Below are 57,671 nucleotides of genomic sequence, written 5' to 3'. Positions count from 1 at the left end.
GACCAGGACGTCTACACCTACGACGGGCTCGGCCGGCAGATCTACGACATCTCCGAGAAGTACGGCTCGGTCGTCTCGACCACCACTGGGGTCTACAACGGCGACGCCACCACCGTCATCCCGCCCGCCGGAGGCGTCACCAAGACCACCCGCACCGACGCGCTCGGCCGCACCAGCGAACTCGACGAGTACACCGCGGCACCCACCCTGACCACGCCGCTGAACACCGCCACGGGGACCCTCTACGTCACTGGCGGAACCACCAGCGCCACCACCTACGGCTACGACGGGCACGGCCAGCAGGCCGCCACCACCGACGCCAAGGGCGACGAGTGGACCAGCACCTACGACCTGGCCGGGGAGGTGATCTCCAAGACTGACCCCACGGCCGGCACCTCCACCATGGGCTATGACGCCGACGGCAACCTGCTGCAGACCAAGGACGTCCGCGGCCGGTACGTCTCCTACACCTACGACACCCTCGACCGGAAAACCGGCCAGTACGCCGCCGACACCGCCGACCAGGCCACCTACGCCTCCACCAGCTCGCCCGGCAACCAGACCGCATCCTGGGTGTACGACAACGCCAACACGGCGATCTCCGGTATGACGTACCCGATCGGGCACGTCACCACGGCGACCTCTTACAGCGGCGGTTACGCCTATGTCCAGCAGGCCGTGAACTTCAACGTCTTCGGCGAGTCCCTGGGCGAGGAGACCATCATCCCCGCCGGTGCACAGGGATCGGTCCTCGGCAAGACATGGAAGATCACCCACTCCTACACCACCGTCAACGGACTGCTGTGGACCGACGGCTACGCCCTCGGCGCCGGCCTGCCGGCCGAGACCGTCACCCACGGCTACAACAACGACGACGAGCAAGACGAGCTGGCCACCAGCGCCTACAGCTACCTGCAGAGCACCGCATACAGCGCCTACAACCAGGTCGCCCAGGTCCAGCTCGGCTCCTCCACCTCCTACGCCACCGTCACCGACGGCTACGACACACACACCGGAGACCTGAAGGACCAACTCGTCACCCGCTCCACCACCACCCCCGCCACCATCGACGAGACCGCCTACACCTACGACCTTGCCCGCAACATCACCCACCAGACCGAGACCCGCTCCGGCTCCAGCACCACGGCCGAAACCCAGTGCTACACCTACGACACCCTCGACCACCTCACCAGCGCCTGGACCACCGCCTCCACCGCCACCAACACCTGCGACACCACCCCCACCAGCAGTGACCACAGCACCGTCGGAGACGGCATCACCGGCGGAACCTACTGGACCAGCTGGACCTACGACGACATCGGCAACCGGCTCACCCAGACCCAGCACACCGTCTCCGGCACCGGCAGCGACACCCTCACCACCAGCGCCTGGTCCAGCAGCCAGCCCAACACGATGACCGGCACCACCACCACGGGCGGCTCGACCACCTCGACCAGCTACGGCTACGACGTCGCCGGCAACATGACCACCCGCGACACCAGCACCGGCGACCAGACCCTCCTCTGGAACAACGCCGAACAGCTGACCAGCGTCTCCAACAGCACCACCGGCACCGCCACCAGCTACATCTACGACGCCGACGGCAACCTCCTGCTGCAGATCGACCCCAGCACCACCACCCTCTATCTCGGCAGCGAACAGATCACCCTCAACGACTCCGCCGGCACCGCCACCGGCGTGCGTTACTACAGCGCCCCCGGCGGCGCCACCATCGTCCGCACCGGCACCGGCACCAACTACGGCTTCGAAATCGCCGCAGACCAGCACGGCACCAACAGCCTCTACCTCGACTACACCGCCCAGACCCCCACCTGGCGTCAGTTCGACCCCTACGGTAACGCCCGCGGCACCACCACCACCTGGGCCGACAACCGCACCTTCCTCAACAAAACCACCGACACCGCCACCGGCCTCACCGACATCGGCGCCCGCGAATACGACCCCACCCTCGGCCGCTTCATCAGCCTCGACCCCCTCTTCGAAGCCACCAGCCCCCAAGAACTCAACGGCTACTCCTACGCCGGCGACAACCCCGTCACCGGTAGCGACCCCACCGGTCTGTACTGCGACGGCTGCAGCACCAACAACCCTGACAGCGCGTGGTCCCCGAGCAAGCACAATGGCCCTGGCTGCACCACAGAGGGCTGCTACGACAAGCACGGGAAGAAGACCGGCGGTACGGCGAAGGCCAGCGGTACGGCGACGACCACCGGCAGCGGCAGCGGCAGCAAAGTCACCCTGGGCGGACGCGATGTCCCGAGTGCCGAAGAACTCGCGGCCCGCGGCGTCATCGGCTCCTACTTGCACCAACTCCACATGTGGGCGACACAGATCTGCAATGTCGTCGAGGGCAACGAGGGCTTCTGCGGCGCTGCGGACCGAGCGGGCCTGTTGAAGACCGAGCATCCGCTGATTTCGATGGCGATCAGCACCGCGGCCCTCTGCCTCCTGGCCCCGGAAGCATGCCTGGGCGCTGCGGCGGATGTCTTGAGCGGCGAACTCGAAATGGCCTCCGGCGGTTCCCTCGGCGTCGGATCGGCAACTGCGATGGCCCGCAAGCAACTTGAGGGCATCCTCGGAGCGGTCGGTGAGGACTCGGCCGCTGCAGCAAAACCCTGCAGCTTCACTCCGACGACAGCTGTGCTGATGGCCGACGGCAACACCAAGGCCATCGGAAAGATCAAGGCCGGCGACAAGGTCCAGGCGGCCAACCCCAAGACCGGCAAACATCAAGGTGCCCGCACCGTCCAGCACGTGTGGATCAACCACGACCACGACCTGCTCGACGTCACCATCCGCACCAAAGACGGCCACACCGCGACCATCCACACAACCGCCAACCACCCCTTCTGGGACGACACCAGGCACACATGGGTCCCCGCCGGAAAACTCCATCGCGGCGACGCCCTCAACACGGATACCAACAACCACGCATACGTCGTCACGACCAAAACCACGCCTGGTGCAGCAGACCGCTGGAACCTCACCGTCCAGCAACTCCACACGTACTATGTCCTAGCAGGTTCGACCTCAGTTCTCGTCCATAATTCGAGCTGTACGTCTCTTCCCTCGACATCGACGGATAGATTTGCAGTCATAGGAAGGCAGCGTGACGTCGAGGTAGCAAAAGACTGGCCCAACCACGAAGTGCTTGATCTCCCGCCGGGTAAATGGACTTCCGTCGAAGACAATGATCGGTGGATTCAGGGGATAATCGAGGGCCGCAAGCCGGTGTATGTCGCCTCGCCGACGGAAGGAAACCTGACCGTAGGGGGGCATCCAACTGTATTCGCCAGGGAGCTAAGGCAGTTTAGTGAGGCGGGTTACACGCGGACCGGAGACTACTTGCTTCCTCCGCAGGGGTGATTCAGGGGAGTTGGTGTATTTGAATGAAAATGAAAAAGATAGTTAGCTCGTCGTCCAGTTGTGGAGAGGATCCACGGTGATCACAAGTCGAATTGCCGCTAGGCTCAAAGGGCAGTACGGGGCTGAAGCGAGTTCGGTTTCCTCCCTGCTGGGAGAGGCTGAGGCTAGGGTTTTTCATGAAGCTGCGGAGGAAAAGATCACGGCCGCAGTTGTAATTCTGGCGGACGGGAGTGTGGACAAACTTCTCGGTGCGATTGAGTTGATGGAGACTGATTGGCGTGACCTGCTTATTGCGGCGGAGCTTGCACACGCTGATTGGCCGTCGAGGCTGGATGATATTTTTGGCACGAGTTAGGGTTGCGATATTATGGCCGGTCAGGTATACTGGCTCGATGTAGTCGCTGAGGCGTCCAGTAACACCCAGGCAAAACCAAGAAGCGTCAACACCAGGGCTTACGCGAAAAGCAAGACGCACCCGAATTGATAGGAAAAAAGCTCCCGAGCCCGTCGGGCCTCTCGCCGGTGATTTTCCGTGGATGGTGAAGATGTCCTTTAGTGCTCCAGTGGGAATTCGTGTCCTGAGCTGGTTCTTCTTTGGCAGTGGCGGGCGATGGCTTGGTGGTGTCTGCGCCAGTGGGACCAGTTCAGTGAGTGTTTTCAGCGTTGCTTCTCCAGGGTGAGGACGGCTTTGGTGATGACGCTTATGCGGTTGGGGCTGATGCGGGATCTGCGGAAGATCTGCCAGGACTTCAGCTGTGCGATGCCTCGTTCGACGGGTGCCCGGGCCGAGGACAGGGCCCGGTTCTCGGTCCGTTCGGTGAGGGTGAGTTCACCGCCCGGCGGGCGGCGCTTGGCGGTGGTGACCCAGTCGCCCGCACCGATGTAGGCCATGTCGGCGAGGATCGGGACACCCTGGCGCGCGCAGATCCGGAAGATCTTGTGGGTGCGGGCGGCCGTCAGATCGTGAGTCCGGCCCGGCAACGCCGGCGACAGCCACAGAATCTCACCGGCCGGGTCCGTGACGACCTGCACGTTCACCCCGTGCCGCTTGTGTTTCGAAGAGTAGTCGGCCCTGCCGTCGCCGACGCGGTCGCACTCGGCGAGCGTGCCGTCCAGGAGGACGAAGTCCGGGTCGTGCACGCGCAGCGTCTTCAACAGGCCCGGCGCCTGCTCGGCGAGCAGACCGGTGACCGCGGTGACGTAGGCGTGGGCGGTACCTACGGATATCCCGAAGGCCCTGGCGATACGGGCGAGGGTGTCATGGCGACGCAGGTACACGAGTGCGACCAGCGCACGACGGTGCGGCGGGAGTTTGCACCGCCGGTCACCCTCACGGGTGACGATGAGCATCGTGACCCACCCGACCAAGGCGTGAGGCAAGTCGAGTACGGCAGGATACGGAACCAACAGGGCTCCTGTGCTGCGGAGTTGAGACGTCGAACACCTCCCTCAACGGCACGGGAGCTCTGTCCGTTGCGCACCCCGACCTCACACCGCCCCCGTCACCCGATCAGTGGCACCGCTGAAAACGCTCAGTGCGTGGAGTCGTCTGTCCTGGTGGGGTCTTGGGTGGGGAAGGAAAGTGTCCAGCAGGCGCCGGATCTCCGCCACAGTGAGGGGGACGAGGCTGGTGGTGTCGTTTCTGCGCCCCCTTTGCGGCCTCTTGGGCCTGGGCCGCCAAGACGGTCAAGAAGGCGTGGGCGAGCATGGCCAGGGTGATGTGTTGGTATCAGCCCACGTAGCGGCGGACTTCGTATTCGTCGAGGCCGCACTCGTTCTTCGCGGCCTGGGTAGGGTCGGCCGCGCGGCGAGGTGCCAGGCGTGCTGGTCCTTTTCCGCGCGGCCTCCCTCCGAACCGGACGGGCCCGCTTTCCAGGCATCCGGCTCTCCGGTGACTACTGCGTGAGCGGGAAGGATTCCCGGTGGTGGATGTGGTCGTGGCAGTCGGCGCAGACCACGAGGGTCTTGCGGCGCCGTTTGGCCATGACTCGTCTCCAACGGGCGGGTTCCGCTCGGTCGAGTTCCTTCAGGTTACGGACGTGGTGGACTTCCACCTGGCCCGTGTGCTGGCAGAGCTCGCATTTACCCTGTTGTAGCCGGTCGATCAATTCCCGACGGGGGTAGGTGAGCCGACCCGCGTGGCGGTCGGTGATGACCGCGTTCTTCTGCCGTCGCAGCGGAATTCCGCCGAACCTGGCGACCAGTGGTCTGCTGCCCTTCCCACGTTCAACGATGGCTTCGAAGCACGTGCGCGGTCCGTGTGGTGTCTGGATTTTGGCCTTGTGCTTGGCCGCGATCCTACGGACCGACGTGTGGTGCTTGGAGGCCAGCGTTTTGAGCATGGAGGTCAGCATGACCCACCGCAGCCGGTGTAGTCGTCGGACGTCACCGGCGAGCAGGTAGTACTGGACGATGCCTCGGTACTCGGCTCCGTAGATCCGCACGATGTCGTGGTCGCTGAAGTTGATCACTTGGGAGCGCCGCGCGGGTTTGCCGCGCTTGGAGTAGAGGGCGATCTTGGCCTTGATCATCGATGTCGGCACGTGCAAGCTGATCGCTCCGTTCACGGCGCGTTGGCCGTTTTGGGTGCGCTGCTTGTCGTCGTGCTGCACGCTGATCTCATAGCCGAGGAAGCGGGCCCTACTGGTACGGGCATGGGTGATCAGCGTCTTGTCCTGGGACAATTCCAGCTTGAGGTCCTCGCGCAGGAATGTCGCCAGCCGCTGTTTGATCTCCTCGGCCTCGGCCTTGGGTCCGGTGAACCCGAGGAGGTGGTCATCGCAGTACCGCACATACCGTAGCCGTCGATATTCGGGGTCGTGGGTGTCCGAGCTCGGCAGCGTGCGCATCCGATCGCGAAGCTGCCGGACTTCCTCACGGTCCCCGCGGCGACGGGCTCGTGCGAGTGCATTGGCCACCTTCAGGTAGGCAGGGTTGCGGGCCCTGCGTGCGCCTCGGGTGTATTCCGGTATCAGAACCGTCTCGACGAATTCATCCAGCCGCTGCAGATAGATGTTTGACAGGACGGGGGATGTGCAGCCGCCCTGCGGCGCGCCGCTGAGGGTGGCGTTGAATACCCAGTCCTCCAGATATCCGGCTTGGAGCATGTTGCGCAGCAGCCGCAGGAACCGGTTATCGCGGATCTTTCCCGACAGGATCTCGATCATCCGGTGATGATCCAAAGACCCAAAGCAGTCGGCGATGTCTCCCTCGATGAACCATGTCGTCCCGGCCCAGGTGTTGGCCACCTCGCGCAGCGCGGTGTGGCACCCCCGGTTGGGCCGGAACCCGTGAGACCGGTCGGAGAACCTCGGCTCGTAGTACGCCTCTAACAACAGGCGCACCACCTCGCCGACGAGCTTGTCCGACCACGTCGGCAGGCCGAGCGGGCGCAACCTCCCGTTTTTCTTGGGAATGTAGGTCCGCCTGGCCGGGCTGAACCGGTAGCGCTCGTGGCGCATCGCATCGATGATGCGGTCGATCTTCGCCCGCGACATGCCGTCCATGGTCTCCTGCGTGGCTCCTGGCGTCATCGACCCTTTGTTGGAGTAGATGCGGCCATAAGCCAGCAGATATATCTGCGGGTTGAACAGTTGTCGATACAGTTCGGTGCACGGCAGCCCTTTCCTGCCGCGTTCACGCAGGACACCCAGCACCGTTTCGGCGCTCTGCATTTCGCATACCTTTCGGTCTCTCGATGTCCGATCACCTGGCCCCCTTTGCCCTGCCGGCGGTTTTCCCGCCGTCCTTGGTGGGGCGTGACTCCCACGACTGCTACGGGGCCTCCGTCGCCTTAGGACTCGCGTCCCTTAGGCGATCCCACGTTCGTCTCTGCCGTACGTAACAGCGCGATGTAGGTGTCCCACTCATCTCCTTCAATACCCTCGTTGGGCATCGTCCCGTTCCCAGAGGGTGCGGCAGTTGTGCTTCATCGCCGCCGCAGGGCACGGGCACCGGTTCCAGACGCCGTTCCGGAGGATGCGAAGTTCCATCCCTGGAGATTGGGATTCAGGCAATACAGCTTTCACCATGTCGCGCGGGTTCCCCAACGCACCGCCCCTGGCGTCTGGGCCCGGTCGCTGGTTTCCTGGCATGCTCTTGTCCCTATAAGCCTTTCGGCATCAGGTAAGCCATCGAACCCAGGAACCTCCCTCCAATTCCTCCCGGCTGAACCGGGGATACGGCAGAGCGCCTCGTGGCGCACAAACACTCTTCGATGGCCCAGCGTGAGCCCGCGACACGGGCCAGTTCGGAGATGCCCGCGTCGACGGGTGCGTAAGCGAGGTAGTAGGCGATCTCGCTGGGGTCGGAGAGACTGCGACGGGTCAGTACCCAGCGATGATGGGTCGGCGGGTCGGGGTCGAAGATGAGATTGAAGGGCAGCTTGGCCGCTGCCCAGTCATAGACACGCGGACCCTTGGCGCCGTCACCGCAGGAGATGGTCTGCCAGGCGTCGGCCGGGGCCTCGGCAATGAGTTCGTCGATGCGCCAGACGCCGGCAAGGGACTTGATCTGCTGGGACTTCGGCACTGCCACGACGTAGCCCAGGCCGTGTTGTTCGAGCAGGCGGCGGAAGGACCAGTCCTGGCCGTACGCCTCGTCCGCGGCCATCCAGGACGCCGGGAGCCCGGCTGCCAGACAGCGGCGGACCATGGCCTTGGCCAGTTCACCCTTGGTGGCAAAAGCCCGGTCGTCAGAGACTTTCGCCTGGTGGCACCGCTCACGGTCCTGGGTCCAGGACTTGGGCAGGTAGTGGTCGCGGTCAACCAGGGCCCGGCCGAGCGCGGTGGCATAGGCAGCAAACACCCCGATCTGGCAGTTGTCGATCTTCCCGGAGGTGCCGGTGTACTGCCGCGATACCCCAGCCGACGTGGTGCCCTTCTTGATGAAGCCAGTGTCATCGATAATCAGCACCCCGCCCGGACCCAGCCGTTCGCCGACGTACACGCGCACGTCGTCCCGGACTGCGTCCGCGTCCCAGCGGGCCCCGTTCAGCAGGTGTTGCAGCCCCGCGGGATCACGATGGCCGGCGCACTCCGCCAGCTGCCAGCCATTCTTCCGACCCACCGGTGCCAGCAGGCCCCGTACGCAGACCCGCATCCGCCACCGCAGATCCGCCCGCCCGAACCGACGTCCCACGCGAGCGAACACCGACTCCAACTCCGCAGCCCAGCCCTCGACTTCAGCCATCCCCACCATGACCGGACAACGAGAAGAACCAGCTCAGGACACGAATTCTCACTGCAGTACTCAGTGTCGCGCCGGTCGGCATTCTCAACGTCGCCCAACAATGAGGTAGAGCCGGGCGACGGCGGTGTAGCGGGTGTGGGTGTTCTCGCGGAGCTGGTGGACGGCGACATTCTGAAGCCAGTACATGAGGTACGCGGCCACGCTGCCCTGCGCGGACGGAGCGGGGACGCCGCGGTTGCTGTCGGCGATCTTCTCCATGAGCTTCGTCAGAGCCTCTTTACGGGTGGGGCCGTAGATGCGGATGCGCTTGCGGGTGTTGCCGGGGGCGAGGACGTATCCCGCGGCCTCCCAGCGGCTGTCCTTGCGCTGGTAGACGGTTCCGTCGTCGTTGGCGCGGGTGCGGCGGGAGGCGGGGGTGTCGCGGGGTGTGGTCATCAGGCGGCTTCCAGTTGCTCGCTGATCAGTTGCGTGTGCTTGGTCCGCAGCACCCCGAGACTCGCGCTCCAGGAGACAGTCTTGCCTTCGGAGCGCGTTTTCGAGCACGGAGGTGACTGCGAGAATCGCAGTCCCTCCCAATATGATGTCAGTGGTGTATGCTTTCAGTGTAATAAATTGCAGATGGGGGACGTGTGCATGGCTTGGAAGATCGTTGTGGTCGAGCCGGCTCTTTCGTGGCTTCACGCCCTGCGCCGTACTGACCGCAACACCCTGATTCAGGTCAGTGAGGCCGTCACTGCCCTTCAGGAGGAAGGTCCCGCGCTCGGGCGGCCTCTGGTGGACACGATCAAGGGCTCGGTGCTGTCTAACCTCAAGGAGCTCCGTCCCGGCTCGGCAGGGGCGACTGAAGTGCGGTTGCTGTTCGTGTTCGACCCGGACCGCCAGGCCGTGATTCTGGTCGGCGGTGACAAGGCGGGTAACTGGTCCGGCTGGTACCGCGTCGCGGTGCCCCAGGCGGAGCAGGCGTACGCGGAGCATCTGAAGCGAATCGATGGAGAGGACGGGGCACGATGACTGATCACCTCAAGGATCCGCAGGCCGTCTCCTGGGGAGACCTGGCCGAGGATTTCGCCTTCACCGATGCCGAAAAGGACCAGATCCGGAAGGGGGCGCAGGCCATGGTCCTGGCCTCCCGTGTGCACCGCCTCGCCGAGTTGCGGAAGCGGCAGCACACCACACAGGTCCAGGTAGCCGAAGCCATGGGTGTCACCCAGGCCCGCGTCTCACGCATCGAGAAGGGCCAACTGGAGCGCAGTGAGGTCGACACCCTCGCCGCCTACGTCAAGGCGCTTGGCGGCAAGCTGAAGATCGTCGCCGACTTCGGTGATGAGACCTATGTTCTCGGTTGATCCGATCGGCATGCCGTGTGATCCAGGCCCAAGTGCAGTCCGGTGAATGAAGTCGTTTCTTGATGTCAGGGATGATGCTCCGCCCCGAGACAAGGGCGGAGCATCATCCAGTCGGTAGGGAACTCCGCTGTGCGAGGGTTCCATCTCCTTGGCCGAACTGGGCGGACGCGGCTGCTGCTGTGGGGAGCGCCCAACTCATCGACCTCCAGGGGCCATTGAGGGGCCGCAAGGACAGGAACAGACTGACGAACACTGCGCAGGGCTGACACTGATCAGCACGTCTGACCTGCAAGAACGGCGTGAATCGGCAATGATCGGCAAGGACCGCCAAGATCCCCAATGGACTCATAATCCGTCGGCCGTGGGTTCGAGTCCCACCCGCCCCACCTGCGCAGGTTTCTGACCTGCGGAAACGTTCATTTTGTTCTGTCGGATCGTCAACTTTGCCTGAACGGACTGAATCCGCTGCTCGTGGGTTTGGGGTCCGGCGAAGGTGGCGGGAGCTCTGACCCGGCTGACCTGCGGCGGAGTAGGTGTTCGCGGTTGCCGCTCGCTGTCGGGGTGACTGCTCTGAGGGTCGATGCCGAGACCCAGGGGCCGTACAGGGGCCGGGGCGGCGCAGCCGTGTCCTGCGCGACGGTTTTCCCGGCCGATTTGGTGCCCCATGTTGGTGGTTGTGCGGTGCGTGTCGCTGCCTCCGGCGCGGTAGTCGAGGGTCGGCCCGACAGCGGAGGAAGTGCGGATATCGGCACGGCGGGTACGGGGGCATCGGTTGTTCATCGTGCTGTGGAGACACTGTCGCCCTCGTGTCGTTCGATCCGTGATGTCGTTCAGGGGAGTCGGCGGCCTGCTTGTCGATGGCACACCTGGATTGAGTGGTCGGCAGGTGGCTGCTGAGAGAGCGCCCTGGCGGACGGCCGAGGGGCAAGGAAACGGCCCGAAGAGGAAACTGCCCGGACAGGTCACTCAGCCCTCTTCCGTGGGCTCCGCAGTTCGGCTGTTCAGGCGGGCGAGGCGACCATTAGCAGCCGCGTCGAGCGGAGCAGTCTCTGTCGCGGACAGGCCCGTCTCCAGGGACGTGAAGTTGACGCTGAGGGCTAGCAGACCGGCGGCGATGCTGGGAGCGACCACGGACCAGGGGGTGAGGAGGGGGCCGGGGTAGTTCTCGTGGGTCATCAACGCTCAGTCGGCGGCAGGAGGCATGGGCCGCCTCCAGCACCACACCCGCAGAGCCGCGTCGAACACCTCGCCCGCTGACTCACAGCCTGACCCCGGAATTGCGCAGCAGAGTTCTCGAATGCGCGAGGGATCCGCTCGCCGTAGTGGCCGATGCCCGGCCACGCCGTTCACGGGCAGCCCTGTATCAGGGACCTATTCGTCCGCGATCACGATGATGTCGAGCGTTCGGGGGCCGTGCACACCCTCCACGCGGTCGAGTTCGATGTCGCTGGTGGCTGAGGGACCGGAGATCAGGGTCAGCGGTCGGCGCGGATGGAGCAGGCGCAACGCCTCGGATACATCAGCGGCGATCTGGTCAGCCATGACCACGCAGACATGCTGGTCCGGCAGCAGAGTCAGCGCACGGCGTCCCTGTCCGGGCCCGCTGTCGAGGACGACTGTGCCGGTGACGGCGATCGCTGCGGCGACGGTGGTGAGAACGGTGTCCGCCGCGTCGAGCTGTCGGACTGTCAGTGGTGGAGCGTCCTCCAGTCGGAACCAGGCGCCCTCGGGCACCAGCTCTTCGGGGAAACCCGGCGGTACCACCAGGGATTTCGCTCCGGTGCGCGCCAGCGCGCGGCCCACGGCGGTCACGGCGCCGGACGGCGGAACGCGGACGACGGTGGCACGGTAGTCGGCGGCACGTTCGATGAACAGCTCGACGACGTCCGGTTCCTGCTGGTGGGAGGGCGGATCATGCGGGACGCGGTCGTCGTCGACGGGGGCTTCGGTACCCGGTACGTCGGCCAGCGCGCCCCGGATCGCGCCCAGTACGGTGTCGCGGCCACTCATCAGCCCTTGCCCTTCCTCGTCGTACGGCCTTCTTCTCTTGTCCGGTGCCACCAGGCGCGCAGGGACTCGCGGGCCGGCGCCGGGGTGTCACGGGTGCCGGACCAGCGGGCGAACGGGCCGGGCAGGACTCCGATCCGACCGTTACGGGCCACCAGTCGGGCGCCGAGGGCGGCGAGTCGCTGGGCCGCCGCCAGTCGCCTCGGGGAGGACAGCACTGCGCCGGCGGCTTTCATGGCGAGCGCCTCAGGGGTGGGCAGCAACCGGTTCCGGCGCTTGGCCTCCACGACCTTCGCCCGTAGATGCACCAGCACCTCGGGAATGTCGATCTTGACCGGGCAGGCGTCGTAGCACGCCCCGCACAGGGTGGAGGCGAAGGGCAGCGAGGCCGCGTTCTCCACACCGACGAGCTGAGGGGTGAGCACGGCGCCGATCGGGCCGGGGTACACGGAGCCGTAGGCGTGGCCGCCGGTGCGCTCGTACACCGGGCAGACGTTCAGGCAGGCCGAGCAGCGGATGCAGGACAGCGCCTGGCGGCCGACCTCGTCGGCCAGGGTCGCGGTGCGGCCGTTGTCGAGGAGGACCAGATGAAAGTTCTGCGGCCCGTCTCCCTCGGTGACGCCGGTCCACAGGGAGGTGTACGGGTTCATGCGCTCGCCGGTGGACGAGCGGGGCAGCAGTTGGAGGAAGATGTCCAGGTCGGCGAAGGAGGGCAGGACCTTCTCGATGCCCATGACCGTGATCAGGGTCTCCGGCAGGGTCAGGCACATCCGTCCGTTGCCCTCCGACTCCACGACGACAACCGTTCCGGTGTCGGCGGCGGCGAAGTTGGCCCCGGAGACGGCCACTTTGGCCCGCAGGAACTTCTCCCGCAGATGGAGCCGGGCCGCTTCGGCCAGGTCGCGCGGGTCGTCGGTGAGTCCCTCGGGAGCGGCCCGTCCCCACTTCCCCATCTCCCGTCGGAAGATCTCGCGGATCTCGGAGCGGCCCCGGTGGATGGCCGGTACGAGGATGTGCGAGGGTCGGTCGCCGCCCAACTGCACGATCAGCTCGGCGAGATCGGTCTCGTAGGCGCGGATGCCCGCTTCGGCGAGCGCCTCGTTGAGGCCGATCTCCTGGGTCGCCATCGACTTGACCTTGACGACCTCGCTCTCGCCGGTTGCCCGGACCAGTCGCGTGACGATGGCGTTCGCCTCGGCCGCGTCCGCCGCCCAGTGGACCGTGCCGCCGGCGGCGGTCACCGTCTCCTCAAGGCGCAGGAGGTGGCGGTCGAGGTGGCGCAGGGTCCGGCGCTTGACGTCGGCCGCTGTCTCCCGCAGGTCCTCCCAGTCGTCGAGTTCGGCGGTGACCGCCAGCCTCCGGTCCCGAATGGTGCCGGTGGCCCTGCGTAGGTTCGCGCGCAGCCGGGTGTCGGCGAGCGCGGTGCGTGCCGCCTCGGGGAAGGGCGGGGTGCCCAGCCATACGACGTTGTCGGCGCCGCTCACCGTACGTTCCCTTCGGTGGAGGCCAGGATCTCGGCCAGGTGCACTGTGCCGACGCCGGTACGCAGCCGGGACAGGCCGCCGCCGATGTGGGTGAGGCAGGAGTTGTCGCCCGCGCACAGGAACTCGGCGCCGGTGTCCAGGACATGGCGCATCTTGTCGGCCAGCATCGCGTTGGACACGTCCGCGTTCTTCAGCGCGAAGGTGCCGCCGAAACCGCAGCAGGACTCTGCGGCGGGCAGTTCGACCAGGTCGATGCCCTTCACCGCGCGCAGCAGCCTGAGCGGCCGGTCGCCGACGCGCAGCATGCGCAGCGAGTGGCAGGTCGGGTGGTAGGTGACCCGGTGCGGGAAGTGGGCGCCGACGTCGGTGACGCCGAGGATGTCGACGAGGAGTTCCGACAGCTCGTACACCGTCGGTACCACCCTCTCGACCGCCTCGGTGAGCGCGCGGTCCCCCAACTGTGCCGCCACCACCCGGTGTTGGTCGCGCACCATGCCCGCGCAGGAGCCGGAGGGGGTGACCACAGCGTCGTAACCTGCGAAGACCTCCGCGAAACGGCGCACCATGGGCAGCGTCTCGGGGCGGTAGCCGGTGTTGAAGTGCATCTGGCCGCAGCAGGTCTGGCCCTGCGGGAACTCCACTGTGTGGCCGAGCCGTTCGAGCAGTTCGGTCACGGCTCGGCCGGTGCTGGGGAACATCATGTCGTTGAAGCAGGTGATGAAGAGGGCTATGCGCATGGTGCTTCCTGGGCGGCCTGGGAGGAGCCGGTGATGGTCAGGCCGTAGGTCCGCAGGGCGGTTCCGGTGAAGACCTCGTGGCGTTCGGCAGGTTGGAGTGCGGACGTCAACTCCCTTGTGACGGAGATGACTTCGGCGTAGGTGGCGGCCAGTCGGCAGACGGGCCAGTCGGAGCCGAACATCAGCCGTCGCGGGCCGAAGGCGTCCAGCACGGTGTCCGCGTACGGCCGGAGGTCCTCGACACTCCACCGGTCCCAGTCAGCCTCGGTCACCAGGCCGGAGAGCTTGCAGACGGTGTTGGGCAGCGCGGCCAGCAGGCGCACCACGTCCGCCCACGGCCGCAACTCGCCTGTGGCGATGGGGGGTTTGCCCGCGTGATCGAGCACGAAGGTGAGGTCGGGGAGCAGTCGGGCGGCCTCGTGGGCCGCCGCGAGCTGGTGGGGCCTGACGACCAGGTCGTACACGAGCCCCGCCTCGGCCACGGCGGCGAGCCCGCGCAGCACGTCGGGCCGCAGCAGCCAGCGCGGATCGGCTTCGCCCTGCACCTGGTGGCGGATGCCCACCAGATGTTCGCCGCCCGCACCCTCCCGCAGTGCCGCGAGAGTGCGGGCGACGTCCGGTGAGGTCAGGTCGGTCCAGCCCACGACGCCCACGACCAGGTCGCTGTCCTGGGCCGACGCCAGGAACTCGGGCGTCTCCTGCGGAACGTCGAGTGTCTGAACCAGGACCGTCGCGGAGACACCGGCGGCGCGGGCTTCGGGCTCCAGGTCGGCGAGCGTGAAGTCGCGGCGCAGCGGGGCGAGTTCCGGTCCGGTGATCCAGTCCTGGTCGCGGACGGAGAGGTCCCACACGTGGTGGTGTGCGTCGATCACGCCCTCAGCGGTGTTCGCCTCCGTGTCCATGGCGGTCATCCCCGCGACTCCGGTGTGTCGGCCGGGACGGGGACGTGCGGGGGCAGCAGACCCTCGGCGCGCAGGTCGTCCCAGAGCGCGGCCGGTACCGTTCGCCGCAGTTGGTCGACCGTGTCGCGGACCTCGGCGGCGGAGCGCGCGCCGGACAGCACGCTCGCGACCGCCGGATGGCCGAGCGGGAAGCGCAGGGCGGCGGCGCGCAGCGGTACGCCGTGGCGTTCGGTGACCGCCTTCATGCGCAGCGCCCGGTCGAGTACGTGCGGTGGGGCGGGCGCGTAGTCGTAGGTGGCGCCGGGCTTGGGGTCGGTGAGCAGGCCCGAGTTGAAGACTCCGCCGACGACGACACTCCTGCCACGTGCGGTGGCCTCGGGCAGTACCTCCGCGAGGCCTTCTTGCTCCAGCAGGGTGTAGCGGCCGGCGAGCAGCACCACGTCGATGTCGGTCTCGCGCAGGAAGCGGGCGGGGAGCGCGCACTGGTTCACCCCGACGCCGATCGCCTTGACGACACCTTCGCCGCGCAGCCGTTCCAGCGCCGGGTAGGCCTCGGAGAGGGCCTGCTCGGCGTGGTGGTCCGGGTCGTGCAGCAGGGCGATGTCCACCCGGTCGAGGCCAAGGCGGTCCAGGCTCGATTCCAGGGAGCGCAGGACTCCGTCGGCGCTGAAGTCCCAGACCCGGCGGTGGGTGTCGGGCACGGCGAAGCCGTGGGCGAGATCGTCACCGTGGCCGCCCTCCTTATTGGGTTCGAGCAACCGCCCGACCTTGGTGGAGACGGTGTACGTGGCGCGGTCGCGTCCGCGCAGCGCGGCGCCCAGGCGGCGTTCGGACAAGCCGAGTCCGTAGTGCGGGGCGGTGTCGAAGGTGCGGACGCCCGCGTCCCAGGCCGCCTCCACCGTGGCGAGTGCGGCTTCGTCGGTGACCGGGTGGAAGAGGTTGCCGATGCCGGCGGCCCCGAACGACAGCTCGGTGACCTTGACGCCGGTGCCGCCCAGCATGGTCGTTCTCATGAGCCGGCCGCCGGGCGCAGCCGGAGCCCCTGCATACCTCCGTCGACGGCGAGGGCGATGCCGGTGACGGAGGCAGCGGTAGGGCTGGCCAGGTAGACCACGGCCGCCGCCACCTCGTCCGCACTGACCAGACGGCCCAGGGGCTGGCGGGCGTCGAGGGCGGCACGTTCCGCCTCGGGGTCGTCGGCGGCGTCCAGGAGCCGGGTCACCCAGGGTGTGTCGGCGGTGCCGGGGTTCACGCAGTTGACGCGGATGCCCTCGCGGACGTGGTCGGCGGCCATCGCCAGTGTCAGCGACAGCACCGCGCCCTTGCTGGCGGAGTACAGGGCGCGCTGGGGAAGGCCCGCGGTGGCGGCGATGGAGCAGGTGTTGACGACCGCCGCGTGTGACGAGCGCCGCAGGTACGGCAGGGCGGCGCGGGTGGTGCGCACCGTCCCGAGGACGTTGACGTCGAGGACGCGGTGCCACTCCTCGTCCGGGTTGTCCTCGACGGTGCCGACGGCGCCGATGCCCGCGTTGTTGACCAGGATGTCCAGGCCGCCGAGCTGCTTGGCGGCGGCGTCCACGGCGACCCGTACGGACGCGTCATCGCCGAGGTCGGCCTTGAAAGCGATCAGCGGCTCGGGGACACCGGCGGGGTCGAGGTCGATGACGGCCACCGTGGCGCCGTGCTCGGCCAGCATCCGGGACGTGGCAAGGCCGATGCCGGACGCCCCGCCGGTGACGAGGGCCTTGAGCCCTGCCAGGCCGCTCATGGTGCTCACGCTGTTCAAAGGGGCGCCTTTCAGGCCTGGCCGAAGTCCTGGCGCTGGGCGCCGAGGCCGTCCACGGAGAGCTCCACGGTGTCGCCGGGGCGGAGGTAAGGGGTGCCGGGGAGGCCGAGAGCCACGCCCGCGGGAGTACCGGTGTTGATCACGTCGCCCGGCTCCAGGACCATGTACTGGCTCAGGTACGACACGATGTGATCGACCGGGAAGATCATGTCGCTGGTGTGGCCGTCCTGCCGCTTCACGCCATTGACGCTCAGGCGCAGCCCGAGATCCTGCGGATCACCGACCTCTTCGGCGGTCACCAGCCACGGTCCGAGCGGGTTGAAGGTCTCACAGGACTTGCCCAGGTCCCATTGCGACGAGTACTCCAACTGGAACTCGCGCTCGGAGACGTCGTGGCTGATGGCGTATCCCGCGATCACGGCCCGCGCGGCTTGAGGGCCGTCGAGGTAGCGGGCCCGCCGTCCGATGACGACCGCCAGCTCGACCTCCCAGTCGGTCTTCAGGGAGTCACGGGGGATGAGCACCTCGTCGTACGGCCCGACCACCGTGCCCGGGTCCTTCATGAACACCACCGGCCGCGCGGGGATTGCCGCGCCCGTCTCGGCGGCGTGGTCCCGGTAGTTCAGCCCGACGCAGACGATCTTGCCGGGGCGGGCCACGGGTGCTCCGATCCGCAGCCCGTCCGGTTCCAGCTCGGGCAGACCTCCCGCCGCGACCGCCGTCCGGGTCCGCTCGACACCGTCCGACGCGAGGAAGGCGCCGTCGATGTCGGAGGTCACGGAGGACAGATCGAGCAGTCGGCCCTCGTCCGTGCGGACGGCGGGTCGTTCCTCGCCGGGCGCGCCGACTCGTAGAAGTTTCACCGGGTGTTTCCTCGCGACGGGTGCAGGTGCCAGATCTCGGTCAGGTCCGACCAGTTGCCCCCGGTGCCGGTGTCGGCCCAGGGCTCCTGACAGGGGCCGGTGAGCTTCCACCAGGCCTGGGTGGCCGGGTCGGCGCCGATCGTGGCCATGTCGGCCTCGAAGTCGTCGCCGTGGTACTCGAAGTAGCCGAACAGCGTGTCCTCGCGCAGGAAGATGCTGTAGTTGCGGATGTTCGCGGCCCGCAGTGCGGCCTCGACGTCCGGCCAGACCTCGGAGTGCAGGCGCAGATACTCATCGCGGTGGTCCGGTCGCAGGCGGATCGTCTGGGCAACGCGTTTCATCGGGGTCCTTCCGGCGGGTGTGGGCGGCTTTGCCGACGGCTCGGATCGGGCGTGCCGCACGCGATGTGTCGGTGCATGTCGTCCGCACGGCGTGGGGCCCGGGACGGCCCGGCGTCAGGGAACGCCGGTCGGGTACGGCGGCTGACGCGGGCGTTTGCCGCACCGCTGGTGCGCGGTGGCCGACGCGGCGCCGAGGACAATCGACGGTTCCCGGTCGTGTCGGCGCGCCATGGTCGGACACAGGCATCGCCACGGGGTGCGGCCGCAGTCCTACTCCTTGGTCGCGCCGGCGAGCATGCCGGCCACCAGAGCGCGCTGGGAGAAGAGGAAGACGACGAGGACCGGGACGATGGTCACCAGGGTGGCCAGGGCCAGTTCGGGCCGCATGATCTGGTTGCCCGTGCCGCTGGAGGTGTTGAACAGCGGCGAGGCGGAGAGCAGGTTGTTCAGCCCCACCTGCGCCGGGTACTGGGAGCTGTCGGGCAGCATCACGAACGGCAGGAAGAAGTTGTTCCAGTTGCCGACGAAGTTGAAGAAGCCGACCAGGGCGATCACGGGCTTGGCCAGCGGCATCGCGACGAGCCGGAAGACCTGCCACTCCGAGCAGCCGTCGATCCGCGCGGCGGACAACAGGTCGGACGGGACGTTGGAGGAGAAGTAGATGTAGGTCAGGTAGACCCCGAACGGGAAGAAGGAGAAGGGCAGGATCACCGACCAGATCGTGCCGTCCAGGTGCACGGCGTTCATCCCCAGGTAAAGGGGCAGCACCATCGCGGCCGTCGGCATGAGCATCACGAGCATGGTGATGGTCAGCAGCATCCGGCGCCCGATGAACCGGGTGAGCGCGAGCGCGTACCCGGCGGGAATCGAGGTCACGAGGGTGATGGCCAGTGCGCCGAACGTGTAGAGCACCGAGTTCTTCAACCAGGTGAGAAGGGCGCCGTCCTGGAAGGCGTAGAGGTGCTTCCAGGCGTCGGCGACCGCGGTGAGGGAGCCGAAGGAGAACGGGTTGTCCCGCACGATCTGGCCGTCGGTCTTGGTCGTGGCCAGCAGGAGCCACACCACAGGCACACAGAAGAACAGCACGGCCAGGCCCATGACGATGAGCCAGGCCAGCCGGGCGGCCAGTGAGCGTGGGCGGCGCGTCCGGTGCATGGGCTTCCTCGGGCTGGTGCGGTCGCCGACGTTGTGGGACGGCGGTGTTCGGCGGGCTGTGGTCGTGGGAGCCGTGGTCATCCTTCGTCCCTGTCGAACAGGCCGGTCCGGAAGACGACGAGCGCCGCGCAGGCGAGGCCCAGGATGAGGAGGTCGACGGAGAGCGCCGCCGCGCCGTTGAAGTCGCCTGCCTGGAAGGCGTACTGGTAGGAGAGTTGGTTCGGTGACCAGCTGTCGGGGATCATGCCCCAGCTGGCGAGGGAGACCAGTTGCGGCTCGACGAAGAGCTGGGTGCCGGCCGCGAAGGCCAGGATCAGCATGTACGCGATCCACTTGGTGATCATCGGGATCTGGATGCGCAGGGCGATCTGGAGCGTGCCGGCTCCGTCGATGCGGGCGGCCTCCAGGATCTCGTCCGGGATGCTGTTGAGCGCGCCGTACATGACCACGATCCAGCCGCCGGCCCCGGTCCAGAAAGCGATGACGGTGAAGAGCACCGGCAGGTGGCCGGGGGCGATGACCAGGGCGAGGCTGTTCCAGCCGAAAGCCTTCAGCAGCCAGCCGACGGGGCTGGCCGCCGGGTCGAGAAGGATAAGGAAGAGCAGGACGCTCGCCACCCCGGCGAGGGCACCCGGCAGGTAGAACAGGAACCGCAGTGTGGTGGAGGCCCTGCGCATGCGGCCGTGCAGCATCAGGGAGAGCAGCACCACCAGGACCATCAGGCTGACCAGCCACACCAGCAGGTACAGGCCGATGTGGAGGAAGGCCGATGCGAAGCGGTAGTCGGCGAACGTCCGGGTGAAGTTGCCGATTCCGACGAGCTGGTTGCGGGAGTTGGACAGTGCCAGCCATACCGCGTAGCCGGTGGGCAGGACGCCGAAGGCGAGCAGGAGAAGGACGTAGCCGGAGACGAAGACGTAGCCGGCGCGTCCGGCCGGGTTGCGGGCCGAGCGGCCGCCGCGGCGGCCGCTCCGCTCCGTTGCGAGGTGGGTGGTCATCGGTCCGCTTCGCTAGTTGACGGTGTATCCGAGGGACTTGGCCTTGTCGGTGATGGCCGTCTGCCAGGTGCCCAGGGTGTCGGTGAGGGTCTTGCCGGAGTTCAGGGCCGGGATCACCGTGGACGAGTAGATCGCTTCCTGGCTGTACTGGGTCGCGGACCAGCCGGGCCAGATGAGTTCCGCGGCTTCCTGGAAGACCGGGCTGACGTCCTCGGCGAAGTAGCCGGTCTTCTTCTGGCCGTCGAGCCAGGCGACGGCCGCCTGCTTGTACGCGGGGTAGGTGGCCGCGGTGGCCTGGTAATCGTTCGAGGTGGTCATCCAGGTGACCAGGTCGGAGGCCGCCTTGAGGTTCTTGCTGTGGGAGGAGACGAACCACAGCCCGCCGCCGACGTTGCCGGTGTAGTTCTTGGCGTCGCCCTCGAACTTCAGCGGCGAGGCGGCGGCGATCTGCCCCTTGGGGATCTTGAACGTGGAGTTGAAGAGCACCTGCCCGTACCAGGACGGGCCGGGGAGCATGAGGACCTTGCTCGCCTGGTTCTTGATGAAGCCGGCGCTGAAGACGGTGTCCTTGGAGACCGAGCCCTTGGCGATCAGGCCGTCGAGCAGTTTCGCCATCCGGGTGCACTTGGCGTCCTGCAGGTTCACGGTGACCTTCCTGGCACCGGTCGCCGTACTCGCGGGGCACTGGCTCGCCCAGAAGTACACCTCGGGCGTCCACGCGTCCCCGGCGGTTCCGACCAGGTATCCGGGGTGTTCCTTGGCTACCTTCACGCCGAGTGCCTGGTACTGCTCCCAGGTGGTCGGGACGGAATAGCCGAACTTGTCCAGGAGCTTCTTGTTGTACCAGAGCACGTTCTGGGCAAGGTCGTTGCGCAGGCAGTAGGTGCCGCCGTTGAAGGTGCAGGGGTTCAGGGCACCGTTCGCGAAGCCGCTCAGTGTCGACTGGGGGATCAGGCCCTTGTCGACAGGCGCGGCATAGGGGGACTTGCCCTGGGCTGCCCAGCTGCCGTCGTTGACGTTGGCGCTGAAGGCGACATCGGGCCAGCCGCTGCCGGTCCGGTCGAACAACTGGACCTTCGTCTGCAGGTCGTTGGCGCCGTTGGCGTCACCGCTGTATGTGACGATCTTGATCTTCACCCCTGGGTGCGCCTTCTGGTACGCCTGCACACCTGGCACACGGGCGGCATCGGCCCAGACCGTGATTTCACTGCCTGCCTTCTGCGCGACGGGCTTGAACGCGCCCGAAGAAGAGGTCGCCGCAGGTGTGGGATCCGCGCTGCCACAGGCGGCGAGCGCGAGGAGAGAGGCGGCGCTCAGGGCCGCGGCTGCCGCCCGTCTGACCTGGCGGCGGGAGGAAACCGGAACGTCGTCGTTCATGACTGACCTCAGATCGTGGGAAATGGCGCACAGCGGTGAGAGGCGCCGCGTTCGGGGTGTCGAGGGTGTTCGGTCGGGCGGTCGGGCCCGAGGGCTCCGGTCATCAGGCCCGGGGCGGGGTGACGGTCTCCTTGTCGACGAACGACTGAAGGGCGGAGGGGTAGTCCAGGCCAGCCGGAAGGGCGACGCCCGGACCGGTGGGGGCATGGACGAGGCCATGGGCGTCGATGCCGCTCTCGCGGCTGATGGGATTGCCCATGACCAGCGACTCGTAGTAGGTGGTGTTCGAGATGGCCATGCACAGGTGCCGGTTGGGGATCTCCGGCCCGTGCACCTCCGCGCGCAGTCGGTAGGCGTCGGCGAGGTGGGCGGTGCGCATCGCGCCGGTGAAGCCGCCCCGCAGTTGGGTGGAGGCGCGGACTCCGAAGGTGGCGGCGCCGGCCTGGATGAAGTCGGCCGAGTTCATGTGCGCCCCGTCGGAGGTCTCGGCCACCAGGAGGGGAACGGCCACCGCGTCGGCGAGGCGCTTGTACGCGGTGACACTGAACTCCCTCATCGGCTCCTCGTACCAGAGGTAGTCGGCGTCCGAGAGGGCGCGCCCGAGGTAGATCGCGTCGGGGAGGTCGAAGCCCGCCGACCCGTCGAACATCAGCGGGATGTCGTCCCCCACGTGTTCGCGCAGAGCTACCGACAGGCGGGCGTCACGGCGGGCGTCACCCCAGGCGTGGAGCTTGATGGCCGGGTAGCCGAGCTCCAGGGCCTGATCGGCGATGTCCAGGTACTCCTCGACGGAGGAGTAGGTGACCGTGGAGGCGTAGGCAGGTATCGAGGTGCGGTATCCGCCGAGCATCTGCCAGGTGGGCCGGTCGGCGAGTCGTCCGGCCAGGTCCCACAGCGCGGTGTCGACCAGACCCAGCAGATAGAGCGGTAGCTCCTCCGTCCGGTCCAGCTCCCACATGCGGTGCCAGAGCCATTCCCGTTGCAGGGGATCCTCTCCCACCAACTCCTTGCGCAGCACGCGGTCCAGCAGGTCCGCGAGGATGACCCCGCTGCCCCGCCGAGGGGACATCGCCACCCCCTCGACCCCTTCGTCCGTGCAGATGCGCAGCACCGCGGCCTCGCCCTCGGACGGGCTGCCCAGGAGTCCGTCCCGCCAGACGAAGGGCGGACTGGCACCCGGCACCCGGACCGGAAAGCACTCGACTTCGGCAATGCGCACGGCTTGCACCCCTTGTAGCGGGAAGTGTTGCTGCGAAATTTTCGTGTAACATAAGTCGTCATACGAATGTTGTCAAGGAACCCCGAACGATGGACTCATCGGCATCAGTGAGGGGGAGCGCATGGCCGATGTCGGCACCGGGCGCTCGGCCCTTCCGGTCGCTCCTGAGCTCGGCGAGACGTTCGGCGCCGGCCGCATCGCCAGCCGTGAAGTGGTCACGTCCCCGGAGGTCAAGGGGCCGATGACAGCCCCGGTGAATGGAATCTCCTCTACCCGGTCGTGCTCGCCGCGACCGTCCAGAGCGATGGCGAACCCGTCCTCCTCGATCAGCTGATCGCCGTCCGGTCGACCCCGGAGGTCCTGGCCGCCCAGGCCGCAGGGCTGGCCATCGGCGACGACATACGAGCCATCGAGCGACCGCTCGGCCGGCTCAACGAGGAGGCCGCCGCCTGGCGTGCTTCATCAGGACCGATACGGCCATCCGCGACCGGATCATGCAGGCGTCCCACGACAGGCTCGGCCGCCCGATCATCCGGATCCTCCATGCCCGGGCGCGCACGACGTTCCTGTGCGACGGCACACCCGACGAGGTCGCGTGCGAGCGGGCCGTCGCGGAGCGCCACACGGCCGCCGAGCGGCTGTCGGCCCGCGACCCCGATGGGGCCGCACAGCCCATGGCGGCACGTATGAAGACCGCTTGGAGCCGTCGCCGCTTGCCGAACCCCGGCTCGCCGACCGTCTGGCGACGTCCGCACCGACCTCGCCGTCGAGCCGACAGGCCGGGGGTGTCCGCATGTCCGGGGCCGGCCGAGTCGACAATGTCCGACCTATTGACGAAATACATATGACGTCTAATGTTCATCGCTATCACCTCGTCCCCTCTTGCCGCTGGGCTCTCCCCTGCCACGCCAAGAGCACCACCGGCACCCTGAACTTCCCGGAAGGTGTCACGTGCGAACAACCCGCATCCGCCGCTCGGTTCCCGGCCGCCTCAGATCATGGCTGGCCACAGCCGCCGTCCTCGCCGCCTCGACCGCCGCGGTCCTCGCCCAGGCCGGCCCGGCCTTCGCCGCCGGCACGACGCTCTACGCCTCACCGAGCGGCTCCGGCACCACCTGTTCCGCGAGCCTGCCCTGCTCCCTGACGCAGGCCAAGACCAATGTGCGGGCGATCAACAGCTCCATGACGGCCGACATCACCGTCGAACTCGCCGACGGCACCTACCGGCTCTCCGCGCCGCTCACCTTCACCTCGGCGGACTCCGGCACCGGCGGCTACACGGTGACCTGGAAGGCCGCGCTGGGCGCCCGTCCCGTCATCACCGGCGCGCAGAAGGCCACCGGCTGGACCGTGCAGGACTCGGCCAAGAACATCTGGAAGGCCGACGTCGGCACCGGCTTCGACACCCGCCAGCTGTACGTCGACGGCGTCCTGGCCACCAGGGCCCGCGCCGCGCTCACGCGCTCCGACCTGACCGCGACCACCACCGGATACACCTTCACCAGCAGCTCGCTGAGCTACCTCAACAGCCTCGCGCAGCCCGGCCGGACCGAGATCCACGGCATCGGATCCTTCACCGACCGCTACGCTCCGGTGACCGGCATCAGCGGCGGCACCATCACCATGGCGCAGCCCTCGTGGAACAACAACACGTTCGGCTACGACACCCTGACGAGCCCCTACCGGTCCGGCCCGCTCTACATCGAGAACGCCTACGAATTCCTCGACACGGCAGGCGAGTGGTACCTCGACACCACCACCGGCACCCTCTACTACAAGCCGCTCTCCGGGCAGGACATGAGCACGGCCGACGTCGAGGTGCCGAAGCTCCAGTCGCTCATCGGCGTCGGCGGGACCTATGCCTCCCCGGCCACCCATATCGCCTTCTCGGGCCTCCAGTTCTCGGGCACCAGCTGGCTGGACCCCACCACCGGCGGCTACGCCAGCCAGCAGACCGGCGCGTACCTCTCCGGTACCTGGGACCGCCCGTCGGACGCGCTGACCTCCTGCCAGAGCGGCTGCCAGCTCTTCGAGGCGACACGTCCCCACTGGAACCAGATGCCCGCCGCCGTCCAGGTCTCGGCCGCCGACCACATCACGTTCACCGGTAACCGGTTCACCCTGCTCGGGCAGGACGGCCTCGGCATCGGCAACGACGCCAACGCGCACACCAGCGGCGTGGGACTCGGCGCCGACACCATCACCGCGACCGGCAACGTCTTCACCCAGGACGCGGGCGGCGGCATCGTCGTCGGCGGCCTCCAGGCGGACGCGCACCACCCCAGCGACAGCCGGATGACCAACCAGAACATCACGTTGAGCAACAACCTGATCCACGACGTGGCGCTGGACTACCGTGACATGTCGTCCATCCTCGTCACCTACGTGAACGGCGCGACCGTCTCGCACAACGAGGTGTACAACCTGCCGTACTCCGGCCTCACCATCGGCTACGGCTGGGGCACCAACGACGTCGGCGGCAGCCCTGACTACGTCACCCGGGGCCTGTACAACTACCAGCCCACCTACACGACCGCGACCACGGCCGCGAACAACCACATCACCGACAACTACATCCACGACATCATGCAGCAGATGAACGACGGCGGCTGCATGTACACCCTGTCCGCGTCGCCGGGCAGCACCTTCGAACGCAACTACTGCCACAACAACAGCAGCTACTTCGGCTTCTACCACGACGAGGGCTCCCGGGACTTCACCGACACCAACAACGTCTTCCGCAACACCGGCCGCTGGTCCCAACAGAACAGCAGCTCGACCAACCACACCGGTGGCCTGACCTTGACCGACAACTGGACGGGCACCAACTCCACGAACATCACCAACAGCGACGGCCGCGGCAACACGGTGAGCGGCACCGTCTACGTCAGCGACGGCAACTGGCCGTCGGGCGCCAAGACGGTCATGGCAAACGCCGGCATCCAGGCGCTGTACCGTCCGCTGACCACCGACCCGGTCAGCTCGCCCTACAGTTCCTACTCCTCCACCCCCGCCATCACCGGCCAGAGCGGCGGCCGGTTCACCATCACCGACGCGGGCGCCGACATCTGGGGCGCCGGCGGACAGACCGACGACGCCTACGGCACCGTGTACCAGGCAGGGGCGGCCGTAGCCGGCACCTCGGTGACCGCCCGGGTCGACAACGTGGACAGCAGCAGCGGCTGGGCCAAGGCCGGCGTCGTCCTGCGCAACAGCCTCACGGGCAGCGGCTCCTCCACCGGATATGCGGTCGTGACGGTCACCCCGAGCCACGGCGTCAGCTTCCAGTGGGACTCCACGGGAGACGGCTACCTCGACCAGCTCAGCTCCACGGCCACCACCGTCACAGCGCCGGTCTGGGTGCGGCTCACCCGTACCGCCACCACGGTGTCCGGCTACTACTCCACCGACGGAACCACCTTCACCCAGATCGGCTCGACGGTGACCCTGTCGTCCATGGCCACCACCCAGGACGCGGGCGTCATCCACACCGCCCACAGCACCACCGCCGGCAGCGCGACATTCAGCAACCTGCAGATCGTCACCTCGCCCTACAAGGCCTACAGCTCGACTCCGGCCGCGGTCGACCAGCACGGCGGAGTGACCTCCATCACCAGTGCGGGCATCGACGTGTGGCGCACCGGTACCTCGTACGACGACGACTACGCCGCCGCCTACCAGACGGGAGTCGCGGGAACCGCCTCGACCGTCATCGTCCACGTCGACAGCCAGGACAAGGCCAACAACTGGGCCAAGGCCGGTCTGATGCTGCGCAACAGCGTCGCCTCCGCCGGTTCGTCCCTCGGGTACCTCGTCCTCGCCGCCACCCCCGGCAACGGGATCGCCCTGTCGTACGACTCCAACAGCGACGGCTACCTCGACACCAACATCAACAAGACCGGAACCGCCGCCATCGCCCCGGTCTGGCTCCGCCTGGTCAGGAGCGGTACGTCGGTCACCGGCTCCTACTCCGGCGACGGCACCACCTGGACCACCGTCGGCACCGCGACCCTGACCGGGGCGAACAGCACGCTGGACGCGGGCATGTTCTCCACGGCCCACGGCGGAACCATCGGCACCGCGAACTTCAGCCAGTTCTCCGTCAGCTGACGAAGCGGTTCGGGTAACGACCTCCGAAACCAGTTCCGCGTGGTGCTCGGCCTCCCCGCCACCACGCGGAACTCCGTCCTGTCCGCGCCGACTTGAGTGCCTGCGGACCTCGTAAAGCGCGCATGACGAACACATTGCCAATACGTCATACGTATGGTTTGCTCGCGCTGATTCACGGTGGCGCGCAAGCGGGCGGCGATACACCCGCGCATACGCGAGAACAGTGGAGAAGAAATTGACCATTCCCCATCGACACCTCCGCAGAGCCGCCGGGGTGATCGCCGCGACGATCGCCCTCCTGGGCGGATCTGCCTCCGCCGGCGCCTCGGCGGCAAGCACCAGCAACGCGGCCCGTCCCGCGGCACCCCCGCTGAAGCTCTACGTCTCCCCACACGGGGCGGGCACACGCTGCCTGCCGGCCCGGCCCTGCGGGCTGACGCAGGCACAGCAACTGGTCCGCGCGGCCACACCCCATGCCCGCACCGACATACAGGTCGTCCTGGACGGTGGCACATACCGGCTCGACAAACCGCTGCGATTCGACGCCAGGGACTCCGGCCGCAACGGACACACCGTCTCCTGGGTCGCCGCGCCCGGCTCCAGCCCGATTCTGTCGGGAGGCTCGCGAGTCCAGGGATGGCACAAGTCGCCCGGGTCGGCCACGGTCTGGGAGGCAAAGGTTCCTCGCGGTCTGAGCGTCGACCCGCGCCAGCTGTACGTCGACGGGAACCTGGCGACCCGGGCCCGCACGCAGATCTCACCCTCCGACCTGTCGTACACAGCCGATGGCGTGGACATCAAGAACTCAGCCCTCGGCTACCTCAACAACATCGGTCGGCAGAGCCGGGTGGAGATGGAGTTCGTCAACAGCTTCACCGACCGCCTCTCGCCCGTGGTCAGCATCGCCGACAACCACCTGACGATGGCCCAGCCCGCGTGGAACAACAACACCTGGGGCTACGACGTCGTGCAGAGTCCGTTCCGTACGGGCACGGTCTACCTGCAGAACGCCCGCGAGTTCCTGGACGCGCCGGGTGAGTGGTACCTCGACACCGCCACCAGGACCCTGTACTACCAGCCCAAGTCCGGCCAGGATCCGCGGAACTCCGACGTCGAACTCCCGCAACTGGAGTCCCTGCTACAGGTATCGGGCACCTACACCAACCCGGCGCACGACCTGACGTTCTCCGGCATCCGGTTCACCAACACCACCTGGACCGGCCCCAGCACCGCACAGGGCTACGCCGACCAGCAGACCGGTGCCTTCATGTACGGCGCCAGTCCGCTCCGGCCGGCCGACGCCTTCAGCAGCTGCAACTACGGTTGCCAGACATTCGAGAGCACACGCAACGAGTGGCACCAGACGCCCGGCGCCGTGCAGATCTCCGCCGCCAACCACATCACACTGACCGGCAACACCTACACCAACCTGGGATCACTGGCCGTCGGAGTCGGTGAGGACGCCAACGCCAACGCCTCCGGTGTCGGCCTCGGCGCCAGCGACATCACCGTCAGCGACTCCACATTCGCCGACAACGCCGGCGGCGGCATCACCGTGGGCGGCATCCAGACCGACGCCCACCATCCCAGCGACCCGGCGATGACCAACAAGGACATCACCGTCTCCGGCAACGTGATCCACGATGTCGCCCAGCAGTACCAGGACCAGGACGGCATCCTCTTCACCTACGTGACCCGCGCCAGGGTCACGCACAACGAGGTCTACAACCTGCCCTACTCGGGCATCGGAGCCGGCTGGGGATGGGGCATCCAGGATCCCGGCGGCAGCCCCGACTACGCCGAGCGCGGCATCTACAACTACCAGCCGGTCTACCAGACACCCACGACCGCCAAGGACGACGTGGTGTCCCACAACTACATCCACGACATCATGCGGACCATGAACGACGGTGCCGGCTTCTACAACCTGTCGGCGAGTCCCGGCAGCGTTTTCCAGCACAACTACCTCCGGGCGCCCAGCAGTTCGGGACTGTACTTCGACGAGGGCTCGCGCTACTGGACCGTCGACGAGAACGTGCTGGACGTGAGTACTCCCAACATCGAGAACACGGCCGCCAACAGGAACACCGGCAACATCACCTACACCGACAACTGGGTCTTCAACGGGCAGATCGTCCTCAAGCACCTGGACACGATCACCGGGACCGTGAAACTCAGTCACAGCCAGCCGCTTCCGGCAGGCGCGGCACGGGTCGTCTACGACTCCGGCATCGCGGCGGCGCTGCGCACCGGCACCGACAGCGACCGGCCCCCGGTCGCCGTCGCGCTCACCGCGGCGCGGACCGGCGCCCAGGCCACGATCACGGCGACGCTCACCAACCTCGACGCGTCGCGCAGGGCGACCGGCGTGACGGCGAGGGCCACCGCACCGGCCGGCTGGACCGCGAAGCCGACGGGTCCGGTTCCCGGGAGCATCGCGCCGGGCGCCACCGCGACCGTGACGTGGAAGGTGACCGGTCCGTCCACCGGCAGCCCGATCGATACAGCCGCCATCGCCACCGCCTTCGGCTACACGTTCCGGGGCTCGGCCTTCACCGCCGGCGCACCCGTCACGATCGTGACCGCCACTCCGGTGACGACCATGAGCACATTCGGTTCCGTGCCCAGCGTCTTCGGCCAGGTGGGAGACAGCTTCGCGATCCGCAACGCTGGTGCGGACATCTGGGGCGCGGGCGGCCAGTCCGATGACGAATACGGGGCGATCTACTCTCCGAGGGCGGCCAAGGACGGGTCCGTGGTGACGGTGCGCGTCGACACCGAGGACGCCGTCAACGGCTGGACGAAGGCCGGCATCGTCCTGCGCAACGACCTCACGCAGCCCAGGCAGTCACAGGGCTACGTCGCACTGGTGGTCACCCCGGACAACGGGGTCAACCTCGACTGGGACTCCGACGGCGGCGGTCTGCTCGACCAGTACGCCTCGGTGGGTTCGGTCAAGGCGCCGGTCTGGCTGCGCCTCACACGCACCGGGGACAAGGTGTCTGCCGCCTACTCGACGGACGGCACGACCTGGAACGCGGTCGGCGGACCGGTCACTCTGACGGGCGCGGCAGCTCAGCAGGACGCGGGAATGATCTTCACCTCCCACGATCAGGCCGCCGCCGGACAGGCCGGCTTCAGTCACTTCACCGTGAGCTGAAGGCCTGGACCGGGGAACGAGTGAGGGCCGGAGGCGACGCCCCCGGCCCTCACTCGTAGGCGCGCCGTCAGTGCTCCGCGACCCTCATGGCCGGCGAACGGCGCCGCTGCCAGGCCGTTTCGATGTGGCCGGACATGGCCTGCGCGGCCCCCTCCGCGTCGCGGGCGACCAGCCGCTCCCAAATGTGCCGGTGCTCGTCGTTGGACAGTGCGCAGGCCGCGCGGTCGGGGATTCCGTTGTACAGGGTCGTGGTCCGGGCCTGGACGTGCACGATCCGGACGATGGAACGCGCCAGGATGTTTCCCGAAGCCTGCATGATCCGGTCGTGGAAGGCGACGTCCGTCTCGACGAAGGAGGCCGGCTGGGCCGTCTCGACGTCCAGCCGGGTCAGCAGAGTCTCGATGGACCGCAGGTCATCGCTCGTGGCCGACCGGGCGGCCTGGGCCGCCATCTGCGACTCCAGTGCTGACCGCACGCCCACCAACTGGTCCAGGATGACCAGTTCGTCGTCGTGCTGCACCGTCGCGGCCAGAACGACCGGGTCGAGCAGGTTCCAGTTCTCCGGCTCCGTCACCGTGGTGCCCTGACCCTGCCGGGCACGCACCAGGCCCTTGGCCTCCAGGGACTTGACGGCTTCGCGGATGGTCGTCCTGCTGACGCCGAAGACCGCACAGAGGTCGGGCTCCACCGGCAGGGTGGTGCCGGGTGGAAAGCCCCGCGCAACGATCTGGTCCACGAGGGCCTCGACAACCGCGGGGGCCAAGCGAGCCGGCCTCTTGGGCCATGGCTGCAGCGCTCCCGCCTTCGCCGCTCCGACGATTCGGGCCTCCACCATCCCAGCCTCCCTGTTTCTGTGCGTAGAGCGGTTCGGGCCAGGATTGTAGTGGACCGGACCTCTTGACAGTATTCGTATTACGAATTATGTTACACCGAAATCGTGCAAGGGTTCGGACATGCAAGCGGTGGCAGTTCCCCGGGGCCAACTGCACAAAAGCACGCGCGGGACGGATGCGCGGCGCGCCGGAGCGGGGCGGCGGGTGAGACCCGGATGTACGGGCAGCGAGAGGCTGTTGACGCCACATCACCGCCAACGGGTTCCTGGGCAGGTGCGCGCGGCGGACGTTCCAGGGGGACGCCCGCTGCACTCCTGTTGCGGTCAGTTCGCAGGCTGGCGCACCTTCCCCTGCTCGCCGAACGCTCTGCCCGCCAGCGTGACCCTGCTGCGCAATCTGCGGCGGGTGGGGCAGGTCGGCGATGACCGTTTCTGAGATCGCTTCTCTGTCGTGCGGCTGTGGTGGCGGTAGCGACTTGTACAGGAAGCGGTACCAAGGAATGCTCGGGGAGCGCGGAGATGATCGTGGACGTTCACCCCGTTCCGTATGAGGTGGTCGACCTTTCTGCGTAGTTGGGGGGCGATCCATCTGTCCTTGAGTCGCCGTGCGTCGGAAAGGAAATCCGTCGTGCGAAGGGCTCCGTCCCCTGGCTGAACTGGGTGGACGCGGCTGCTGTTGTGGTATGCGTCCAACTCATCGGCTCCCAGGGGCCATTGAGGGGCCGCAAGGACAGGAACAGACTGACGAACACTGCGCAGGGCTGACACTGATCAGCACGTCTGACCTGCAAGAACGGCGTGAATCGGCAATGATCGGCAAGGACCGCCAAGATCCCCAATGGACTCATAATCCGTCGGCCGTGGGTTCGAGTCCCACCCGCCCCACCACGTGCTGTGCGAGCAGAATCGATCTGGCCGGCAACTCCGCTGGGGGGTCGGGCGAGTTGAGGGTCCTGGCGACCCCGTCGTGATCGTGATTTCATGATCGTCTGGACGCGTTCTGGACGCCGATTCCCGTCAAGTCGGGTATGGCGCCTATGGGGTGACTCGTGCCGGCGTCGAGCGGGCCTCCGCCGGCTCGTCCCGTGGCGAGTTCGAGCAGGCCGCGGCGGCGCATGACGCGGAGAAGCGTGCGCGACGCGAGACCTTCGAGTGATCACGTATCTGGTGGACACCTCGGCTCTGTGGCACCTGTTCCGCACCCCGGGCGCGTTGCGTCCCTGGGAGGGACACATTGCCGCCGGGGTGTTCCACCTCTGTGAGCCGACACGTGCCGAATTTCTCTACTCGGCAACCAGCCCTGCCCACCGGGACGAACTGGCGGAGGAGTTGGATGCGCTCTGCGTGCTCTCGCCGGTTCCGAAGAATGCCTGGCGTTGGGTCGACACCGCCCAGTACAAGCTGACCCAGCAGGGTCGGCATCGGGCGGCGGGACCGATGGACCTGTTGGTGTGCGCGACAGCTGTCCACCACGGGCACACCGTCCTCCACGTGGACAATGACTTCGTGACGGTGGCTGGAGTCCTTAAGGAAGTGCAGCAGCGAGACGCACGAGCCTGATCCTCTGAGGCAGGATCACGTCTGTCGGCTTCTGACCTCGGTGATCGATGTCTCTGGGGCGCATCAGCGGTCCTTCCACTGCACCGGCAAGAGAACGCGGAGCTGTCCCGCCTGCGCGGGACCGACGGCGCGTACCCAAGGCGGCCGTGGTCGCTGGAGTCGAGGGCGATGCCGGGGTCGAACAGGCCGTCGGTGGGCGCGGTGACGCCGCTGGTGCCGGTGAGGGGGATCGCACTGGTGGCCGGGGGGCACGTAGTCGTCACCTCCGTCGCCCTCGGGCCGCTTGCGTGCGGGGAGCGGGTGACGCCCCGCCCGAGCAGTCGGGGCAGGGCGTCACCGGTGGGTTGTGCGGGCGAGCTCGTTCAGGTCATGTCGAGCCCGAACTTGCAGGCCAGGGTCTGATGATGGGGCTGACCCGCCTGGGTGTAGTCCGCCTCGCAGCCGGAGATGGGTGCTGCCACCTTCGCGGTGACCTTGAGCCGTACCACCGCGTACTTGTCGCTGAGTGCCCCCGGTTTGATGGTGTACGGGTGCCCGGCGTAGTTCGGGTACTTGTCGAGGTCCACGTCGCCGGCGGTGGGGTGGGTGGTCTCCTGGTAGCCCAGTCGGTAGCCGGGCGTGTCCTTCACCGAGTAGACCGCGTAGCCGAGGACCTTGACACCCGCCGGGATGTTGCGGAGCTTCACCCCCGTGACGGAGACGGCTTGCTTGGACGTGTTCCTCGTGAGGGGGAAGGCCATCCGGTAGACGTCGCCGACCTTCACGTCCGAGAAGCCGAGGGAACCGGATGTTCCCGGCCCCTCCGCCTGCAGCGCCGTCCCCGCCGTGACCCCGCCGCCGGTGGAGCCCGCGCAACCTGTCGCGAGGGCCAACAGGGCTGTCACGGCGAGTGCCTGGGCGCGGCCTCGGCCGCTAGAACGAGTAGATGACACCGGGGTTCCCCGAAATCTTGCCCTTGGCGCCCCAGATGTCGTGCTCCGAGCTGCCCGACCCCGCGGTGATTTTCTGGAAGTGCGAGTTGCCGTACTCGGTGTCGAGGCTGATCGTCACTCCGAACACCTTGGCGGCATAGCCGATGGTGATGGAGGTTCCCGAGGTGATCGTCACGTACTGCTTCTTGCCGAGGACCGCACGGTAGGACGGATTGGAGTTCCGGTACGCGCTCGCTCCGTCCTTGTTGCTCACATCGCCGCCGTACTTCGACACCGCGCCCCCGGCGGGAATGTCGTACTTGACCGGGAGGATGGAGTACGAGTGCGTGACCTTGTGGTTGGGGCAGGCGACCTGGTGGTCGACGTCCTGGTACTCGACCGGGATCTGGAATCGCTTGGCCCAGTACGGACCCTGGTTCGCGAAGCCCACGGCGTGGCCGGTGCTGCTCTTGCGCGAGACCTTTCCGGTGATGGACCAGTGTTCGCCGTCGACGCTGGTTGCCACGCCCCAGGTGCTGGACAGGGTGTTGTTGTACTCGAAGGCGGCGGTGGTGTCGTAGTACGCGTGCGCCTCACCGACGGAGGTGTAGTAGTCGTGCTGTCTGATCACGTGCTTGCTCGGCACGCAGACCGGCACACCGATCTTCGGCTTCACGGCGCTGTAGTCCACGCCGTCGGCCACGTTGGGATCGAAGGTGGCGGCCGAGGTGCCGTCCGCCGACTGCCAGGTGTTCATGGCCGTGTCGGAGGGGGTGTCGGCGGTGTCGACCAGGGTCGAGTCCGCCGGCGTCACCTGCGTCTCGTCCGTGTCGGGGTGGATCGCCACGGTGTCCGACGCCTCGGCACGGGCCGCGGCCGAGCCCTCCGTGGTCGCGGAACCGGTGGCCACGCCCGCGTCCACGTAGTCGGTACCGGTCAGCACGGTGCCGTCCGGGGCCTGACCGTAGAAGGACGCTTCCAGGGAGAGCACGCCTCCGTTGTCGTCCGCGTAGGTCTGCAGGCTGCTCGGGAGGGTCGAGGGCAGCGTGAACGACCAGCTGCCGTCCGCGGCTGTGGTCGCCGTGCCCACGGTCGTCGGCGTGATGGTGCTGCCGTCCGCCGGCAGTGCCTCGTCCACCGGGGTCAGGGTCACCGTGGCGCCGGCCAGCGGTGAACCGTTGCCCAGGGTGAAGACGCCCTTGACCGTGGCGGCGCCGGACACGGGGGCCAGGGTGCTCGGGCTGGGCGCCGCGGTGATCGTCGGCCCGCTGGAGGGCGGCGCCGCGGAGTCCGTGGGCTTGACGTCGGTGGCCGACGGTGAGGGCGAAGTGGTGGGGGACGGGCTGCTGGTGCTGCCGCAGCCGGGTGAGTCGCTCGTGCTCTGTGTGCAGACGGCATTGGCCGGCGACGACAGGCCCAGGCCGATCACCGCCGATGCGGCGACGACGCTCAAGGCGGTGGCCAGAGACAGACGTCTGCCAGATGTTTTGGTCATGAAGGAAATTCCCCGATTCCCCGATTTCACCGGCGTACCCCGCTTTGCGGGTCGCTCGGTGGGTCAAGTGAAGCCCCACGAAGTGCGGCTGAGAAACCCTGCGGGGACATGGCTGATCGCCGTTGACGCGCCCCCCGCCTCGCACCGCGCTGATCTGGTCGTTTGCGGCGTGACTGGAAGCTAGCCGGGCGAAACTTGAAAGGTCAATGAGCTTGGTGATCGCTTTACCGGCGAGATCAACTCGCTTTGCCGCCGAGCTCAAATCCACCTCAAGTCCTACGAAGGCCGGCGGATTTCACAGCCAGGGCCCGTCGGCTTCGAACAGCGGCGCGGAGCGGGGTTCCTCGACCTGCGAGGACGGCGAGTTCCAGGCCGACGGCGGGATCACCACCGTCAAGGTCACACCTCACGCAACGGACGAGACCTTCAACGACGCCCTGGCACGAATCTCCAACTGCGGCCGCTTTTCAGGCCATCGGGGTGAGAACTTCAGCCGTCGCATGCGCCCAAGGGCTCCCGCCGGAACGGGCAAGACGTCAGACTGTCGGTTACAGGGGCGCTGCGCATCGTAATCGGGGGACACATGGAAGGCGATGGCTCTGGAGACGTGGTGCTGGTCGTCGTGGCCGATCCGGAGGCCGACCCCGAGACAGCCGCGCGTCAGGCCCGCCGACTGCGCGCCGAGATCGCCGAGTTGGACGTCGAGTCGGTGCGGCACGCGCCGGGGACGGCAGCCCCGGACGGGGCCAAGGGCGCCGACCCGGTCACCGCGGGCGCGATACTCGTGGCACTGGGCGCGTCCGGCGGGATGTTCACCGTGCTCGTCGAGACGGTCCGGGACTGGCTCGGTCGACAGTCGGCCCGACATCGGGTCTCCGTGACCATCGACGGCGACACGATCGAACTGGAGCACCCGTCCGCGGACGAGCGGCGCGATCTGATCGACACGTTCGTTCGCCGTCACACCGGCGGCTGACCATGGCCCGGCGGGTGGCGCTGCTGATCGCCACGTACGACCACGAGGACGAAGGACTACGGCGGCTGACCGCCCCCGCGTACGACGCGGACGCGCTGGCCACCGTACTCAAGCATCCCGACATCGCCGGCTTCGAGGTCACCACGCTGATCAACGAGCCGCACTACCGCGTCGGTGAGGCCATCGCCGATCTCTACCGCGACCGACGGCGCGACGACCTCACCCTGCTGTACTTCACCGGCCACGGCCTCAAGGACGACGACGGCCGCCTCTACCTGGCGACGGCCAACACCCGGCGGGACAGCCTGCTGTTCACGTCGCTGCCCGCCGAACAGATCGACCAGGCCATGTCCGGCAGCATGTCCCGGCAGAACGTACTGATCCTCGACTGCTGCTACAGCGGCGCCTTCCCCGCCGACGGCCTGACCAAGGACGACGCCCAAGTGCACACGCTGGAACGGTTCCGGGGCCGTGGCCGGACCGTTCTGACGGCCTCCGACGCCACCCAGTTCTCCTTCGAAGGCGACCAACTGCACGGAAGCGCCGCCCAGTCCGTATTCACCCGGCACCTGGTGGCGGGTCTGCGCGACGGCAGCGCCGACCTCGACGGCGACGGCGACATCACGCTGGACGAGCTCTACAGCTACGTCCACGAACGGGTCGTCGACGAGAGACCCCAACAGCGCCCGAAGAAGCAGGACAACGTCGAGGGCCGCATCGTCATCGCCCGGAACGTCAACTGGTCCCTGCCGGCCCATCTCAGCCATGCCCTGACCAGCCCGATCGCCACCGACCGGCTCGCCGCCCTGGACGGGCTGGACCATCTGCACCGGATCGGCAACGACTTCGTACGACGCCGGGTCACCGAAGCATTCCGGCGCCTGGCGCAGGACGACAGCAGGCTGGTGTCGGCAGCGGCACGGACGCGGCTGGGGGAACCGCCGCGATCCGACGCAGACGCAGTGGTGACGATGACGGAGACGGAGTCTGAGCCCGGGACTCCGGTCTCAGCGGGGTCAGGGGTTCAGCGCGGTACTGGTCGAGAGCTGGGGCCCGAGCCCGGCATGGAACGCGAGCACGGGACGAGCCGACCGGAAGCGCGAGACGAGTCCGCCACCGAACCAGGGCCGGCGCCCTCAGCCGCCCCGGAGCCCGGGATCCCACCGCCGCAGAGCCCTGCCGCCCGGCTCCTGCAGGACGTCAAGATCCTCGGCGCCGAGGTGTGGCACCGGGCGCGGGACCGGGTGCTCGTCATACGACTCGCCGACGTCACCGGCATGTTCCCCCTCGTGGCCGCCGCCTTGCTGGTTGCCGCCGTCGTCCTGGACGTCCGCTCCGACTACGACCATCTCTCCAGCGGCCCCGGACGAGACATCCTCTGGTACGTGACGGCGATGGCCGCAGCGGCACTCGCGGCAGGCGTCTGCGCGTTCCTGCCCCGTACCAAAGAACTCATCGGGTCCGGCGTCATGCTCGGCGCGGCCGCCGCGTCCACGTGGGGACTGGTGTACTTCGCACTGCAGAAGCCCGACAGCAGCGAGGTGGCTTTCCGGCTCGTCCTCGCCGGCCACATCGTCCTCGCGTTCGGGGCCTGCGTCACCGTGTACGTGCTGCTGCGGAGCGGAACCGTCCGCTTCGAGTTCCGGCGGCCGAACAACCTGCGGACCTGGATCGCGACCTGCGTGGGCGGCATGGCCGCGGTGTCCGGCGCCGTGGTCCTCGCCGATGAGCTCTACCGAATCGCCCGCCGGTACGTCCTCCAAGGCGGCTTCGGCTACGCCGACCCGACGTGGCCCTACCTGGCGGCTGCCATGTCGGCGGTATGCGTGCCCCTGTGGGCGGCGGTGACGGCACCGCGCCGGTTCGGTCTGTCCCTGCTCGCCGGCTGGTTCGGCGGCGCCTGCGCCATCGCGCTCGTCACGTACACCCGGTACGACGACTCGCATCTCACCGTCGCCGTCTTCGCCGCCACGCTGTTGGCGCTCGCGGGTGCTGCCGTGCTCCTGGCCCGCCGCTCCACCACCGTCGACCTGGTGCGCCTGCGCCGCACAGTCCTGATCGCGGCCCTTGCCGGCATACCGCTGCTGGCTGCCACCGGCGGGGTCGTCGCCGACCGTCTCGCTCATGCTCCGGTGCTCAAGGCTTCGCCGTACTTTCTCGCCCTCAGCCCCGACGGCAGCCGCCTCTACGTCACGACCGCGCTGCGCGGGACGGGTATCGCGCCCGACCTGACGGGAGACAAGGCGCCGGGCCAGCTGGTGATCATCGACACGGCAACGAAGAAGGCCATGGGCAGACCACTCTCCCTGGGCAAAGGCCTGGCAGGGGTGGCGGTCGCCCATGACGGTGACTATGTATACGTCGCGAGCGTCGTGACCGACAGCGTGACAGTGATCAGCAGCCTGGAGAACACGACCGTCGGCAAACCGATCCCGGTTGCCGACCGGCCGACCGAGGTGACGGCCGCGGCGGACGGCCGACGCGTCCTCGTGCTCAATTCCGGCTCACACACAGCATCCGTGATCGACACGACGACAAACACGACCACCAGTCCCCCGATCCCTCTCGGCAAGAGCCTCACAGGTGCGGCAGTGGACCAGGACGGACGACACATCTACGTCAGCCACGGCAAGTCGGGAACGCTGTCGGTCATCGACACCGAGACGGGCAAGACCACCGAGAACCGCGGCACGATCGGCTTCGCCCCCGACAACATGGAGCTCAGCCCGAACGGACGTTACCTCTATGCCGTGGGAGGCACGGACCCCCGCGCCGACGGGCTGACGGTCATCGACACCACCACCGGTCAGACCACTGCGAGCGGCATCCCCCTCGACGACGGGCCGCACTTCGGCATGGCCTTCAGCCCGAACGGGCAGCGCGCCTACGTAGCGAACTTCTTCGGCACGAGCGTGTCGGCGATCGACGCGAACACGAACGCCGCCGTAGGCAGACCGATCCCGGTCGGCAGCGCCCCAGCGGCCATCGCGGTCAGCCCGGACAACCGTCTCGTCTACGTGGCACTCCCCTCGGACAGCAAGATCGCGGTGTTCAGGAGCGACAACCCTGACACCGTCTCGTTCATCGACATCAAGCCTCGCTGAGAGGCCTTGGGGTCGTCGACACCTGTAAGGCTGCTGGTCACGGTGTGCGACAGCCTCAGCCCGGACAGGGCCTTGCGCTGTCTCCGGTGAGCGTGGGACAGCAAGTCGGCGATCTGGTCCTGGGGCGCCCACGGATCCCGTGCGGCATCCCATTCGAAAGCGCCGTCGCAGCACTCACCGGCCAGGAGATCGGGTCGAAGCCCAACTCGTGCCGGTACGACCTGGCCAACTGCTCGAAGAAGGTACAGAAGGAAATCGACTGTCCTACCTGGGTGATCACCTGACGGCAATGGACCTCGGCAACTCCTGGGGAAGCCTGATGAGGTACGTGAACACGCGACACCCGGATATGTTTGACCGGATATGGCCGGGTCGGCTGAAGGAAAGAGCCCAAGCGGCCCGGAACCCGTGCCTCGCCGACGTACCGCCGTCGGCGAGGTGCAGTGTTTCCCGAATGCTTTGGTCGGCACGAGGCTGGAGGAGCCCCGACAGACTCATGGTCCGTCGGCCGTGGGTTCGATTCCCACTGTGAATAAACCTGTAGTCAAGGGCGCCCGGCGCATCTCGCCCAGTGCAACGCGGCGGCGGTCTCCGCGGCGATCAGGAGGGGAAGCGCCGAAGAGGAAATGACCAATGCGCAGTGCGTCCTGGCGATGCAGAGCAGCGCGACGGGTTGGTCGCGAACGGCTTTTCTCCGTCCTGGGCCGACCTCGCTGAAGATCAGCTTGGATTGGTGCATATCGGGCAGCGTGGCCGAATCTGGCTTTGAGGCGGACGCGATCACCGGAACGTTTCGTCGGTCCGGAAGGTACAGTCGTCGATGGGGGCAGGGGGGTGATCGGAGTGGTTGTGGGTCTGGCTGCAGGGTCTGTCGCCGGCAATGTGGCGAATGACATCATCTCGAATATCGGATCGATTATCGGGGGTTGGTTCTAGCCGTGACGTCCTGGACTGCTCTCGCAGGTTCCGCCGTTTTCGCTGCTTTTTCTGTCCGCTCCTGGGTGCAAACAGTGAAGTATTGGCGCGACCCTACGGCAGGCACGTCACCGATGGCTTTTTCGCGAATTCTTGGCCCGAAAGCGCGTCAAAGGCTCGAATCTGGTTCCGTGCTCAACGCCGTGTGCCTGAGTGGGTTGACGATCCTTTTGCTCGGAGGCGCCTGGATGCCGCCCGCGGGGAGTTCGGCCGCAGTGAATCCGGTCGCATTGGGAATTGCGTTCGCGGGGCTGATTGTTTTTCTCCTCGGACTCCTGGCGCAAATCTCTCTCGTGTTTTCCGGCCAGCCCTCGTTCGTGATCCCGAAACATGCCAGGGGAGAATCCCGCGAGGGCCGGAATCGTCGAGATGGACCTAATTCCGGCCGGTAGGTACCGACATCGGCGTCGTCTTACCGTGTGGACGGAGAACTGGTAGGGCGCATACGGCGCGGAGAGGCCTGTAGCGCATTCGTTCCGCCTGGTGCGCACACCGTGCAAGTGAAGATCTCCTGGTGTTCAAGCCAGGTTGTTTCGGTCGAGCTCGCTCCTGGAGCCGGAGTGTTCCTGTTCCGCCTGCGCGAGCCGGCACGTGCCGAGTTTCTCCGCTCGGCGACCGACCCTGCCCACCGGGACGAGCCGGCGGAGGAGTCGGACGCGCTCTGCGTGTTCTCGCCCGTTCTCGCCCGTTCCGAAGAACCCCGGTACGAGTTGACTCAGTGAGGCCGGCATCCCGCGGCGGAACCGATCGGCCTGTTGGCGTGCCCGACAGCGGTTCATCACGGGCACACCGTCCTGGTGGGGGCGTTCCGCCAGCGCCATCCGCTGGTGGACATACAGATCCAGGTCTCCGGATCCGGATCGGGGGAATCGCCGAGGACGTGCGCCGCGGCCGTCTCGACATCGGCGTCGTGGCCCTGGCCGCCACCGAGGCACACGACCTGGACCTACGGCAGTTCGCGACGATCCCCTACGTGGTGATCCTGCCGTCGGAGCATCCGCTGGCCCGGCGCGAACGCATCGCGCTCCAGGATCTCGCCCACGAGAACTTCGTCTCGGGCGCCGGCGGCTTCGGCTCACGCGCCGCCATGGACCGGGCCTTCGGCGAACTGGGCATCACGCGCCGCGTGTCCGTCGAGATCACGGACATCGCCTCGGCCGCGTCGTATGTGCGAGCCATCGGTGGCGCCGCCGTCGTACCCCGCTACGAGCCGGTGGACACGACCGGGGTGGTCATCAAGCCGCTGTCCGGACCCGCACCCACGCTCGGCCTGTCGTTCGCCGCCCGCGCGGGACGCGAACCGAGCCCCGCCGTAGGCGCCTTGCTGCAACTCAGCCCCAACTACACGCGCGACGACGGGAGGTTCTGAACGAGCCCAGCCGTCCTGAACGGTCGGCTGTCTTGCAACTCTCCTGTCCTCACGGGGATTTGAGCTCCTGCTTGGCCAACACGGCGAGCCACGGCCGCACTCGAAGAGGAAAGCGGCTGGCCGTCCGCGCCTCGTGGCAGCTACCTGACGTGGCGCGCGGGCCGCGTCGCCGCGTGCAGCGCGTACTCCAGGGGCCCGCGCCTGAAGTGGCGGGTCCACACGGTGGCCAGCAGGAGGGCGGCCGCGATGAACGCGAGCAGCACCGGCAGCCCGGCCATCGTCTCGTCCTCCACGACGGCCACGTACCGGACGTCGGTGAGGAGCCAGAGGGCGACGATGTGCAGGACGTAGACGGTCAGGGCCATCGTGCCGGCCGCGGAGACGGGTGTCAGGGACCGGGTGAGGCGGGGCATCCGGCCGGCGACGGTCAGGCAGACGGCCAGCACCGCGAGGGCCACGCCCGTGTTGCCGACGATGGAGAAGGTCGTCTGGCTGTGCGGTGCGGCCACCAGGAGCCAGGCGAGCGGGGTGCCGTTGCGGGGTTCGCCGACCGTGTCGGACCACCAGGCCGACGACGCCGAACCGCTGCCCGTGGCCGAGGCGACGGTGGTGAGCGCGTGCGGGACGAGGTGCAGGGCCAGCCAGGAACCGCCGTAGCCGAGGACGGCGAGCGCGCCGCCGGTCAGGGCGAGCCGGGTCCGGATCCCGGGCCGGGTGAGGTCGAGCCGGGCCACCGCCATGCCCGCGATCAGGAACGGTGCCCAGGTCAGGGCCGGGTAGTCGCCGGTGAACAGCAGCTCTACGACGCCGTCCGTGCCGCTGATCCGGGCCAGCGGGTCCGCCTGGACGACGGCGTCCGCCCAGGCGCCCGCCTCGATGGACTTCCGTACGGCGTAGAGGAGTTGGGGCAGCGCCAGTGCCCCTACGGCGGCGACGAGCGCGAGCGTCGCGGCGCGCAGCCGGTGCAGCGGGAGGACGGCCAGGAAGAGGAGGCCGTAGCAGCTGAGGATCACGTCGACCTCGGTGTCCAGGGCGGTCAGCGCGTAGCCCAGGGCGAGGAGGACCACGGCACGGATCGCGACCCGGGTCATCGCCTGGCGTCCGGCACGGCCGGTCCGGGGGTGGGGGCGGCCGGTGATGATGATCAGCGAGAACCCGGCGAGTACGGCGAACAGGGCGGAGGAGCGGCCTCGTGCGGTCTCCAGCAGGAAGCCGACGGGTCCGCCGACCGTGACGTCGGGGCCGACGTGCGCGGAGTACATGCCGAGGACGGCGAGTCCGCGTGCCAGGTCGACACCGATCAGGCGTCCGGTCGTTGGAGCGTCGGAGGGGACCGGCTGCCGCTCGGGTAACGCGGCTGCCGGTGCGGTCGGCGATGCGTCGTGTGTCATGCCCTCAGGATTCGCGGGCCGCGGGGACCCGCACACCCGGCAGCTTTCCGGACCGGGCCCGCCGACCGGCCGGAACCGCACCGGCCGACCGGACGGTCCCAGTCGACGAACGGTAGGCAGGAACAGGGCAGTTGAGGAGCGCAGCGCACATGATCCGTGTCCTGGTGGTCGACGACGAGGCTCTCGTCCGCACCGGCTTCACCCACATCCTCAACGCCTCGGACGACATCGGAGCGGTGGCGGCGGTGCCCGGCGGCCAAGCCCTCAAGGCCGTAAGGGAGTTGAGTCCCGATGTCGTCCTGCTCGACATCCGGATGCCCGACGTGGACGGGCTGACCGTCCTGGCCGAGCTCCGCCGGCTGCCGGACCCTCCCGTGGTGGCCATGCTGACGACGTTCGACACCGACGAGTACGTCGAGGCGGCGCTGCGCTCCGGCGCCGCCGGTTTTCTCCTCAAGGACACCGACCCCGAGCAACTGCCGTATCTGATCCGCACGTTGGCCGAGGGCGGGACCGTACTGTCGTCGCAGGTCATACGTACGGTGGTGGACAGCTTCCTCGACCAGGGCGGGCGTGAGCCCTACGCCGTGCGGCTCGTCGACCGGCTGAGCGGGCGCGAGCGTGCCGTCCTCGTGCTGCTGGCCGAGGGCCTCTCCAACACCGACATCGGCGACCGGCTCCATCTGAGCAACGGCACCGTCAAAGGCCATGTCAGCGTCGTCTTCGAGAAGTTGCGGGTCGACAACCGGGTGCAGGCCGCGCTGATCGCCGAACGGGCCGGGCTGCTCAAGCCGCCCGAGGACGGAGCCGACCGATGAACTCCCCACGTCCGCCGGCCCTGTTGCTGGACGCGCTGCTGGTCGGCGTCGCCCTGCTGGACCTGTGGGTGAACTTCGACAGCGACAACCACCCCGCCACCGCCTACGGCCTCCTCGCCGCCCTGGCTCTCACACTTCGCCGCCACCGCCCGCTGCTCGCCTTCACCCTCACGCTGCCCTCCGCCCTGATCGGCGACGCGGCGTTCGCCACGATGGCCGCGCTGTACACCCTCTCCTCGCTCTGCCGCCACCGCGCACTGCTCGCGGGCTGCGCGCTGGCCTTCGCCACCGTCGACTTCATGCCCTGGCCGTGGACGTCCCTCGATGTCGACGAACTCGACGAGACCTACAGCCTGGTCCACCTGACCTACACCCTCGCCACGGCCGCCGCCCCGGTCTTCCTCGGTCAACTCGTCCAGGCCCGGCGCGAGTTGACGATTCGGCTCGCCGAGATCACGGAGGCCCGCGAGCAGGAGCAACTCCTCAGCGCCCAGGCCGTGTTGGCGAAGGAACGTGCCCAACTCGCCCGCGAGATGCATGACGTGGTCTCCCACCAGGTCAGTCTCATCGCCGTCACCGCGGGCGCGCTCCAGGTCGGCAGCCCGGACGCCGAGGCGAGAGCGGCCGGGGCCACGATCCGCCGGCTCAGCGTGCAGACCCTGGAGGAGCTGCGGCACATGGTGGGTGTCCTGCGCGCCTCCGGCAGCCGTCCCACCGAACTCACACCCCAGCCGTCCCTCGCCGATCTGCATCAACTGATCGACGCCAGCGGCATCGAGACCCGACTGGAGACCGACCTGCCTCACGGACTCCCGCCCACGCTCCAACGCGCCGTCTACCGCACGGTCCAGGAGGCGCTCACCAACGTCCGCAAACACGCCCCCGGCGCCACCGCGACTGTCCGCATCCACCACCGTGACGGCACCCTGCGCACCACCGTCACCAACACCGCCGCCACCCGCCCCGCACTCCCGCTCCCCGGAGCCCACCACGGCCTCGTCGGCCTGCGCCAGCGCGCCGCACTCCTCGGCGGCACCATCACCTCCGGGCCGACGACCGACGGCGGCTACGAACTCCACCTGGAACTCCGGTCCGACGACACGGTCCCGGAGAGCGGCCTCACGTCGTGAGCAGAGTCCAGGGATTCGGCCGGGCCAGCGCCAGTCGCGGCTTGCGCGCGGCCCAGTGCCGTACCGCCGTCTCCAGAACTGCCCCCGGATCGTGGACCGTTCGCGTCGGTTCGAAGGGTGTCGACATGCTGGTGTAGCTCTGGAACATGGCCAGCAGCTGGACCGCGTGGTGCTGGAACGGGGACAGGTACTGGTTCGCGAGGGGCAGGAAGAAGCGGTTCCAGGTGCTCGTCGGGACGAACGGCGGCTGTTCGATGGGGGCGGCGCCGTGCCGGGCGCGGAACTCGTTGAGGGTCCGGCAGGCGATGTCGATCATGGCGGAGAGGCGCAGACTGCCACCGCCGCCCGCGATCACCTCGACATGCGGGGCGGCCGGGGGCGGGGGAGCGGCGAGCACTGCCGAGGCGACGGCTTCCGCCACGTCGTCGACGGGGCTGATCTCCGCGTAGCCGTCCGGGTCGCCGACGACGACGGCGGCGAGGCCGGAGACCAGGGCGTGGACGATCGTGTACGGCCCGGAGAAGCGGGCGATCCGCCCGTCGTCCCGCTTGCCCACGATCAGCGGCGGCCGGACGATCGTCAAGGGCCCGTCGTGTTCCTCGCGCGCCAGGGACTCGCAGGCGGCCTTCGACCACTCGTAGCCGTTGCGGTATCCCTCGAACTCCGGTCCCCGCAGGTCTTCTTGGGCCCGCACCCCGCCCACGTACGCCGTGGAGACATGGACGACAGGGTGTCCCGGTCGGCAAGGGCGAGCACCGCACGCAGCGGTTCCACGTTGGCCGCCTGCGCCTCCACCCTGCTCATCGTCCAGCGGGTGGAGGCGGCGGTGTGCACGATCACGTCCCAGTGCCCGGACAGGTCCGGCGGTGCCGGCTCGCTCCCGATGTTCCAGGTCGTCACCGCCGCGTCCGGTGCCCGCCGGGCCACCCGGGTGAGCGGTCAGGGGCAGGCGGGATCCGCGCGCAGCCGGTCGACGACTTCGGTGCCCACCACACCGGCGGCGCCGGTGACAAGGGTTCGCATGCTGTTGACCGTTCCGTGAGTCGGGGAGGGAAGAGGAGCGGCGGCGGGTCACCCCGGTGGCACCAGCACCAGGCACGCGTTCTGACCGCCGAAACCGAAGGAGTTGGAGAGCACAGGACCGCGCGCGATCGTGCGGCGCCTGCCGATCACCACGTCCACCAGGTCGGCCTCGGGGCTGCCGAGCGTGTTCGCGATCGCCGGTACGACACCCCGGTCGGCGCAGAGCAGGCCCAGCAGCGCCTCCAACGCGCCTGATCCGCCGATGAGATGGCCGCTCATGCCCTTGACGGCCGTCAGGGGCGGCGACTGTCCCGCGAAGCACCGGTGGATCGCGGTCGCCTCCGCCCGGTCGTTGAGCACCGTCGACGTACCGTGCGCGCTGATGTGCCCGATGTCGGCCGCTGCGAGCCCGGCGTCCGCGATGGCAAGCCGCATGCACTCGGCCGCCGTGGCCGCCTCGGGGGCCGGTGCCGCGATGTGGAAGGCGTCGCAGTTGGCCGCGTAGCCGGTGATCTCGCCGTAGATCCTGGCGCCCCTCGCGAGGGCCAAGTCGCGTCTCTCCAGGACGAGTACGGCGGCGCCCTCGCCCATGACGAAGCCGTCGCGGTCGGTGTCGAAGGGGCGGCTGGCGCGTCCCGGTTCGTCGCCGCGCCGGGACAGGGCCCGCATTTTGGCGAAGGCGCCCACGATGGTGGTCGGGTCGAACTCCGCCGGGCGGTCGTACTGTCGCGGGTCACGGTTGGCGGCCCCCAGGAACACCGGGGCGATCCTGCCGAGGGGCGCGGGCACCCCGCCGACATCGAGCCCCTCGCCGAGCGGTACCCGGGCCGCGTACTGGACGGGGGATTCGAGCCGTAGCACCTCGTCGGTGAAGCCGGCGGCGGGAATCCGGCCGCTGCGCAACTCGTCGGCGGCCAGGGGGTGTTGGGCGGCGAGCGCGACGGCGTTGCCGAGCAGATTGACCGTGGTGTCGAAACCGGCCACGAGCAGCAGCACGAACATCGACAGCATCTCGTGGTCGCTGAGGCGGGGGTCCGTTCCGTCCGCCGCCGAGGCCGAGGCCAGCGCGCTCGCCAGGTCGTCCCGCGGATCCGCGCGGCGCCGGGCGGCCAAGTCCCGGAAGTACTCGACGAGTTCGGCCACCGCGAGGTCGGCCGCCAGTACCGCGTCCGGGGGCGGGGCGAGTTCCAGAGTGAGCGTGAGGGCGGACGCGGCGGCGCGGAACCTCAGCCGGTCCTCCTGCGGCACGCCCATCAGCTCGCAGATCACCCCCATCGGCAGCCGGGACGCGAAGGCCTCCATGAAGTCGACGCCGCCGGAGGGGCCCGCGTGTCCCGGCATCCCGTCGAGGAGGGCGTCCACCTCCGCAGCGATCAGCGGTTCGAACGACGGAATCCTGCGACCCGCGAAAGCCGCCCGGTTCGCGCGTCTCCCCGCCCAGGATCCCGAAGGCACGGTCACGCGTCAGCCGTTCCGCCTCCTGGTACCCGGTCACCAGCAGGACCCCGTCCCCGGCCGGCACGACGGGCCCGAGCGCCCGGGCCCGCTCGAACAACGGATAGGGATCGGTCGATCCCTCGTCGGTGAGCAGCCCTCCGAGGATCGCGGCGGCGGCGGTGTCCGTGGCGGTGTCCGAAGTGCGGTGCGTCATGGCCCCCTGGTGGCGGGAACAGGGTGAACGGTCGCCGCGACACCTCCGTACCCCCTGACATGACCCCCCAGACACAGACACCACAGCCCACCCGAGGACACGCCTCCCGCCTCCGTCGTGGCGCCGCGCTCGCCCTGCTCCCGTTCGCCGTGGCGTGCGGTGGCGGTGAGGGCGAGGGTGCGGAGGAGCGCAAGCGGGTGGCGGCCGTGACCGCCGCGCCCGAGGCCGGTGTCGTCGCCCCGGCGAAGGTCGAGGTGATCGCCGGGCTGACCGGGTGCACCGCCGAGATCCGGATCGAGGCGGAGGAACTGCGTGAGGGGCAGTGCCGTACGAAGCAGGGCGAGTACCGGATCACCACGTTCCCGGAGGAGCGGTTCAAGGTGACCTGGCTCGACACCGCGGCCGTCTACGGCGGCAAGTACCTCGTCGGCACCCGCTGGGTCGTCAGTGCGCGGCCGGAGCTGCTGGAGGGTTTCCGGGCCCGACTCGGCGGCACCGTACAGGAGTTGAGCGGTGTCGGGCCCAAGGCGTCGGCCTCCTTCGGACCCACGGTCTCGGCCCCCTGAGTCACCCCTCCACTCACCCCTCCACACAATCCTCCGCTCACTCCTCCGTGCGGAGGTGTCCCAACACCTCCGCCAACGGCAGGTCGAAGCGGTCCTTGTCGCCGTCCCACCGGCGCAGCACGCTCGCCGCGCCCTCCGCCACCTCCGGTGGCAGTCCCGCCGCGCGCAGGGTCGCCGCGATCTCCTCCAACTCCGGTGCCCAGCGCCAGGCCCTGGCGGCGACGCTCGGCAGCTGATCGGTCTCGGCGAGGATGTTGGACGTCAACGAGCCTGCCTCCAGGGCGAGTTCGGCCGCCACGCCATGGCTCGCGGCGAGCGCGTGCGAGACGGCGGCCAGTACCCGGGCCGACTTCTGGTACGAGGCGTACGACATCTTCAGCGCCGACGCGGCACCGATCCCGGCGTCGAGGGGGCGGGCCAGGACCCGGGTGTTCTCGAACAGCGCCGCCACCCTGGCCACTTCCTTCCCGTCGCCGCTCAGATAGAGGCGCGGGGCGCTGCCCGGTCCGGGCGGGCCGCCGACGATCGAGCCGTCGAGCATCGGCACGTCGCGCTCCGCGCACGCCGCCGCGATCCGTCTCGTACGGTCCGGGCTGATCGCGTTGGCCTCGACGTACACGCCCCGGAAGGGGTGCGCGAGGACCTCGTGCGCCACGTCCTCCGCCGCGTGCGGAGGGCACACCGACAGCACGAAGTCGCTTGCCGCCAGGGCGGATCGGAGGGACTCGGCCGCCTCCAGGCCCACGTCCCGGGCCCGTTGGAGACTGGCGGCGCCGCGGCCGGTGGGGACGTACAGCACCCGGGCACCCGCACGGGCCGCCTGGCCGCCGACTTTCGCGCCCATGGCGCCGGGGTGCAGAAGCGTCAACGTGGTCATGGGCCCACGTTAGGCGGGACCCATGACCGGGTCCGGTGCGCGGTGCCGACAACCAAGCGCGGGCCATGACTTGCCCTCCGTAGGCCCCGCCTTACTGAAACATTCAACCAATGGATCTTCGGGACCGGCAAAGGGCTCTACCCGCATAGATGATCCCGGTGCTGTCATGCTCACGACCGCCCGGAATCCCTGCCGGGCACCACTACGGGAGATCCCCCCCATGCCCCGAATATCCCGCTCCGTGGTCACCGCCCTCTCCTCCCTCGCCCTCGCCGCCGCCGGCCTCACGGTCGCCGCCGGCACCGCGCACGCGCAGAGCTGCAGTCAGGCCTACCTCCCGCTCCCCGACCCCAGTTGTCAGCCCGGTGCTTTCAACCCGGACGTCACCCAGTCCACCATCGACACCACGATCTGCGTCTCCGGGTGGACCGCGACCGTCCGGCCGTCCAGCTCCTACACCACCGCGCTGAAGAAGACGCAGATCGTCGAGTACGGCTACACCGACACCAGCACCTCGGACTACGAGGAGGACCACTTCGTCCCCCTCGAACTCGGCGGCTCCCCCAAGAGCGCGCTCAACCTCTGGCCCGAGCCGGAGTACGGCACCAAGACCGCCGCCAACAAGGACACCGTCGAGAACAAGCTCAAGAAGGCCGTCTGCGCCGGCACCGTCACGCTCTCCCAGGCCCGGAACGCGATCCTCACCGACTGGACGACCGCACTGTCCGACCTCGGCCTGAGCTGAACCCCTCGCCCGTCTCAGGGGCCGGTCTCCTCCTCCGGGAGTAGCCGGCCCCTCGCCGCTCCTTCTCGGGAGGCAGACCAAGTGCCTCCCCAAGGGCGATGTTCTTGGGAGTCGCGAGGAAGAGTGTGGGGCATAGGAGAGGGGCATAGGAGATATGAGCCTCGGGAGGGCGCCATGAACCGACAGATCCGTGTTCGCGTGATTCGCCGGCCCGTCACGCCCCGCGACGACACCATCGACCGCAGGACGCCGTCGGGGCGGATCCTGCCCTACTGACCCGAGCGGCCCCGCCTCACAGAGGCGAGCGCCAACTCACCGTCGTGCCACGGCCGTTGTACACCCTCAGCCGTACGGCGTCGCGGCCGTCCGGCAGCGGATTCGTCACGTCGACCGTGATCTCCAGGCGGGCGGCGCCGGGGTCGGGGGACGCGGCGGCCAGGGCGCGGCGCAGCGCGGCGAGGAGCCGGGTCGCCACCCGGTCGGGGACGAGCGTGTCCACCGGGCCCTTGAAATGGGTCGAGGGCCGGCCCGCGAAGCCGGCCGCCGTCTCCCGAAGTACCCTGCCGCGCAGGCCGGTCGGAGCCTCCGCCGGTGGCTGCTGCAGGGCGAAGATCGCCGTGCGGACCTCCTGGACCGTCGACTGGAGTTCGTCGACGGCGCGCCCGATGGCCGCGTGGGCCGGGTCGGCCGGTCCGCCCCTGCGCTGCGCGGACTCCAGCAACATGCCGGTGGCGAACAGCCGTTGGACGACCAGGTCGTGCAGATCGCGGGCGATACGGTCGCGGTCCTCGTAGACGGCGAGGCGTTCCCGGCGGTGCCGGGCGTCGGCCAGGACCAGGGCGAGGGCGGCCTGGGACGCGAACTGCGTTGCCAGCGACCGCTCCACGGCCGTGTAGGGGCGGTCGCCCGGGCGGCGGGGGAGGGCGAGCGTGCCGATGAGACGGCCCTCGGTCTGGAGCGGCAGCATCATGCTGGGGCCGAACCGGTGCCGTACATGCGTCGTCATGCGCGGGTCGGTCGCCGAGTCGTCGATGAACACCGGTTCGCCGCCCAGGAGTTGGACCAGGACGGGGCTGCCGGGCGCGATGGTCGTGCCGACGATGTCGCCCGGGTCCTCGAAGGTGGAGGCGGTGACGATCTCCATGCCGCCCGCCTCGGTGGGTTGCAGGATCACCCCCGCGTCGGCGTCGGCCAGGGCCCGGGCGCTCTCGGCGACGGTCAGCAGCGCGTCGGCCGCCCGCTCGCCGGTGAGCAGTGCGGTGGTGACGGCCGCCGCGCCCTCGATCCAGCGCTCGCGCTGCCGGGCCGTCTCGTAGAGGCGGGCGTTGCCGATCGCGATGCCGGCCTGCGCGGCGAGGACGTGCAGGAGTTGTTCGTCCTCGGCGGTGAAGGGGGCGGCGGGCCGCTTGCCGGCGAGGTGGAGGTGGCCGAAGACCTCGTCGTGGACGTGGATCGGCACGCTGAGAACCCCTGTGGGCGGTTCGGGCGGGCCGGTGCGGATCTCGGTGAGGCCGTCCGCCCCGGGGTCCGTCGTGCCGAGCGCCGCGTACCGCGCGCCGGTCAGCTCGGCGGCGCCGTCCACGATGTGCTGGAGGGTGGTGCGCAGTTCGAGCTCGGAACCGACGCTCAGGACGGCTTCGAGGAGGCGGGAGAGGTCGGGGACGCCCGCGCGGGGGTCGGCCGGTTCCGCGCTCAGGTGCTCGCCAGCGGGTTCAGGACCAGCGGCTCGATCTTGCCCTCCAGCATGTAGCCCAGGCCCTGTACGGCACACACGTCCGGCCGCTCGGCGATGTGCACCGGCATCCCGGTCGCCGCGCGCAGCATCTGGTCGAAGCCGGGGAGCAGCGCGCTGCCGCCGACCATCATGATCCCGCGGTCCGCGAGGTCGGCCACCAGGTCGGGCGGGCAGTTGCGCAGCACCCGGCCGATCCCGTCGAGCACGGCGGTCAGCGGCGTCTCGATCGCGTCCCGTACGGCCGCGGTGTCGACCCGCACGGAACGCGCGAGGCCGCTCGCCACGTCCCGCCCGTGGATCTCGGTGGTGGTCGGGCCGTGCGGGGTGAGACCGTTGCCGGACAGCGCCAGCTGCAGCGGTCGTACGGACTGGCTCGGGAGCATCAACTCGTGCTCGTGGCGCAGGTGTTGGACGATCGCGTGGTCGACGGCCTCGCCGCCCACCGGGATGCGTTCGGCGGTGACGATCGAGCCGAGGGAGAGCACGGCGACCTGGGTCGCGGCGGCCCCGCACACCATGATCATGGTGGCCTCGGGCCGCTCCACCGGGAGCCCGCAGCCCACGGCGGCGGCGATCAGCGTGTCGACCAGCTCCACCCGGCGCGCCCCGAGCCCGACCAGCGTCTCGATCGCGGCCCGCTGCGCCAGCGGATCGGCGTCGTGCGGGGTGCAGGCCGCCGCCCGCAGCCGGGGCTTGCGGCGCAGCGCGCGGCGCACCTTGTCGCCGATCAGGTGCCGGAGCATGCGCTGCGCCATCTCGATGTCGACGACCGTGCCGCCGGAGACCGGCCGGACGACCCGGATGTAGTCGGGGGTGCGGCCCGTCATCTTCTCCGCGAACTCTCCTACGGCGATCAGCGCGCCGGTCCGCGTGTTCACGGCGGCGACGGACGGCTGGTCGACGACGAGCCCGGCGCCCTTGACGTAGACGCGGGTGCGGGCCGCTCCGAGGTCGACGGCGAAATGGCAGCGTCGCAACTGCTCCAGGCTGACGGTCATGGAAGGTTCTCCCGAGAGCGGACCGGGGCGTCGCCGGGCGGCGGGCCTCTTTCGCATCGTGCGGGGGCGGGGCAGTCGGCGCGCCTTGTGGTGGGCCGGGCGGGGTGCGGCTGAATGGGTTATTTGTCTGTTATGTCCCAAGTAAATAACGCATAAAGAGTGCCGGAGGATGTTCTCATGGCCGCCCGCCGCTCACACGGGCCGGGTCCTGATCACCCCCAGCTCCGCCAAGTCCTCGGGACGGACGCGGAGTTGGTCCGCCGTCCGCTCCGTCTCCGCCGGCGCCCGCTTCAGGATCGCGGTGGCGAGCTCCGGGGCGATCACCGAGAAGTAACTGTCCGGCGTGGCCCAGGTGTTGCCCGGCGCGGCCAGCGCCAGCGCACCCCCGGAACCGCCCTCACCGATCAGCAGCGTGGTGACCGGGACCCGCACGGACGCCACCGCGCCGAACAGGTCCGCGATGGCCGCCCCCGCGCCCTGCCGCTCCGCCTCGGCGTCGTTCGCCGCGCCCGGCGTGTCCACCAGCGTCAGCACCGGCACCCCGAGCCGGTCCGCGAGCCGGATCAGCCGCGCGGCGGTCCGGTACCCGGCCGGCCGCGTTGCCGTCCCGGCCTGCGCGGCGAACGCGATCGTCCGCCCCGCCCGCTCCCCGAACCCGCACAGCATGCCCGCGTCCGTGCCACCGCACCGGTCCCCGCCGATCGCCAGCCGGTGGGTGAAGTAGTCGTCCAAGTAGCGCTCGGCGCGGGGGCGTTGGGGGTTACGGGCACGCTGCACGGCTTCCCAACCGGTGGCCGGTTGGTCGGCCGAGGTGCGCTGCACGGCCTCTTGTGCGGGCGCCGGTGGGTTCTTCGCGCCGCAGGCGGGTGACGGGTCCTCCAGTGTGTTCGAGGCGTGCTGCACGGTCCCTTGTGCCGGCACCGGTGGGGCGTCCGCGCCGTGGGCGAGTGCCGTGTCTTCCCGCGCGGTCGAGGTGTCTTGCGCGGGCGGCCGCGGGTCGGTCGCGCCGACAGCGGGCGCCGAATCCTCCCGCCCGGCCGTCGGCAGACCCGACGCGCCCAGCGCCGCAGGCACCGGCGCCTGCCCGACCCACGGCGTGGTCAGCAGCCGCAGCCACCGCCCCAGGGTCTCCCGCAGCTCGCCCGGTCCCACGATCGCGTCTGCCGCGCCCGCCGCCACCTGGGCCTCGGCCGTGTACGCCGACGGGTCCGCGTCCGGTGGGCGCACCCGGGAGCCCGCGAAGCCGACCTGGGCGCCGGGCAGCGCCAGGACCACATCCGCGCCCGCGCCCAGCGTGGCCCAGCCGCCGCCCGTGGTCGGGTCCCGCAGCACCGCGATCTGCGCGAGCCCGGCCTCCCGGGTGAGCACCGACTGCCGTGCCACGCGCTGGAGTTGGGTCAGGGCGATCATGCCCTCCTGCATCCGGCTGCCCCCGGTGGCCACCAACGGCACGACCGGCAACCGGTGTTCACGGGCGTACGTGTAAGCCGCCTCGATACGGTCCCCGGTGCGTTCGCCCAGTGAGCCGCCCAGGAAGCCGAACTCGAAGGCGATCAGCACCGCCCGCGTGCCCCCGACCGCGGCCGTACCGCACACCACCGACTCCGACTCGCCGGTGCGATCGGCGGCACGGGCCCGCGAGGCGTCGTAGCCCTCCCAGGCGAGGGGGCCGTCGGGCCCGGACTCCCGTACGGGGTGGGGGAGTTCGGCGAAGGTGAGGTCGTCCGCGACGAGGGCCAGGGTCTCGCGGGCGGACAGGCGGTCAGTCATGGGTCAGGGCGCGCTTGAGGATCTTCCCCATGTCGTTGCGGGGGAGCGCGGCGAGGTGGTGGACGACACGGGGGCGCTTGTGCGGGGCCAGACGGCTTGCCACATGGTCGGCCAACTCGGCCAGTTCCGGCGGGGACTGGGGGTCCGCCGGTACGATCCAGGCCACGATCCGCTCGCCCAGGTCGGGGTCCGGTTCACCGGTGACGGCGGCCTCGCGTACCCCGGGGTGTTCGAGCAGCGCGTTCTCGATCTCGCCCGCGCCGATCTTGTAACCCCCGCTCTTGATCAGGTCGGTGGCCTTGCGGCCGACGATCCGGACATAGCCGTCGGGGTCGCGCACCGCCATGTCGCCGGTGCGGAACCAGCCGTCGGCGGTGAAGGCCGCGGCCGTCGCGTCGGGCCGGTTGAGGTACTCCGTGAACAGGTTCGGCCCGCGCACCTGGATCTCGCCCACGCTCTCGCCGTCGGGCACCGGAAGGGGCGTGCCGTCCTCCTCGACCAGGCGCAGTTCGACGCCGGGCAGCGGGACCCCCACCGTCCCGGCGCGCGGCTCGCCGTCCGCCCGGACGCTCGTGTTCATGAGGGTCTCCGTCATGCCGTAGCGCTCGATCACCCGGCGCCCGGTCGCGGACGCGATCCGCTCGTGGTCGTGGACCGGGAGCGCGGCCGAACCGGAGACCAACAGCCGTGCCCTGGCAAGGGACTTGGCGAGTCCGGGGTCGTCGGGGAGGGTCTCCGCGATGCGGTGGTACATCGTCGGGACGCCGAACAGCATGGTCGCGCCGTCGTTCAGCTCCCGCGCCACGCCCTCCGTGCTGAACCTGCCCAGGTGCCGCACCGAGCCGCCGCGCCGCAGCGGGCCCAGGATGCCCAGCACGAGACCGTGCACATGGAACAGCGGCAGCCCGTGCACGAGGACGTCGTCGCCGGTCCACTGCCAGGCGTCGGCGAGCGCGTCCAGCGTCGTGGCGATCGCCCGGCGCGGGAGCACGGCACCCTTGGGCGGGCCGGTGGTGCCGGAGGTGTAGACGACGAGGGCGGGGTCCTCGTCGCCCGGCGAGACGGTAGGACCCCCGCCCCCGGCACCCCGCACGTCGACGTCGACGCGCTCCAACTGCCGTAGGGCGGGAGCGAGTTCGTCGCCGGGTGCGGCCAGTACCAGGGCAGGCGCGCTGTCGGCCAGGATGTGCCCCAGCTCCTTGTCGCCCGACTTCGGGTTGAGCGGCACCGCGGCCACCCCGGCCCGCAGTGCCGCCACCACGGCGACCGCCGTCTCCAGCGAGTTGGTGGCCCACACGGCGACCCGGTCGCTGCCCGTGCACCGGACCGCGAGGGCGTCCGCCGCCGCGCCCAGCTCCGCGTACGTCAGGGACCGGTCACCGAACCTGAGGGCGGGCTGCTCGCCCGGGTTCGTCAGGGCCGGGAAGAGGGTGGACACGCGGTGCACTCCTTGGACGTCGGGGCAGTGGTCCCCGGCGTCGGGGACACCCCCGTTCCTACACCACGTCCGCCACCACACAACTGATGTTGTCCGGACCCCCGGCCGCGTTCGCCGCGTCGACCAGGGACCGCACCGTCTCCTCCGGGTCCCGGCCCGCCGCGAGGAGTTCACGGATCCGGTGCTCCGGTACGACCCCGGTCAGGCCGTCCGAGCACAGCAGATAGCGGTCGCCGCGGCGGGAGTCGTGGAGCTTCAGGTCGGGGGCGCCGGTGGTCAGGGCCTTGAGGAGCAGGGAGCGCTGCGGGTGGGACCCTGCCTCCTCGGCCGTCAGCCGGCCCTCGTCGATCAGCGACTGGACCACCGAGTGGTCGTGCGTGATCCGGAACAGCCCGCCCCCGCGCAGCAGATACGCGCGCGAGTCCCCGATGTGCACGAGCGCCAGCTTCGAGCCCGTCCACAGCAGCGCGGTCAGGGTCGTGCCGTTCTCTTCGGGATCGGCCACGTCACGGACCGCGTCGGTGGCGCCCCGCACCGCCTCCTCCAGCAGGTTGAGCACATTGCCCGCCGACACCTCCTCGGTGTCCAGGAACCGCAGCGCCTCCACCGCCGCGCTGCTCGCGGGCCCGCCCGCCGGACCGAACCCGTCGGCGACCGCGAGCAGCCGCGCGCCCGCGTAGGCGGTGTCCTGGTTGGTGGGGCGGACCTGCCCGCGGTCCGAGTGGGCGGAGTAACGAAGTTCGAGCATGGTGGTGTCCTTTCCGGGTACGGCCGCCGTGGCCGCGAGATGGTCGACGAGGAACCCGGCGAGATCCCGACGCTCCGCCGTCTCCGCCTCGACCCGCGCCCAGAAGGCACGGATCTCACGGGCGGCGGCGGCCGGTTCGAGGGCGCACACCTCACGGATCGAGGCCAGCGGCATCCCCAGCCGCCGCAGCCACGCGACCAGCCGCGCCCGCTCCAGCTGCTCGACCGCGTAGTACCGGTATCCGGTGTCGGGGTCCACCCGCGCGGGCCGCAGCAGCTCCAGCTCGTCGTACAGCCGCAGCGCCTTGGGCGACAGCCTGCACGCCCGCGCGAAGGCCCCGATCGTCAGCATGCTCATGCATGCCCCCTGTCTCTCCGGGTCTCTCCGGTTCCGCCACCGATGCTGGGGCTTCACCAATGGGGAAGGTCAATCCGGTTGCCCCGGTTGCGCGGGCCGTGGTTACCCTGCCGAAACGATCTACCGCCGTACGAAGCTGGAGGCTCCCGTGCCCCGAATCGCGCTCGCCACCTACGACCCCGGATCCGAGCCCAGCAAGGACCGCGACCTCCCGGTGCTGGTCGAGGCGCTGCGGGCGGCCGGGGCGGAGGCCGTAGCCGCGCCGTGGGACGACGAGGGGACCGACTGGGGCGGCTACGACCTCGTCCTCATCCGCTCGACCTGGGACTACAGCTGGCGGGCGGCCGAGTTCGTGGCCTGGGCGGAGCGGGTCGGCAAGGCGACACGGCTCGCCAACCCGGCGCAGGTCGTGCGCTGGAACACCGACAAGCGCTACCTCGGCGTCCTCGCGGCGGCCGGCGTGCCCGTCGTACCGACCCGCTATGTCGCCGCCGGCGACCCGGTCGACCTCCCCGACGACCACGAGTACGTCGTCAAGCCGACCTCCGGCGCGGGCGCCCGCTTCGCCGCCCGCTACACACCCGACGAGCACGAGACGGCCGTACGACACCTGGAGCGCATGCACGCGGAGGGGTTCACCGCGATGGTGCAGCCGTACCTCACGAACGTGGACGTCAGCGGGGAGCGGGCGCTGCTGTTCTTCGGCGGGCGGTACGTCCACGCCTCCCGGAAGGGCGCCGTGCTCTCGCGGGGCACGGCCTACGACGACGACAAGGTGTCCCACCCGGACCTGGAGCCATGGACTGCCACCGACGTCGAACTCGCCGTCGCCGAACGGGCGTTGGCCGCCGTACCGGACGCGCCGGAACTGCTGTACGCGCGCGTGGACCTGGTGGACGGGCCGGACGGACAGCCGTGCGTGATGGAACTGGAACTGGTCGAGCCGAACCTCTTCCTCGATCTGCATCCGGGGTCGCTGGCCGCGGTGGTCGACGCGGTGCTCGCCGCCGCTAGTAGCTGATCGCCGTTCTCTGGAGCAGGCCCCAGGTGAACTCGGCCGCGCACCGGTGTCGTACGCCCTGTCCGTCCGGGGCGGTGAAGGCGAGGCCCCAGCGGGTGGGGGCCGTGCCCTCCAGGGGG

The 57,671-nt window shown here is 68.9% G+C and carries 46 protein-coding genes and 2 pseudogenes (1 of these 48 running past the window's edge); 18 read left to right on the top strand and 30 right to left on the bottom strand.

Annotation, left to right across the window (positions count from 1 at the left end; translation table 11 throughout):
* Together JHN45_RS54385 and JHN45_RS14945 are read left to right on the top strand one after the other, a co-directional pair.
* On the top strand, positions 1-3,387 hold the 3' portion of the coding sequence (locus JHN45_RS54385) for a polymorphic toxin-type HINT domain-containing protein (RefSeq protein ID WP_307783110.1). The gene continues 2,739 nt to the left of window position 1, outside the view; 3,387 of the gene's 6,126 nt are visible here — the last part of the coding sequence; its start codon lies beyond the left edge, outside the window; it ends in the stop codon at positions 3,385-3,387.
* 76 nt (positions 3,388-3,463) lie between these two features.
* Positions 3,464-3,742, top strand: a complete 279-nt coding sequence (locus tag JHN45_RS14945; protein WP_201049315.1) for a hypothetical protein — start codon at positions 3,464-3,466, stop codon at positions 3,740-3,742.
* A gap of 302 nt (positions 3,743-4,044) precedes the next feature.
* Here JHN45_RS14945 and JHN45_RS14940 read toward each other — a convergent pair whose 3' ends face one another.
* From JHN45_RS14940 to JHN45_RS14925, 5 genes and pseudogenes are all read right to left on the bottom strand, one after another.
* Positions 4,045-4,794, bottom strand: coding sequence for a transposase family protein (locus JHN45_RS14940; RefSeq protein WP_201049314.1), 750 nt, complete (start codon positions 4,792-4,794; stop codon positions 4,045-4,047).
* Between the two features lie 244 nt (positions 4,795-5,038).
* Positions 5,039-5,176 (bottom strand): annotated as a pseudogene (locus tag JHN45_RS54705) (IS701 family transposase); the annotation flags it as partial.
* A gap of 106 nt (positions 5,177-5,282) precedes the next feature.
* Positions 5,283-7,061 (bottom strand): reverse transcriptase/maturase family protein, encoded by a 1,779-nt coding sequence (locus JHN45_RS14935; protein WP_201049313.1) that lies wholly within the window; start codon positions 7,059-7,061, stop codon positions 5,283-5,285.
* A 430-nt stretch (positions 7,062-7,491) separates the two neighbouring features.
* Positions 7,492-8,577, bottom strand: a complete 1,086-nt coding sequence (locus tag JHN45_RS14930) for an IS701 family transposase (protein WP_236583690.1) — start codon at positions 8,575-8,577, stop codon at positions 7,492-7,494.
* A gap of 93 nt (positions 8,578-8,670) precedes the next feature.
* A pseudogene (locus JHN45_RS14925) lies at positions 8,671-9,012 on the bottom strand (site-specific integrase); the annotation flags it as partial.
* A 198-nt stretch (positions 9,013-9,210) separates the two neighbouring features.
* Here JHN45_RS14925 and JHN45_RS14920 point away from each other — a divergent pair.
* Both JHN45_RS14920 and JHN45_RS14915 read left to right on the top strand, forming a co-directional pair.
* Complete coding sequence (locus tag JHN45_RS14920) at positions 9,211-9,588, top strand: type II toxin-antitoxin system RelE/ParE family toxin (RefSeq protein WP_201049312.1); 378 nt, start codon at positions 9,211-9,213, stop codon at positions 9,586-9,588.
* Entirely contained in the window at positions 9,585-9,923 is a 339-nt protein-coding gene (locus JHN45_RS14915) for an XRE family transcriptional regulator (protein WP_201049311.1), read from the top strand. The genes JHN45_RS14920 and JHN45_RS14915 overlap by 4 nt, the downstream gene beginning before the upstream one ends.
* Before the next feature lie 966 nt (positions 9,924-10,889).
* Here the strand turns inward: JHN45_RS14915 and JHN45_RS14910 are convergent.
* The 13 genes from JHN45_RS14910 to JHN45_RS14850 form a co-directional block, all read right to left on the bottom strand.
* Positions 10,890-11,099, bottom strand: a complete 210-nt coding sequence (locus tag JHN45_RS14910; protein ID WP_201049310.1) for a hypothetical protein — start codon at positions 11,097-11,099, stop codon at positions 10,890-10,892.
* A gap of 195 nt (positions 11,100-11,294) precedes the next feature.
* The gene (locus JHN45_RS14905) at positions 11,295-11,933 is read right to left on the bottom strand and encodes an LUD domain-containing protein (RefSeq protein WP_201049309.1); all 639 of its coding nucleotides are present in this window, start codon (positions 11,931-11,933) and stop codon (positions 11,295-11,297) included.
* Positions 11,933-13,414, bottom strand: coding sequence for a LutB/LldF family L-lactate oxidation iron-sulfur protein (locus JHN45_RS14900; RefSeq protein WP_201049308.1), 1,482 nt, complete (start codon positions 13,412-13,414; stop codon positions 11,933-11,935). The genes JHN45_RS14905 and JHN45_RS14900 overlap by 1 nt, the downstream gene beginning before the upstream one ends.
* Entirely contained in the window at positions 13,411-14,151 is a 741-nt protein-coding gene (locus JHN45_RS14895) for a (Fe-S)-binding protein (RefSeq protein WP_201049307.1), read from the bottom strand. The genes JHN45_RS14900 and JHN45_RS14895 overlap by 4 nt, the downstream gene beginning before the upstream one ends.
* Positions 14,142-15,053, bottom strand: coding sequence for an amidohydrolase (locus tag JHN45_RS14890; RefSeq protein WP_201049318.1), 912 nt, complete (start codon positions 15,051-15,053; stop codon positions 14,142-14,144). Before JHN45_RS14890 ends, JHN45_RS14895 begins: the two co-directional genes overlap by 10 nt.
* A gap of 5 nt (positions 15,054-15,058) precedes the next feature.
* Complete coding sequence (locus tag JHN45_RS14885) at positions 15,059-16,066, bottom strand: aldo/keto reductase (protein WP_201049306.1); 1,008 nt, start codon at positions 16,064-16,066, stop codon at positions 15,059-15,061.
* Positions 16,063-16,821: an SDR family NAD(P)-dependent oxidoreductase gene (locus JHN45_RS14880; RefSeq protein ID WP_201049305.1), complete on the bottom strand. Its 759-nt coding sequence runs from the start codon at positions 16,819-16,821 to the stop codon at positions 16,063-16,065. Before JHN45_RS14880 ends, JHN45_RS14885 begins: the two co-directional genes overlap by 4 nt.
* Before the next feature lie 29 nt (positions 16,822-16,850).
* Positions 16,851-17,702 (bottom strand): fumarylacetoacetate hydrolase family protein, encoded by an 852-nt coding sequence (locus tag JHN45_RS14875; RefSeq protein ID WP_200710037.1) that lies wholly within the window; start codon positions 17,700-17,702, stop codon positions 16,851-16,853.
* Entirely contained in the window at positions 17,699-18,043 is a 345-nt protein-coding gene (locus tag JHN45_RS14870) for an L-rhamnose mutarotase (RefSeq protein WP_201049304.1), read from the bottom strand. Before JHN45_RS14870 ends, JHN45_RS14875 begins: the two co-directional genes overlap by 4 nt.
* A gap of 270 nt (positions 18,044-18,313) precedes the next feature.
* Positions 18,314-19,198 carry a carbohydrate ABC transporter permease gene (locus tag JHN45_RS14865; protein WP_200710049.1) on the bottom strand — a complete coding sequence of 295 codons (885 nt, stop codon included), beginning with the start codon at positions 19,196-19,198 and terminating at the stop codon, positions 18,314-18,316.
* Between the two features lie 77 nt (positions 19,199-19,275).
* Positions 19,276-20,196, bottom strand: a complete 921-nt coding sequence (locus tag JHN45_RS14860; protein WP_200710035.1) for a carbohydrate ABC transporter permease — start codon at positions 20,194-20,196, stop codon at positions 19,276-19,278.
* Positions 20,197-20,208: 12 nt separating this feature from the next.
* Positions 20,209-21,573 (bottom strand): ABC transporter substrate-binding protein, encoded by a 1,365-nt coding sequence (locus JHN45_RS14855; protein ID WP_200710034.1) that lies wholly within the window; start codon positions 21,571-21,573, stop codon positions 20,209-20,211.
* 103 nt (positions 21,574-21,676) lie between these two features.
* Positions 21,677-22,792 (bottom strand): enolase C-terminal domain-like protein, encoded by a 1,116-nt coding sequence (locus JHN45_RS14850; protein WP_200710033.1) that lies wholly within the window; start codon positions 22,790-22,792, stop codon positions 21,677-21,679.
* Positions 22,793-23,743: 951 nt separating this feature from the next.
* Between JHN45_RS14850 and JHN45_RS14845 the strand changes: the two genes are divergently transcribed.
* A complete protein-coding gene (locus JHN45_RS14845; protein ID WP_201049303.1) occupies positions 23,744-26,902 on the top strand; it encodes a DUF1349 domain-containing protein in 3,159 nt (1,052 codons plus the stop codon).
* Between the two features lie 235 nt (positions 26,903-27,137).
* Entirely contained in the window at positions 27,138-30,062 is a 2,925-nt protein-coding gene (locus JHN45_RS14840; protein WP_201049302.1) for an NEW3 domain-containing protein, read from the top strand.
* Positions 30,063-30,129: 67 nt separating this feature from the next.
* Here the strand turns inward: JHN45_RS14840 and JHN45_RS14835 are convergent, their stop codons facing one another.
* Positions 30,130-30,825 carry a FadR/GntR family transcriptional regulator gene (locus JHN45_RS14835; protein ID WP_236583689.1) on the bottom strand — a complete coding sequence of 232 codons (696 nt, stop codon included), beginning with the start codon at positions 30,823-30,825 and terminating at the stop codon, positions 30,130-30,132.
* A gap of 1,221 nt (positions 30,826-32,046) precedes the next feature.
* Between JHN45_RS14835 and JHN45_RS14825 the strand changes: the two genes are divergently transcribed.
* Positions 32,047-32,454 (top strand): PIN domain nuclease, encoded by a 408-nt coding sequence (locus JHN45_RS14825; protein ID WP_201049301.1) that lies wholly within the window; start codon positions 32,047-32,049, stop codon positions 32,452-32,454.
* Between the two features lie 362 nt (positions 32,455-32,816).
* On the opposite strand, the gene JHN45_RS14820 is transcribed toward JHN45_RS14825, so the two are convergent.
* Positions 32,817-33,338 (bottom strand): hypothetical protein, encoded by a 522-nt coding sequence (locus JHN45_RS14820; RefSeq protein ID WP_201049300.1) that lies wholly within the window; start codon positions 33,336-33,338, stop codon positions 32,817-32,819.
* A 28-nt stretch (positions 33,339-33,366) separates the two neighbouring features.
* Complete coding sequence (locus JHN45_RS14815; protein ID WP_200710027.1) at positions 33,367-34,587, bottom strand: hypothetical protein; 1,221 nt, start codon at positions 34,585-34,587, stop codon at positions 33,367-33,369.
* 10 nt (positions 34,588-34,597) lie between these two features.
* Here JHN45_RS14815 and JHN45_RS14810 point away from each other — a divergent pair, with 10 nt between their 5' ends.
* From JHN45_RS14810 to JHN45_RS14790, 5 genes are all read left to right on the top strand, one after another.
* Entirely contained in the window at positions 34,598-35,044 is a 447-nt protein-coding gene (locus JHN45_RS14810) for a hypothetical protein (RefSeq protein ID WP_200710026.1), read from the top strand.
* Between the two features lie 399 nt (positions 35,045-35,443).
* Positions 35,444-35,836, top strand: a complete 393-nt coding sequence (locus JHN45_RS14805; protein WP_201049299.1) for a hypothetical protein — start codon at positions 35,444-35,446, stop codon at positions 35,834-35,836.
* A gap of 2 nt (positions 35,837-35,838) precedes the next feature.
* Entirely contained in the window at positions 35,839-38,940 is a 3,102-nt protein-coding gene (locus JHN45_RS14800; protein WP_201049298.1) for a beta-propeller fold lactonase family protein, read from the top strand.
* A 1,469-nt stretch (positions 38,941-40,409) separates the two neighbouring features.
* Positions 40,410-40,637, top strand: a complete 228-nt coding sequence (locus JHN45_RS14795) for a hypothetical protein (RefSeq protein ID WP_201049297.1) — start codon at positions 40,410-40,412, stop codon at positions 40,635-40,637.
* A 158-nt stretch (positions 40,638-40,795) separates the two neighbouring features.
* Entirely contained in the window at positions 40,796-41,284 is a 489-nt protein-coding gene (locus tag JHN45_RS14790) for a LysR family transcriptional regulator substrate-binding protein (protein WP_201049296.1), read from the top strand.
* A gap of 140 nt (positions 41,285-41,424) precedes the next feature.
* Here JHN45_RS14790 and JHN45_RS14785 read toward each other — a convergent pair whose 3' ends face one another.
* Positions 41,425-42,675 carry a DUF418 domain-containing protein gene (locus tag JHN45_RS14785; RefSeq protein WP_201049295.1) on the bottom strand — a complete coding sequence of 417 codons (1,251 nt, stop codon included), beginning with the start codon at positions 42,673-42,675 and terminating at the stop codon, positions 41,425-41,427.
* Between the two features lie 149 nt (positions 42,676-42,824).
* Between JHN45_RS14785 and JHN45_RS14780 the strand changes: the two genes are divergently transcribed.
* On the top strand, positions 42,825-43,493 hold the full coding sequence (locus JHN45_RS14780; protein ID WP_201049294.1) for a response regulator transcription factor: 669 nt from the start codon (positions 42,825-42,827) through the stop codon (positions 43,491-43,493).
* Positions 43,490-44,623: a sensor histidine kinase gene (locus JHN45_RS14775; protein WP_201049293.1), complete on the top strand. Its 1,134-nt coding sequence runs from the start codon at positions 43,490-43,492 to the stop codon at positions 44,621-44,623. Before JHN45_RS14780 ends, JHN45_RS14775 begins: the two co-directional genes overlap by 4 nt.
* Here JHN45_RS14775 and JHN45_RS14770 read toward each other — a convergent pair.
* On the bottom strand, positions 44,613-45,317 hold the full coding sequence (locus JHN45_RS14770; protein WP_374195618.1) for an SDR family oxidoreductase: 705 nt from the start codon (positions 45,315-45,317) through the stop codon (positions 44,613-44,615). The genes JHN45_RS14775 and JHN45_RS14770 overlap by 11 nt on opposite strands.
* Before the next feature lie 24 nt (positions 45,318-45,341).
* Between JHN45_RS14770 and JHN45_RS54700 the strand changes: the two genes are divergently transcribed.
* On the top strand, positions 45,342-45,665 hold the full coding sequence (locus tag JHN45_RS54700) for a hypothetical protein (RefSeq protein ID WP_374195617.1): 324 nt from the start codon (positions 45,342-45,344) through the stop codon (positions 45,663-45,665).
* Between the two features lie 29 nt (positions 45,666-45,694).
* Here JHN45_RS54700 and JHN45_RS52960 read toward each other — a convergent pair whose 3' ends face one another.
* Entirely contained in the window at positions 45,695-47,107 is a 1,413-nt protein-coding gene (locus tag JHN45_RS52960; RefSeq protein ID WP_307783109.1) for a beta-ketoacyl synthase N-terminal-like domain-containing protein, read from the bottom strand.
* A gap of 249 nt (positions 47,108-47,356) precedes the next feature.
* Here JHN45_RS52960 and JHN45_RS14760 point away from each other — a divergent pair, with 249 nt between their 5' ends.
* On the top strand, positions 47,357-47,863 hold the full coding sequence (locus JHN45_RS14760) for a hypothetical protein (RefSeq protein WP_200710018.1): 507 nt from the start codon (positions 47,357-47,359) through the stop codon (positions 47,861-47,863).
* Between the two features lie 37 nt (positions 47,864-47,900).
* Here JHN45_RS14760 and JHN45_RS14755 read toward each other — a convergent pair whose 3' ends face one another.
* Positions 47,901-48,740, bottom strand: coding sequence for an NAD(P)-dependent oxidoreductase (locus JHN45_RS14755; protein WP_201049292.1), 840 nt, complete (start codon positions 48,738-48,740; stop codon positions 47,901-47,903).
* Between the two features lie 220 nt (positions 48,741-48,960).
* On the opposite strand from JHN45_RS14755, the gene JHN45_RS14750 reads away from it, so the two are divergent.
* Positions 48,961-49,485 (top strand): hypothetical protein, encoded by a 525-nt coding sequence (locus JHN45_RS14750; RefSeq protein ID WP_200710016.1) that lies wholly within the window; start codon positions 48,961-48,963, stop codon positions 49,483-49,485.
* Positions 49,486-49,777: 292 nt separating this feature from the next.
* Here JHN45_RS14750 and JHN45_RS14745 read toward each other — a convergent pair whose 3' ends face one another.
* The 5 genes from JHN45_RS14745 to JHN45_RS14725 all read right to left on the bottom strand — a co-directional run bounded on the left by JHN45_RS14745 (position 49,778) and on the right by JHN45_RS14725 (position 56,531).
* A complete protein-coding gene (locus JHN45_RS14745) occupies positions 49,778-51,181 on the bottom strand; it encodes a GAF domain-containing protein (protein WP_374195619.1) in 1,404 nt (467 codons plus the stop codon).
* Positions 51,178-52,218 carry a rod shape-determining protein gene (locus JHN45_RS14740; protein WP_200710015.1) on the bottom strand — a complete coding sequence of 347 codons (1,041 nt, stop codon included), beginning with the start codon at positions 52,216-52,218 and terminating at the stop codon, positions 51,178-51,180. Before JHN45_RS14740 ends, JHN45_RS14745 begins: the two co-directional genes overlap by 4 nt.
* Positions 52,219-52,410: 192 nt before the next feature.
* Positions 52,411-53,988 carry a carboxyl transferase domain-containing protein gene (locus JHN45_RS14735; protein WP_201049291.1) on the bottom strand — a complete coding sequence of 526 codons (1,578 nt, stop codon included), beginning with the start codon at positions 53,986-53,988 and terminating at the stop codon, positions 52,411-52,413.
* A complete protein-coding gene (locus JHN45_RS14730; RefSeq protein WP_201049290.1) occupies positions 53,981-55,426 on the bottom strand; it encodes an acyl-CoA synthetase in 1,446 nt (481 codons plus the stop codon). The genes JHN45_RS14735 and JHN45_RS14730 overlap by 8 nt, the downstream gene beginning before the upstream one ends.
* Positions 55,427-55,484: 58 nt before the next feature.
* Positions 55,485-56,531, bottom strand: coding sequence for a MerR family transcriptional regulator (locus JHN45_RS14725; protein ID WP_201049289.1), 1,047 nt, complete (start codon positions 56,529-56,531; stop codon positions 55,485-55,487).
* A gap of 148 nt (positions 56,532-56,679) precedes the next feature.
* Here JHN45_RS14725 and JHN45_RS14720 point away from each other — a divergent pair, with 148 nt between their 5' ends.
* Positions 56,680-57,552 carry a RimK family alpha-L-glutamate ligase gene (locus JHN45_RS14720; RefSeq protein ID WP_200717275.1) on the top strand — a complete coding sequence of 291 codons (873 nt, stop codon included), beginning with the start codon at positions 56,680-56,682 and terminating at the stop codon, positions 57,550-57,552.
* The last annotated feature ends 119 nt before the right edge of the window (positions 57,553-57,671 follow it).

The organism is Streptomyces sp. MBT53 (assembly GCF_016654115.1).
Taxonomy (GTDB): domain Bacteria; phylum Actinomycetota; class Actinomycetes; order Streptomycetales; family Streptomycetaceae; genus Streptomyces.
The sequence above is the reverse complement of the archived record's forward strand: the minus strand, read 5'-3'. Positions and strand labels throughout refer to the sequence as shown.

What these genes read in the sequence shown, in the direction of transcription:
- JHN45_RS14935 (WP_201049313.1), bottom strand. Translation starts at nt 7,061, where the DNA reads ATGCAGAGCGCCGAAACGGTGCTGGGTGTCCTGCGTGAACGCGGCAGG.
- JHN45_RS14890 (WP_201049318.1), bottom strand. Translation starts at nt 15,053, where the DNA reads ATGGACACGGAGGCGAACACCGCTGAGGGCGTGATCGACGCACACCAC.
- JHN45_RS14860 (WP_200710035.1), bottom strand. Translation starts at nt 20,196, where the DNA reads ATGACCACCCACCTCGCAACGGAGCGGAGCGGCCGCCGCGGCGGCCGC.
- JHN45_RS14905 (WP_201049309.1), bottom strand. Translation starts at nt 11,933, where the DNA reads ATGAGTGGCCGCGACACCGTACTGGGCGCGATCCGGGGCGCGCTGGCC.
- JHN45_RS54700 (WP_374195617.1), top strand. Translation starts at nt 45,342, where the DNA reads ATGGACGACAGGGTGTCCCGGTCGGCAAGGGCGAGCACCGCACGCAGC.
- JHN45_RS14910 (WP_201049310.1), bottom strand. Translation starts at nt 11,099, where the DNA reads ATGACCCACGAGAACTACCCCGGCCCCCTCCTCACCCCCTGGTCCGTG.
- JHN45_RS14865 (WP_200710049.1), bottom strand. Translation starts at nt 19,198, where the DNA reads ATGCACCGGACGCGCCGCCCACGCTCACTGGCCGCCCGGCTGGCCTGG.
- JHN45_RS14880 (WP_201049305.1), bottom strand. Translation starts at nt 16,821, where the DNA reads ATGAGCGGCCTGGCAGGGCTCAAGGCCCTCGTCACCGGCGGGGCGTCC.
- JHN45_RS14895 (WP_201049307.1), bottom strand. Translation starts at nt 14,151, where the DNA reads ATGCGCATAGCCCTCTTCATCACCTGCTTCAACGACATGATGTTCCCC.
- JHN45_RS14915 (WP_201049311.1), top strand. Translation starts at nt 9,585, where the DNA reads ATGACTGATCACCTCAAGGATCCGCAGGCCGTCTCCTGGGGAGACCTG.
- JHN45_RS14775 (WP_201049293.1), top strand. Translation starts at nt 43,490, where the DNA reads ATGAACTCCCCACGTCCGCCGGCCCTGTTGCTGGACGCGCTGCTGGTC.
- JHN45_RS14930 (WP_236583690.1), bottom strand. Translation starts at nt 8,577, where the DNA reads ATGGCTGAAGTCGAGGGCTGGGCTGCGGAGTTGGAGTCGGTGTTCGCT.
- JHN45_RS14785 (WP_201049295.1), bottom strand. Translation starts at nt 42,675, where the DNA reads ATGACACACGACGCATCGCCGACCGCACCGGCAGCCGCGTTACCCGAG.
- JHN45_RS14755 (WP_201049292.1), bottom strand. Translation starts at nt 48,740, where the DNA reads ATGACCACGTTGACGCTTCTGCACCCCGGCGCCATGGGCGCGAAAGTC.
- JHN45_RS14855 (WP_200710034.1), bottom strand. Translation starts at nt 21,573, where the DNA reads ATGAACGACGACGTTCCGGTTTCCTCCCGCCGCCAGGTCAGACGGGCG.
- JHN45_RS14800 (WP_201049298.1), top strand. Translation starts at nt 35,839, where the DNA reads ATGGCCCGGCGGGTGGCGCTGCTGATCGCCACGTACGACCACGAGGAC.
- JHN45_RS14780 (WP_201049294.1), top strand. Translation starts at nt 42,825, where the DNA reads ATGATCCGTGTCCTGGTGGTCGACGACGAGGCTCTCGTCCGCACCGGC.
- JHN45_RS14920 (WP_201049312.1), top strand. Translation starts at nt 9,211, where the DNA reads ATGGCTTGGAAGATCGTTGTGGTCGAGCCGGCTCTTTCGTGGCTTCAC.
- JHN45_RS14740 (WP_200710015.1), bottom strand. Translation starts at nt 52,218, where the DNA reads ATGACCGTCAGCCTGGAGCAGTTGCGACGCTGCCATTTCGCCGTCGAC.
- JHN45_RS14870 (WP_201049304.1), bottom strand. Translation starts at nt 18,043, where the DNA reads ATGAAACGCGTTGCCCAGACGATCCGCCTGCGACCGGACCACCGCGAT.
- JHN45_RS14750 (WP_200710016.1), top strand. Translation starts at nt 48,961, where the DNA reads ATGCCCCGAATATCCCGCTCCGTGGTCACCGCCCTCTCCTCCCTCGCC.
- JHN45_RS14805 (WP_201049299.1), top strand. Translation starts at nt 35,444, where the DNA reads ATGGAAGGCGATGGCTCTGGAGACGTGGTGCTGGTCGTCGTGGCCGAT.
- JHN45_RS14735 (WP_201049291.1), bottom strand. Translation starts at nt 53,988, where the DNA reads ATGACTGACCGCCTGTCCGCCCGCGAGACCCTGGCCCTCGTCGCGGAC.
- JHN45_RS14760 (WP_200710018.1), top strand. Translation starts at nt 47,357, where the DNA reads ATGACCCCCCAGACACAGACACCACAGCCCACCCGAGGACACGCCTCC.
- JHN45_RS14885 (WP_201049306.1), bottom strand. Translation starts at nt 16,066, where the DNA reads ATGAGAACGACCATGCTGGGCGGCACCGGCGTCAAGGTCACCGAGCTG.
- JHN45_RS14725 (WP_201049289.1), bottom strand. Translation starts at nt 56,531, where the DNA reads ATGAGCATGCTGACGATCGGGGCCTTCGCGCGGGCGTGCAGGCTGTCG.